The sequence below is a fragment of the Bacteroidota bacterium genome, assembly GCA_019637975.1.
Classification (GTDB): domain Bacteria; phylum Bacteroidota; class Ignavibacteria; order UBA10030; family UBA6906; genus CAADGV01.
Genome location: JAHBUR010000026.1, coordinates 1 through 54,111, shown reverse-complemented (window position 1 = coordinate 54,111; position 54,111 = coordinate 1). Strand labels below are relative to the sequence as shown.

Genomic DNA, 54,111 nt, shown 5'->3' with positions numbered 1-54,111 from the left:
AATCATGCTGACCGACCCATTGTTCGTGCCGGACATGACGCTGATGGTGGAATACACCCGCGTGAAGCCTTTCGTGTACGCTCACGATCGATCACGGGAAAACTCCTATACAAGCTTGAACTCTCTGCTCGGGCCCCGTATCGGCCCGAACGCCGACTCATGGTTCGTGCGTGCAGACTATTACCCGTTGCGGAACCTGACGCTTTCGTTGCGTGTTACATTCACACGTCGGGGGGAGAATGAGTATGACGGAAGCGGCAAGCTTGTACGCAACGTTGGCGGTGATGTGTTTCAAGGCCACCGCAACGCCGATCCGCTCGATGCATATTTCCTCGACGGCATCCTCGTAAAATCACGTACAATCGAGGTCTTTGCCACGTACGAGATTGTCAATCAAATGTGGGTTGATGGTTGGCTGCAATCAGAATCTGTTGAGAATACAGGCGCCGGGCTGGCGGAAAAGAATACGACATTCGGCGCCCGTGTTCGCCTGGAACTCTAAATATCATTCACAGTACCGGATGCACTATGCCTCTTGAAGTCGGTCAACAAGCTCCCGATTTTTCCCTCGTTGATGCCTATAGAAAACAAAGAACGTTGGGAGAATTTCTGGGCAAGAAAACCGTTCTTGTTTTCTACCCTGCAGCATTCACCGGAGTCTGCACGAAAGAAATGTGTTCGTTTCGTGATTCGCTTGCGTCGTTCAATGAGTTAGGAGCGCAAGTGATAGGCATAAGTGTCGATTCGCCGTTTGCCAACAAAGCATTCGCCGACCTGAATAAGCTCGCGTTCCCGCTTCTCAGCGATTTCACGCGCTATGTCAGCTCGCAATACACGGGGTTGATGCTGGGTTTGAGCGGCATACACGGCTATGCGACGGCAAAGCGTTCGGTATTTGTACTTGATGCCGAAGGAATTGCACGGTATGCATGGATTTCGGACAATCCCGGCATGGAGCCAAACTATGACGAAGTTCGCACTGCAATAGCATCATTCTAAAGGAGATTCGACAACAATGGCAATGTTGAAAGTTGGCATGAAAGCACCGGAGTTTTCGCTACCCGCGGGAGACGGGAAGGTGTTGTCGCTGTCAGACGTTAGGGGAAAGAAGGTTGTTCTGTTCTTCTATCCGAAAGATATGACCAGTGGCTGCACGAAAGAGGCTTGCTCGTTTCAGGAACATCTCGGTGCAGTGAAACGGAAAGGCGCTGTTATTATCGGCGTTAGTGCCGACAGCCCCTCTTCCCATGAAAAGTTCGCCGCGAAGTACAATCTGACCTTTCCGCTTGTGAGCGATGAGAAGAAGGAACTGGTGAAGAAGTACGGAGTATGGAAGGAAAAAAGTATGTACGGGAAGAAGTACATGGGAATCGAGCGAACAACATTCGTTATCGACGAGAAAGGGAGTATCTCTCATATCTTCCCGAAAGTGAAAGTGGAAGGGCACACGGAGGAAATACTGCACGCCCTTTCCGATAGATAGGGGAAATTCAAACAGAGAAAGAGACTAACGGTATGGTCTACATTACACGCAGGGAACATTTTAGTGCTTCACACCGACTGTACAACCCTGACTGGTCTGATGACAAGAACTGGGAAGTGTACGGCAAATGTAATAATCCAAACGGGCACGGGCACAACTACGAGATCGAGGTAACAGTTGCAGGGAACCCGCCACGCGAAACCGGGATGGTTATCGACCTCAAGAAACTCTCGGACATTATCAACAACGAAATCATCGATGTTGTGGATCATAAGCATCTTAACTGCGATGTTGAATTTATGAACGGGATAATTCCGACTGCGGAAAATATGGCAATTGAGTTCTGGAAGATCCTCGAAACAAAAATCACCGGGGGAAGATTGTATTCCATCACACTGTATGAGTCGCCGAACAATTTTGTGGAATACCGCGGCGAATAGAAGGAGGCCCCGTGCACAAACAATCCAATGTTGAAGAACTGGTATCGTCTCTCCTCAAGGAATTCGGTGAAGATCCGTCCCGTGAGGGTCTGCAGAAGACGCCGCATCGTGTTGCGAAGGCGTACGATTTTCTCACGAGCGGATACCGCAAGGACATTGCCGCGGTGATGAATGGCGCAATCTTCGAAGAAGAATACAGCGAGATGGTGATTGTGAAGGATATCGACTTCTTCAGCATGTGTGAACACCACATGTTGCCCTTTTTCGGCAAGGCACATGTTGCTTACATCCCTAACGGAAAAATCGTCGGGCTAAGCAAGATTCCGCGTGTCGTGGATGTGTTTGCCCGCCGGCTTCAGGTTCAGGAACGTCTCACACGGCAAATAGCCGATACGCTCTACGAATATCTCCATCCCGAAGGAGTCGGTGTTGTCATTGAAGCCCAGCACATGTGCATGATGATGCGCGGCGTCGAGAAGCAGAATTCTCTCGCGACCACGAGTGCCATGCTTGGTGTATTCCGGGACGATGTGAAGACGCGCCAGGAATTTCTTGAATTGACAAAAACCCGTCGGATATGAAGCGCCTCGACCAACACGTTGCACTTGTGACGGGGGCGAGCAAAGGAATCGGGCTGGCCATTGCTCGTTCGCTTGCAGTGGAAGGGGCTTCCGTTGTTCTCGCAGCCCGGAATGCTTCGGCTCTTGCGAGGGAAACTGAGTCACTCCACTCGCAGGGCCTTTCAGCACTCGCTGTTCCAACCGACATGACGGACGATCTTCAGGTTGGCAATCTTGTGGCGGCGACAATAAAAGAATTCGGGCGAATCGACATACTTGTCAATAATGCAGGAATGGGAGTCTTGAAACGTTTCGCCGAGCTGGATGTGAAGGATTTCGATACGATGTGGTCTTTGAACATGAGAAGCGTATTCGTCCTGACGAAGCTTGTTCTTCCGTACATGACGAAAGCGAATTCAGGTGCAATTGTCAACATCGCCTCGCTTGCAGGGAAGAATAGTTTTGTCGGCGGCACAGGATATGCGACAACCAAGTGGGCGTTGCGCGGCTGGGCGTCGTCGTTGATGCTGGAAGTTCGTGAATACAACATCCGCGTCGTGACCATTTGCCCCGGTTCTGTAGAGACAACGTTCTCGTCAACAGGGAAACGAGGCGCTCACATACCGCAGGCTGAAGACGTTGCCGATGCGGTTGTGTTTGCCGTGACTGCGCCGGCGCGAAGTATGTTCAGCGAGATTGACTTACGTCCGACAAACCCGAAGTAGAGTCCTTCAGGTACAAACAGAACGAGCGGGCTGTATCCCGCTCGTTTGAATACCTTCCTCTTATGCAAGTTCAATCGTTATCCCAATTTCCTCTCATGCGCTCGCGGAAGAAGCCGCGGGCCTGTTTCTGACCGTCCCTGCCACCCATATGCTGGCCCATGGTTGCGGCATGCCGTTTCCAGATTTTCTGCTGTTCGGCAGTCAGTATATTGTTCACGGCAAACCAATGGTCGAGCATGTTCATCTTCTGCTGGTCTTGCGCAGCGGTAATAGCTTTGATATTCTTCTCGATGGTGTTGCGGTCGACTTTGTCGGCCAGGAATGCCGACTTGATATCGAGGCGCAGCGATTGAATTTTCGAACGCAGTTCTGTTTGCTTCTTCATCATATCAATGCGAAGCTTTTCCATTTGTGTTTGCTGGGCTTCTGTCAGATCGAGTTTTGCCAGTACGGCGTCGTGCCGCTGACCGATGCCTGCACCTGCACGGGGTCCCCGGCCCGGTTGTGCAACTGTTGATGTGACTGCGAAGATGACGAGAAATGTCCCGAATAGCAGTAGTCGTTTCATTGGTGTTTCTCCTTCTGTACTGTTGTGTTGATTATTGTCCTGCGTTCTGATTCTTAGAACCACTTCACACCCGAATGGTTTAATCCTCTGTTTGACTTTCCTGCAGATAATCACTAAGTTGACTCGTGAAGTTTGTTTACGGAGCTTTTGGCGTGCAGCGTTTTTTTCTTTCCTTTCTCATCCTCACCTTCGGTTTCTTTTCCGGATGCAGTGTTGTCGATTTCATCGGCGCCTATTTCAATACGTATTACAATGCAAGCAAGTTGTTCACCGAAGCCGAAACGGAAATCCTCAAAGCTCCGGTTCGCCAGACGACGCGAACGGAGCGGCCATTCCTGGCTCCGTTTGACATCCAGCCGCAAACGAAGGCCAAATTCACGACTGTGATCGAGAAGTGCTCGAAACTGCTTCAGTATCATCCCGAATCGAAGCTTGTGGACGACGCACTCTTAATGATCGGCAAGTCGTATTACTACCAAAACGAACATCAGTCTGCCGAGCGAAAATTCAAGGAACTCCTCGAAGCATACCCCGAAAGCGACCTCGCTCTGGAAACGAGGCTGTTACTCGCGAACACATATTACCGGAGCAACGACAAGGCCGCTGCCGCGACAGTTGCCCGGGAGTTGTTCGACCATGCGCGCAGCGAGAAGGAGGAGGGGATTGCTTCCGGTGCTGCTTTGGTGCTTGCTCATATTGAAAGCGAGAACAAAAACCTTCAAACGGCGATTGCCTATTTCAAGACAGCCGGCGAATTGGCGGAAAGCGATGGTGATCAGGCCGATGCATTCCGGCGTGAGGCGGCACACCATGAGCAATTGGAACAGTATGCAGATGCAGCGGAAGCATTCCGACGGTCGGAACAGGCCAGCAACGATCACTTCAAGATTGCACAGGCACGCATCGGGCGTGCCCGGATGCTCTCCAAACTGGAGCAACACCGGCAGAGTATTGAACTGCTTGAATCCCTTATCGAGAACCAAAATTACCGCGAGATGTTCGGCGACATCGATTTGGAGATCGGCAACGTCTATCGCGACGAAAAGGACTACGCATCGGCTGAGGCACAATACCGTTATGTCGACACGGCGTACGCCCGAACCGAGGCATCGGCCAATTCATATTATCAACGTGGATTGATGTACGAGCATATCTTCTTCAATTTTGATTCAGCCCGTGCAGCATACGACAAAGGCCGGGGAGAGGTACCTCAAGCCGAGGTAACACCGTTGTTGGCAAAGCGCAGCGACTATCTGAACAGATATTTCACGCTCAAGAAAGCAATAGCCCTCAACGACAGCATCAAGCAGTTTATTCTCAATCCCGATACGACGAAATCTGATACAGTAACGATTGAGGTGACCGAACACGATACAACCGTCACGGATACAACGGTCGGCGTCGCACTTGCAAAGCCCGAGAGCGTAGCGCAAGCTGCCCCCGTTATTCCGCCTCCGCCGCTGGATACTGTGCACGCGAGACTTGCGTTCAACATTTCGGAGTTGGCAGGCGTGTTTTATACAAGCATGGAGCTTGCGGATTCTGCGAAATATTGGTATTCGCTTTTGATGCATGAGTATCCCGAAAGTCCATACATCCCGCGCGCGCTATACACTCTCGCTCAAATCGAACGTGCTGATTCAGGCTATTCGCGGTCGTATGTTGATTCCCTGCATCGGGAAATCCTCAAGCGTTTGCCCGAGTCTGAATTCGCAGCAGAGTCACGCCGCTATCTCGGCCTCCCCCCGCTGGTGAAAGCCCCCGACACGACGGAAGCAAGTTACAGGCGTGCGGAAACATTCGTTCACGACGGCGATTTTGTATCGGCTCTTTCCTCATTCGAGAGTATTGTTGCAACAGATTCTGTCTCACCCTTTGCAGCAAAAGCCCAATACACCATCGGCTGGATTTATGAGAATGTGAAGGTGAACAATGACAGTTCGGTTGCTCACTACCAGCGTCTTGTACGGAGATTTCCGAATTCAGAGTATGCTTCCGTGGTTCAGCACAAGCTTGCCGAGTATGCCATGCTTCGCCAGAGAGAACTCCAGGAGCAGAAAGCGACGAATGATTCCTTGTCGGTGGCGCCGGTGCAAGACGCGACACAGCCTCAGACACCGGACGATAATGGTCCAATGAAGAAGCTGACAGTCCCGGTGCAGCCCGACACGGTAATCGATGGCATTCGCGCCAAAAGACCGCCGCCTCCCTCAAAATCTGACGACATTCCCGAGCAGTGATGACGCAATCCTTGTGTTCCGTACACACAGTTGAACAAGTTGCCGAAAATATCTTTGTCCTTACATTTGTTTCTCCCCCTCTTGCCTCCGCAACAAAGGCCGGCCAATTCATCAACATCCGAGTAGCAGAGGGACTGGAACCTCTGTTGCGTCGTCCGTTTAGCGTGTACCGGACGCAAGGGGAATTTGTCGAGATAATTTTCAATGTTGTTGGCAAAGGCTCCTCGGTCCTCAGGAAGAAACAACGCGGAGATCTGATAGATGCATTGGGACCATTGGGAGTTCCGTTTTCACTTTCGGAAGATGACTTCGATACCGCTGTGCTTGTTGGGGGAGGACTCGGCGTTGCCCCTCTGCCGATTGCAACCGCAACCCTTGTTGCGCGGCAGAAGTCTGTTTTGACATTCATCGGTTCGCGTACGGACCGACAACTGGTGAAGAATCACCTTATCAACGTCCACGTTGCGACAGATGATGGAACAGAAGGGTTGCACGGCACGGTCGTTGATTTGCTCAAGAAGTACTCTGATAGCTATAGATCCGGTCGTCCAAAGATCTTCGCTTGCGGCCCGACCAAAATGCTTCATGCTGTTGCTGCGTTTGCGATAGAGAACACCATTCCGTGCGAAGTGTCGTTGGAAGGCCCGATGGCATGCGGTTTCGGCATCTGTCAAGGATGCCCTGTTGAACTAACCGGCACGGAGAGGAAGTATGCACTAATGTGCAAAGACGGGCCGACATTTGATGTACGGAGGATACGAATCTGACATGATCACAACATCCGTTACACTTGCGGGAGTCCGGTTCAAGAACAGAGTGTTGGTTGCTTCGGGTACGTATGGATATGGCGACGACACAATTGAATTGGTGGATGTTGCACAACTGGGAGGAATCGTAACGAAATCTCTTTCCATGAAGCCCCGTGACGGCAACCCGCCGCCGCGCATCGTGGAAACCGCAAGCGGCATGCTGAACTCCATCGGCCTGGCGAATATCGGCGTCCATAGATTTATCGCAGAGAAGCTGCCGTTTCTCAGGACGTTGGACACAGCGATTATCGCCAACATCGCGGCAAGTTCAATTGATGAATACTGCAATGTGCTTGATGCGCTGGAAGCGGAGGAGGGTATAGATGGATATGAAATCAACGTCTCATGCCCGAATGTAAAGGAAGGCGGACTGAGTTTTGGAACAAATCCGATGATGATCGAGGAGATCACCCGACGTCTCCGTTCCAGAACAAGAAAATTCCTGTCCATCAAACTTACTCCGAATGTCACGCACATTTCCGAATTTGCCCGTGCAGCAGAGTCAGCAGGGGCGGATGCACTCTCCGTTATCAATACGCTTATCGGCATGGCGGTGAACATCCATACACGGAAACCAAAGCTCTCGACCGTCACCGGCGGACTTTCGGGTCCGGCTATCAAGCCGGTTGCGCTTGCCAAGGTATATGAAGCATCGAAGGCAGTGAAGATCCCGGTGATAGGAATCGGCGGCATCATGAATGCCGATGATGCAATTGAATTCCTGATGGTGGGTGCCTCGGCAGTACAGGTGGGAACGGCCAACTATATCGATCCGGGAGCCGGGATCAAGATAGCCGAAGGCATCCGGGTATTCTGTGAATCGCACAATCTGTCCGATGTCGGCGACCTGGTCGGAAGTCTCGACGCAAAAACAGAGTTCTCCGCCATTTCGAGTTGGCTGTAGGTGAATCCCCGTTTCGTCGCATCGCGGTATCATCCCGCAATACCTCCATGAAGGCTTACAACGAAACACTCCGTTTTCTGTACGGACTTCAGAGTCGCGGTATGAAATTCGGGCTGCGCAATATCAGAGCACTGTTGAAATCCGTCGGGAATCCGGAACGAAGATTTCTGTCGATTCACATTGCGGGAACGAATGGCAAGGGCTCGACGGCGTCGCTTATTGCATCGGTGTTGATGGAATCGGGCTGCACCACCGCGCTGTACACATCTCCTCATCTTGTCAAATTCACTGAGCGCATCCGCATCAACGGAATTGAAATGCCGGAACAGCTTCTTGTTCAGTATGCAAGGAAACTGCGCCCGATGATCGAACAGTTGAACGCCACGTTTTTCGAAGCAACTACCTGCATCGCGTTCCAATATTTTGCGGATCGTCATGTTGATATAGCGGTCGTTGAAGCGGGTCTCGGAGGGCGCCTGGATTCCACCAACGTGTTACGCCCGCTGGTGAGTGTCATAACAGGCGTTTCGTTTGACCACATGGAGTATCTCGGAAATACGCTGCAAACAATAGCACGTGAAAAGGGAGGGATTATCAAGCGGCATACGCCTTGTGTTACAGGATCCACAAACCCGGAGGTATCAGCGACGCTACGACGAATCTGCGCCGGAAAAAAGTCGCCGCTCATTGTCTCACACAAAAATGTCAACGTGAAGCGACGCAAAACGGACGGACGGCATTCGACGCTTCGCTTTCAATCACGACGGTTTTCCGTTTCACATGTCCGGCTTGAACTTGCGGGGGAACATCAGATTAATAATGCAACGACTGCCTTTGCGGCAATTGATGTACTCATGCGATCCAATGTACATACGAAACTGTTCAGTGGAATTTCGGACGACACCATTCACCGGGGATTCGAGCATGTCCGGGCAAACACCGGCCTGCGAGGGCGATTCGAGAGGGTGGGAGGCCGCTTCGTTTTGGATGTTGCGCATAATGTGGAGGGGTTGAACTCGCTTGCGGAGACGATTTCTTCACACCGCTTTCGAAATTGCGTAGTCGTATTCGGGGTAATGAGAGACAAACAGTACCCGGAGATGTGCGAAGTTGTCAGCCGCATCGGCAGCCAGGTGATTGCCGTCAGTGCAAAGAACAAACGCTCTCTGAGTTCAAGAGTAATTGCCAGAGAAGTGCGAAAGACAGGTGTAACGGCGATCGATGCCGGCACTGTTCAAAAAGGTATTCTTGCCGCAAGGAAAATCTCCCGTGAGAGGACAAAAATTGTCATTACAGGGTCGCATTATGTCGTCGCCGAGGCCTTGAAATCGCTTTCAGATCAGATAACCGGATAGCGGTGGAATACCTTGGAAGCGCTTTCCGGAACATTTCTAAAAACAGCAGCATCTTACCGGAAAAAGGATCCCATCGCTTCGTTAAGCTGCTGCAACATGCTTGACAATCTAATTCAAATAGTCTATATTTTTGATGGAAAGAGGAATGTTTTTAGCGGCTCCTGCCTGCGATACGGCAGGCGTCTGAAGTACCACCTGTTCGAACTCATCAGTTATTACACATCCAACCAATTCTCTTCAACCGTTCTCCCCGAATAGACTTTCACGATCTGGCTCGAGGTCAACGTGTGAAGGGCGCATATATTTTTAGTGAAGGGATTCACGCTCCATGCCAATGGACATTGCAGAGCTCAAGTCAAAAAAGATTGCAGAGCTCAACCAAATCGCCAAAGACCTGAACATCACCGGCTACAGCGATCTGCGAAAGCAGGAACTCATTTTCAAAATCCTTGAAGCGCAAACCGAACAAGGCGGCCTCACATTCAGCAAAGGAGTGTTGGAGGTTTTGCCTGACGGCTACGGCTTTCTCCGGTCGGTGGACTACAACTACCTTCCGTCGCCCGACGACATTTACGTTTCCCCCTCCCAAATCAAAAAATTTAACCTCAGAACGGGCGATACTGTAAGCGGGCAGGTTCGACCTCCGAAGGAGGGCGAGCGCTTCTTTGCGCTGCTACGCGTCGAGGCAGTCAATGATGAAAATCCGGAATCGATCAGGGAGCGTGTGTTGTTCGACAATCTCACGCCGTTGTATCCGAATACGACAATCAAGTTGGAGACGGCACCCGGCGAGTATTCGATGCGCATTATGGATTTACTTACTCCGATAGGCAAGGGCCAACGCGGGATGATCGTCTCGCCGCCGAAGGCAGGTAAAACAATTCTTCTGCAGAAGATTGCGAACAGCATTTCCCGCAATCACCCCGAAGTGAAACTCATCGTTCTGTTGATCGACGAGCGACCCGAAGAGGTGACGGATATGGAACGTTCCGTGAATGCGGAAGTCGTCAGCTCGACGTTTGACGAACCGCCGGAGCGTCACGTACAGGTGGCGGATATGGTGTTGGAAAAAGCGAAACGCCTCGTCGAAGCAAAGCGCGACGTTGTTGTGTTGCTTGACAGCATCACGCGACTTGCCCGCGCCCACAACACGGTTGTTCCGCATTCAGGGAAAATCCTGTCGGGTGGTGTCGATGCGAATGCACTGCACAAGCCGAAGCGATTCTTCGGTGCGGCCCGTAACATCGAAGAGGGGGGGAGCCTCACGATTGTCGCGACGGCTCTGATAGAAACCGGCAGCAGGATGGACGAAGTGATCTTTGAAGAGTTCAAAGGCACGGGCAACATGGAAATCGTTCTCGACCGCAAGTTGAGCGATAAACGCATGTTCCCGGCAATGGACGTCAACCGGTCGGGCACACGCAAGGAGGAATTGCTGATGGATGCCGACGATCTGAATCGCGTCTGGGTCTTGCGCAAGTTCTTGTCCGATTTCAACACGGTCGAAGCGATGGAATTTTTGCTGGACAAGATGAGAGGGACAAAATCAAACAAAGAATTCTTGAAATCTATGAACAGCTAACATGAATACGAACGAAGTTGTCATTGTCAGCGGTTGCAGAACGCCGATAGGGAGTTTCCGTGGGGCTCTCAGTTCCGTGCCGGCCCCGAAGCTTGGAGCTCTTGTTATCAAAGAAGCGCTGAAGCGCGCGAACATTGCATCCGAGCAAGTCAATGAAGTGATCATGGGCAACGTCATTCAAGCAGGCGTCGGACAAGCACCCGCCCGCCAAGCAGCGATCTATGCGGGCTTGCCGGTCGCCGTCGAAACGATGACGGTCAACAAGGTTTGCGGTTCGGGACTGAAGGCCGTTATGCTCGGCGCTCAATCCATCATGCTCGGACACGCGGATGTTGTGGTCGCAGGCGGCATGGAGAGTATGTCCAATGCTCCGTACCTGTTGGACAAAGCCCGTGCAGGCTACCGTATGGGACATGCGCAGATTCTTGATTCAATGATGCGAGACGGACTGTTGAACGTTTATGATGACTCGCCGATGGGCAATGCGGCAGAATTGTGTGCGAGAGAATGTCATGTCCCGAGGGATAAGCAGGACGAGTTCGCCATCCTGAGTTATTCGCGGGCGCAAGAGTCACAAAAGACAGGCCGGTTTGCGAAGGAAATCGTTGGAGTTGAAGTCACTGAGGGCAAGGAAACAAAAACTGTTGTTGATGATGAAGATGTCTTCAAAACGGATTTCTCAAAGATCCCGAAATTGAAATCAGCCTTCATGAAAGACGGCAGCGTTACTGCCGCGAACTCCTCGAAAATCAATGACGGCGCTGCGGCACTCGTTCTCATGTCCGCCGAAAAGGCGAAGTCCCTCGGCGTGAAACCTCTTGCCCGCATCGTTGCGCAAGCGTCTTCGGCCAAGGAACCGCTCTGGTTCACAACGGCTCCTGCCGATGGCATCAACAACGTGTTAAGCAGGGCAGCGATGAGTTTGAATGATATCGATCTGTTCGAAATCAATGAGGCGTTTGCCGTTGTTGCCCTTGCAGTCAGCAACATTCTTGCCCTGGATGTCAACAAGCTGAACGTCAATGGCGGAGCCGTGGCTCTCGGCCATCCTATTGGCGCCAGCGGTGCGAGAATTCTGGTCACGCTGCTTCATGCTCTCGAACAACGCAATCTCAAGCGCGGACTTGCCGCAATTTGCATCGGAGGCGGAGAATCGTCCGCGCTGATTGTCGAGCGTGTCTAATCACCGTTCCACCATCAACTCCGGCCAACATACCGAAGAAATAGAAGGAAAATGCTTTGAACATCAAGAATGTAACCGTGGTAGGCGCGGGAACCATGGGCAACGGTATCGCCCACGTTTTTGCCCAGTATGGATTCACTGTAACACTGAACGATATCAAGCAAGAGTTTCTCGACAAGGGGTTGGCAACCATATCCGCCAATCTTGATCGCCAAGTGAAGAAAGGTGTCCTGACCGAGGAAACCAAGAAGACAACGCTTGGAAACATCCGGCTCTCGACGGATCTGGCATCTGCGGCATCGACGGCAGATATCGTTATCGAAGCAGCAACGGAGAATCAAAAGATCAAAAGCGACATTTTCAAGACTCTTGATTCCTCATGCAAGGCGGAGACGATTCTCGCTTCGAATACATCTTCCATCTCAATAACGGAAATTGCTGCAACCACCAAGCGCCCGGACAAAGTGATAGGGATGCACTTCATGAATCCCGTTCCCGTCATGAAGTTGATTGAAGTGATACGCGGACTCGCAACATCGAATGAAACATACGCGACGGTGAAGGCGCTCTCGGAAAAACTGGAAAAGGTACCCGTGGAGGTCAATGACTATCCGGGTTTTGTTTCAAACCGTGTACTTCTTCCGATGCTGAATGAAGCAATGTACTGTGTGATGGAGGGAGTAGCGACCCCTGAATCCATCGACACAGTGATGAAACTCGGCATGAATCATCCGATGGGTCCGCTGACCCTTGCGGACTTTATCGGGCTTGATGTGTGCCTTTCCATCATGAATGTTCTTCACGAAGGTCTCGGCGACTCAAAGTACCGTCCCTGCCCGCTACTGAAGAAAATGGTTGCCGCAGGGCACCTTGGCCGCAAGAGCGGAAAAGGCTTCTACGATTACACCAAACCACACTGAACAGGGGAACATACACCATCATGGATTTTCAATTCTCAGAGACACACGAACTTATACGCGAAACAGCGCGCCACTTTGCCGATCAGAAAATAGCGCCAGTTCCATTGGAACGGGATGAGAAGGAGATTTTTTCCCCACGATCTCGTAAAAGAAATGGGGGGAACTCGGCTTCATGGGGATGATGGTACCGGAAGAGTGGGGTGGTGCGGGCTTGGATTCGATCAGCTCGGTGCGATGGAGGAAATCTCCCGCGTTGATGCTTCCTGCGGTGTCATCATGTCTGTCAATAACTCGCTTGTCTGTTACGGAATCGACAAATACGGAACTGAAGATCAAAAGCAACGGTATTTGCGTGATCTGGCATCCGGCAAAAAGCTCGGGGCATTTGCCCTCTCCGAGCCCGAGGCAGGAAGTGATGCCTCAAACCAACGAACAGTTGCGGATCGTGATGGCGATTATTATATTCTCAACGGTACAAAGAACTGGATTACCAACGGAAGCACATGCGACCTTGTGCTCGTTATGGCCGCCACTGATAAATCAAAGGGACCCAAGGGTATCAGCACGTTCATTGTCGACAAGGGCATACCGGGGTTCTCCGTGGCAAAGAAAGAGAAGAAGTTGGGAATCCGCAGTTCCGATACCGTTTCGCTTGCATTTCAGGATGCGAGAATTCCTGTCGCCAACAGAATTGGTGAAGAGGGAGACGGTTTCAAGTTCGCCATGAAAACCCTGGAAGGCGGCCGTATCGGGATTGCCGCACAGGCGCTCGGAATAGCGCAAGCCTGTCTTGATGCATCCATCAATTACTCAAAACAACGGAAAGCGTTTGACAAGCCTATTGCAGAACTGCAGGCAATTCAATTCAAGATTGCCGAGATGGCAACTAACATCCAGGCTGCCCGCTTGTTGATTTTGAAGGCTGCGGCGCTTAAAGATGCCGGACTTCCATTCGGATCGGAAGCGGCAATGGCAAAACTCTTCGCGTCCAAAATATCCGTTCAGGCTGCACTGGAGGCGATCCAAATTCACGGAGGATACGGATACGTTCAGGAATATCTCGTCGAGAGGTACTTGCGCGATGCGAAGATCACAGAGATTTACGAAGGTACTTCAGAGATTCAGCGTGTCGTTATCTCACGCTCACTCTTGCGGTAAACAAACAAAACAACCAACAAGGAGTAAAGCATGAAAAATCGGGTTACGGCGGTTATTGCTCTTTTCGTTCTGTTTGCTGTTCTTGCCGATCCTTCCCAATCCCAAGTACGTTGGGTAGTCGGAGGGAATATGGGGCTTTCCATCTCAACGGGCGGAGGCGCCAGTTCGACGGATTTCACATTCGGGCCGATGGCGGAAGTCATGTTCGGGAAAGGGCCGGCTGTTGGCACCGAGTTCGACATCACAACGGCAACAGGGACACCCATAACGTGGGTATCATATTTCAAGTACTACTTTCAGATCCCCGGTTCGAATATCAAGCCGTATGCGCATGCAGGTTTTGCACTTGTATTTGTGACGGCTGGCCCCCATGTGTTCATCCCCTTTGGGGGAGGGGCAAGCTTCGGTGTTGCGAAGAATTTGTATGTATCGGCGGATCTGACTCTCGGGCCACAATTTGTTTCGTCGCCCTTCCCCGGATTCCCTGGTATCACGGTATTCAATATCGCCATCCGGCCCGGCATTCGGTATGAGATTCCATGAGTATTCACCAAAGAAAATAACAAATTCTCAACAAGGTCGAGGAGAAACACAATGCTCACAATTTTCCGCATTTGTCTGCTCATTCTGTTTGCCGTTACGTTGACGGTCCCATCAGTATCGCAGATCAAATTCTCTGTTGGTCCGAAAGCGGGTCTTAATGTCAGCTCGTTGTCGGTTGACCCTGACCCGTATCAGGGAAACCCCGGCATTTCAAAAAGTGGCATTCTGCGTTTGGTTGCTGCTGCACAGATTGAGCTCTTGTTCGGAGGTATGTTCGGTGTACAGATTGAACCTGGCTATAATGGGGCTTCAACGAAGTGGCAGAATCAACAAGGAGCAAGTGAAACAATTTCCATAAGCAAGATTGACATTCCGATTCTTTTCAAGATACTCTTGATGAGCGGAACTTTCCAACCCTACGGCTTCGCAGGCCCCTGCTTAGGAATCGTGGCTTCCGCCACACAGAAGGTGGATCTTCTTCAGGGAGCCCCCCAGGAAACCGACATCAAAAGCAATGTCTCCTCGCTTGATTTTGCTCTTGCGTTCGGTGGTGGGGCGAAGTTCAACCTTACAAAAAGCGTCGCACTGACCGGCGACGTTCGATATGCTCTGGGGCTGTCGAACGTTGATGCTCGCCAAGTTCAGCAGGGTGCCACGGCTCCAAGCGCGAAGTCCCGTGGCTTTATGATTCAATTTGGCGCGCTGTTCAGCTTGTAACCTGTCCATTTTTATATACGTTTTCGTGAAATACCCCAAACGGGGGATTTCCTTTAGATGCGAATTTCTTAACTTGACAGCAAGCTCCATTTTGCATATACTTAGTCGGGTTTACCGAACCTGACTTCTGACCACAATCCACCAAATAACCATAACTTATCACATTCAAAAGGGGTACCTTTATGAAAAAAACATTGCTAGTAGTTCTGGCAGTGGCGTTTGTTGTTTTTGCAGTTGACAGCACAAGTGCGCAAGGGAAGTTCCGTTTCGGTGTCGGTGCAGACGTGGCAATTCCGATGACGACCGGTTTCAGCGATGGCTGGAATCTTGGAATTGGCGGTACTGCAAAGGGATACTATCCGATTAATGATATGTTAACCCTCAACGGAACAGCAGGATACATGATCTTTTCAGGCAAAGAGCGGACAGTTGGCACGTTCACAATCAAACCGGGCAACTGGAGCATGATTCCTGTTGTTGTTGGCGGACGATACTACTTTGCACCCGCAAGCAGTCCATTCAGACTCTACGGCGGATTTGACATGGGATTGATCTTCTCCTCGTACACACAGGATACCCCTGCAATCACAGTTGGCACCATCGTCGTCGTTCCCGCACAGAGTATTTCGGTCTCCGGTAGCGATTTCACATATCAGCCGATGGTTGGTTTCGAAGCAAGCAACTTTGACGTTGCGGTACGCTATCTTGGTGTCTCAGGTGCGGCGAGCATTGCAGCCCGTATCGGGTACATCTTTAACTGAACGATTGTTCAAATCGAAATGAAAAGGGAAGCCTTTGGGCTTCCTTTTTTGTTTTATGGAGCAGCGCTCATCTTGCAAGCCTTCTTCTATTTTCATATACTTTCAGAGATAATCGGTCTTGGCTTGAAGCAGTTTCTCAGATGATGGGGGCAGAATTACAGGCGATGATGGCGGACATCAAGCAAAAGGAGGCTTACGCTTCCTTGTTTTGTTTCAACAAGTGACTGGCATTTTCTTGTGAATATTGTCCTGATGCGGGTTCGTTTTGCTTTGTGCCTGACAGTTCTTTGTGTTTCTCAGGCATATTCCCTTGAAACGGATTTGCCGTCCTCGCCAACGGACACTCTCGAAGTGATAATGCGCTTTGGCGGCGATGTTCTTCTCGCGCACCGCTATCAGGAGGCGGTGGGGGATGATATTCATCGTGCGTTCAGCGAATTTGATTTGTTCAGAACAGATCACATCAGCATGGTGAATCTTGAAGTCCCTGTAACCGTCCGGGGCAAGCGACAGGAGAAGCCATTTACATTCCGCATGAAGCCCCGGTTTCTCGACGTGATTTCGGCTGCCGGAATAGAGGTGGTAAATATCGCAAACAATCATATTCATGACTTCGGGAAGGATGGACTTTTCGATACGCTTGATTTCCTCGACTCGGCCGGAATCGGCCGTGTAGGGGCAGGAAGAACGCACGCCGAGGCTCATCAGGCGCTCATCAAGACTGTTCGGGGGCGAAGAATCGCCCTTTTGGGATACTACAATGGCGGTGAGGCTCCGGCCGCAACGGGAAAATCCTTTGGCGTTGCCGACAGGGTGCTGAAGCTCATTCAACGGGACATAAGACTTCTGAAGAAGAACAACGAAGCAGACTACATCGTAGTGAATTTTCATTGGGGGATTGAAAAAGCTCAAAAACCCGATGCCACCCAACGTGCATTCGCCCACAAGGTTATCGATGCAGGGGCCGATGCCATTATCGGCCATCATCCCCATGTATTGCAGGGGATTGAACTCTACAAGGGCAAGATCATTGCCTATTCACTCGGAAATCTCATCTTTGGCGGAAACAGCAGACACACGTATGATACTGGTCTGCTTGAAATCAGGCTACACGGCGAAGGGCCGCAATTTTCCTTCATTCCCGTTCATGTCAAGGAATGGAAAGCCGTACCGGCAACCGGCGCGGAAGCCGACAGTCTGCTCAAGGAAATGAAGCAACTATCATCTATCTTCCCTAAATCCATCTTCCATTAGTCAGGAGACTACATGAAAAAAGGTATGATTATTCTATTGGCGATTGTCGGCATCATCGTTCTGCTCGTTATGTGGGGCGTTGGAGCCTACAATTCACTTGTTACGAAAGATGTGGAAGTGTCCGGAGCGTGGACTCAAGTTGAGAATCAGTTCCAACGCCGGTTCGACCTTATCCCAAACTATGTCGAGACCGTGAAGGGATTCGCCCAACAGGAACGGGACGTATTTCTCGGCGTTACAGAGGCAAGGGCAAAAGTCGGACAGATTACCGTCACGAAAGAAGTTCTTGAAGACCCGAGAGCATTTGCCCGGTTCCAGCAGGCTCAGGATCAGTTTTCGTCTGCTATCTCGCGTCTTCTTGCAGTAGCGGAGAATTATCCGCAACTGAAATCGAACGAGAATTTCATGAAGCTTCAGGATGAGCTTGCCGGGTCGGAGAATCGCATTGCGACTGCACGCACCCGGTACAATGCAGCTGTTCAGGATTACAATGGCGCAATTCGAAGAATCCCGATGTCGTTCATAGCGGCATTCACGGGATTCCGTGAGAAAGAGTGGTTCAAAGCACGTGAAGGCGCAGATGCGCCTCCTGCGGTAAAGTTCTGATGATGAAGCCGTTCCTATACCTTGTTCTTATCGCCGCATTGTGGATGCCTTCAGGGAATTCCGGGTGGAGTCGTGCGTTCAGCCAGACGCAGGATCAACTTGCTCAGGAGGTGCCGGTCCCGAAACTAACGCGGCGGGTGACCGATTTCACGAACACACTTTCCACGGCACAAGTGAACGCCCTTGAGGCCGACGTTGCCCGATTCGAGGATTCAACGTCAACGCAACTAGTCATCGTAATACTCCCCACTATTGGAGGCGCAAGCATCGAAGAGTTCGCCCTGCGAATTGCGGAGGCAAATTTAATCGGGCAGAAGGGAACCGACAACGGCATCCTTCTGCTGATTGCAAAAGATGATCGCAAGTTGCGCATTGAAGTGGGATATGGTTTGGAGGGAGTGCTGCCGGACGGCCTTGCCGGAACAATTATTCGCCGGGAGATTACGCCACACTTTCGCGATGGCGACTACTACGCGGGTATTAAGGCAGGAGCGGAAGCAATCATACTTGCCACGCGAAATGAGCACAAAGCTGATAAGCGGAAAGACGATAACGAAGACACTGTCGGCGCTATTATCATCTTCCTGCTGTTGGCATTCATCATTCTCTCGGCACTGGCTCGAGGTAAACGTTCCCGTGGGTTGCTGGGAACCGCCGCACTCCCGATTCTTTTCGGAGGAGGACATCGGGGACGTTCCTCGGGTGGGACAGGATGGGGAGGTGGAGGCGGGGGATTCGGAGGGTTTAGCGGTGGCGGCGGATCCTTCGGCGGTGGCGGGTCGAGCGGAAGTTGGTAGACTGAGGCTCCCATGGCGGCAAAACGTTCGGTTGCGGACAATAATTCTCTCACGTCTCTTGAGCAAGAGTATCGCGATTTTATTACCGCGCTTCCCTATCCTTACGCGATCTTTGTCAACCGCAAGCTTGTCATCAAGAACGACCTGTTCACAAGGTTGTTTCCGTGGACACAGGAAAATTCACCCTCCCTCTCGGATTTCTTTGGACGAAAGAATGCGGATCTGCTAAAAGAAATTTCATCTCTTTTTGAGAGCAAAGAGACTCATGGCAGGATCAGTACCCGGGAAGTACTTCTCCCGGCCCCCGACCGCAAGACTGTTGCGGTCGAGCTTTCGGCATCGGTGGTTCAATTCCATGGGAAAGAAGCTCTCTACTGCACATTCACCGACGTAAGCGAACGACGCCGGATTCTCGACCGGGCGGGAGCTGTTGATGCAAAATTTCAAGTATTGCTGGAGGGTTCGCCACTCGCAATTTCGGTGTCGCTGGATGGGAAGTTTGTCCTGCTCAACAGCAGCTTTGCGAGAATGTTCGGATATGATTCCGTAATGGAATTGTTGGGAAAAAGCGTGACATCCGTTGTTTCCGGCAGAAACGCCCGCGCCCTGATTGCTGATCAGGAAGAAAAGCGATCCATCGGGGATGAGTCGGACTTGCTGTATGAATACACCGGTACGAAGAAAGACGGCTCGAAGATCTTCATCGAAGTCAGCGCACGGCGGATTCTCTTCAACGAACGATGGGCCGTCCTGTCGTATCATCGGGATATGACGCAGCAGCGGACCACGGAAGAACTCTTCGAGCGAAGGAGCAAGGGTCTCGAACTCCTGAATCGCATATCGGATGATATTGCCGGACTATCCACGCTCGACGATATCTACCGGAGCGGCTTGAATGCGGCGATGAGGGGAACTCAATTTGAGACAGGCGCTGTCTTGTCCGTTGACCCTGCCCATTCAGAGCTGAGAATCCATACACACAGAAACCTGGGCGGCAAAGTAGTCTCAGCTTTCACTACACAACATCTTGACGAAGGTTTAGCACGCTTCTTCGACAAGACGCATGAACCAATTGTTGCTGCTGTTTCCGAGTATCCGCCGTATCTTCCTCACAGAGGATTGTTCGAGGGAGAGAGATACACATCCGTTGCGTTCTTACCCCTAGTGGTCAGGAACAGATTGCACGGAATTCTCTTTCTCGCAACGATGCGACAAGAATCGCTGGATGCACACGATCGTGTTCTGCTTGCGTCGTTGAGCCGCCAACTCAGCACAGGAGTTGACAAAGTTCTGCTCGAAGAAACTGCCCGTGATGCAAATGAAAGGTTCGCTGCCGCAGTCAGCAATATTTCTGACGTACTGTACACCCTCCAGCCTGATGGTACGTTCGTTTATGTCAGTCCGAGCATTGCGAAGCTGTTGGGCTACATCCCTGCTGATTTCATGGCCAATGCAGGCTTATGGCGCACGCTCCTTCACCCCGACGATAGACCTGTGTTGTCCAAGCGAATCTCGAATCAAGCAACAGAGGAAGAAGAATTTCAACTCCAATATCGCATTTTCCCGAAAGGCAAGGCGACGTACATCTGGCTCGAGGATCGCGTTCGTTACAAGAAGGCTTCCGATGGAAGCATCCTTTTGATCGAGGGAATATTGCACGATATCACGGCAAGGAAACAGATTGCAAGCGAAGAAAGCGAAACTCCCGACACACGACTGACTGCCTCGCCTATAGAAGACATTCTACACGCACTGACGGACGGAATTGCCGCATTCGACAACGATCTCCTCTGTACCGAATGGAACCGGGGCCTTGAACACATAACAGGCATCTCACGCAACGATGTTGCCGGGAAGAGCCTACATGACATCCCCGTGCTGCGTGAATCCATTCTCGCAATGATGGATCGGTTATCTTCTTCAGAGAACGGGGTTACGCAGCAGGTCGATTTGTCGTCGTCGCTTCCGGATGTGCATGCTCCGTTCCATCTTCATCTGAAACCGTTGCTGGATTCGCAGAATGTGCGCACGGGCGTTCTTCTGCTCGTTACGCGGGGCGTTGATACGCATCAGCGTGAACTTGATGTCACCGAGTCTGAAGAGACATTGCGTAACGTCATTGATGCGATGGGCGACGCGTTGTTGATCTCTGATCTTGAAGGAGAGATCTGGGAGGTGAACCGCGAGTTCACACGTTTGACAGGATACGAACGGGAGGAGGTTCGATTAAAGCACTTCCCGTATCCGTGGCTGTTGGACGACGAGATGACGCGGTTTCTCCGCTGGGTGTCCGACTTGCACGTTCGAGAGCATCTCCACGACCTTGATATGACGTGGGTTCATAAGAACGGCAACCAGGTTGCCGTCAGTCTGAATACAACGCTGTTGAGGAATGTTCACGGGGAATCCATTGCGATCTTGAATATTGCCCGTGATATATCCGAACGCAGACAGCTTGTTCTGGATTTGGAGTGGAAGAACCGGCAATTCGAGTTGTTGAACAGGATTATCAGTCATGCGAATACGACGACGGACCTCGACCAGATATTCGAATCGATTGCTACAGAGGTGCATGCACTCATTCCGTTCGATGGCATGAGCATCGCCTTCCTTGATGAAACTCAGCAACTCTCGCCGTGGTATCACGCCGTTCCTACGGAATCGGGAGAGAGCCGCCGTGTTGACCGCCTTGCCCTCGATGCAACAGTTATTTACGATGCTATCCGCTCGGAAAGGCCTGTGATTGTCAGTGCCTCCGAGTCAAGGAGTAAATCACAGATTACTATTCCTCTCTTTGTCAACGAAAAAGCGCTGGGAACATTCAGTTTACTGAGTGACTTGAAGGATGCATTTTCGGAAGATGAGTTGAGCGTTCTCCAACCTCGTTGCAGTACAGGTGGGTACCATCATTCAACGTGTACGATTGTTCAGACAGGTTGAGAATGACTCCGACCTACTTTAAATGTAATCTTCAATCCTCTATTGACAATGTCGTTTACACCGTCGATCCGGGCAATACCGGATTACAGAAGTAAAACAAGGCGTGGAGCGACTTCATGATCCGGTTGGGGTTAGATGAGCTGGCAGACGAGAAACAATTGTTGGTCAATCGTTGCGCGTGATCGTTCCGGAAAACTCGAGGTGGGAACACTACAAGACGGTTATGGATGATCTGTTTGCGCGGCGAATTGAATACTACGCCCGCGATATTTCAATCCCGGGGGTAGCCCAACCTCTTGTGTACCATATGGTTGTCAACCCGATGGTGATTGGAGAGAGAGTTGTTGCGCTGGTGTTCACGCATACGGATATCAGCAACATCAACAGAACGGAAGCGGAATTGAAGCGCCTGAACAAGGAACTCGTTGCCGTCAATGCTATTACCACATCCATAAATATGTCTCTGGAAGTGGAGGCCGTTCTTCGTGTGGCGGTGGGATCAACTGAAGGAGCATTTTTGACGCACACATGGTTGCCTTCTATTTGCTGGATGAATCCAAAGGGCAGCTGGTCCTCACACAGCACTGGGGCATTCCCGATGAGTATGCGAGAGCGCTGCAAACGTTGTCGATTGACAAATCCCTTACCGGCATCGTGATCACTTCCGGAAAGCCCATCTACATCGAAGATGGACTTCATCAAGAAGACCGGCTCACTGAAGTGGGCAAACGCTTGAATGCGATACTCGGGCTCCAAAGCTCGGCGGTTATTCCATTGCAATCAAAGGAGAAGATACTTGGCGCGTTCATGATCAATTTCTCGAAAGCGCATGCCTTCAGCGAAAGCGAACAGCAGCTTCTCCTTCTGATTGGAAATCAGATCGGCGGTGCTGTCGACAATGCTCAATTGTATGAGGAGGTTCAGCAGCAGGTGAAAACCCTTACCACATTGTACGAACTCGGCAAGGGCCTGACCGGAGTTCTCGATCTGAAATCGATGATACGGGTCGTGTACAGTGAAACGCAAGAGGCGCTGCCTTCGGAACGATTCTATTACCAGGCGTATCTTCCTGACGAGAAAACGCTCTCCCTCGTGGCGCGGGTTGTGAATGGCGTGGAAGAATTTTACCCCGCAGGAATGAAGATAAGGGCATTGGCAGAATGGCCGAACACGATTTATCAAGAGGTCATTTCCGACGGGAAGGGTTTCCTCGGGAGCACCACCTCCGAGAATACTGACTCGATTCTCGCTGTTCCACTCAAGTCGGATCAGAAGGTGATTGGCATTATTTCAATCATCTCATCCGGGCGTAACTTCTATAAAACCAATCACTTGCGTCTCTTGGAAAGTATAGCTAATTTGACGGGTGTTGCAATTGGTAAGGCGTTGCTGTACGAGGATACTCTGAGGAAATCGTCTGAAATCGAGACCAGGAACAAAGAGCTGGACGATTTCACGTACGTTGTTTCGCACGATTTGAAGGAACCGCTGATCAGCATTGAGGGGTACAGCAAGATCGTCATGAAAGACTACAGGGAGAAACTTGATGCCGAAGGAAAGGAGTATCTCGGGGCGATTGTCCACTCGACATCGAGGATGAAGAATCTCATCGATGATCTCCTGACACTGTCTCGCTTGGGCCGGATGACAGATGAAATCGAGGTCGTATCCGTGCGAACGATTATTGATGAAATCCTTTACGATCTCCAGTTCTCTCTTCGTGAGAAGAATCTCACAGTTCAGGTCGCGGAGAACATGCCTGTTTGCCCGTTACAAGCGCACGCGGCTGAGCATGGTGTTCCGGGAACTGATTTCAAATGCGATGAAGTTCTGCGACAAACCTCTTCCGAAAATCGACATTAGTGTCAGCGAAACCGACGACGAGTTTGTATTCTCCGTTGCAGATAACGGCATCGGAATTGAACCCCAATATTTCGAGCGCATTTTTACAATATTCCAACGTCTGAAACGAAGCGAAGAATTCCGCGGAACGGGCGCGGGCCTCACGATAGCGAAGAGAATTGTCGAGCGTGAAGGAGGCCGCATCTGGCTTGATTCAACGCCGGGTGTTGGGTCAACGTTTTACTTCAGTGTGAAGAAACCAGCTTAAGCATCCTCTCACATGGAACAACAGACCGCCATACGCGTACTTCTGATTGAAGACAATCCTGATTTTGCCAAACTCGTTGACGTGTTTCTACGAAAACATGAGCCCGACCAGTTTCTTGTTACATGGAAGGAGAACGGCGCCAGCGCGACTGAGCTCGATGAAACCCTGCGTATCATGATTCTGATGGACTACTTCCTGCCGGGTCAGAACGGGCTTGAAATCACACGCCTGTTGCACGACAAGCAAGGTCCTCGTGACTCCAATTGTCTTTCTGACTGTGAACAAGGATTTTGACTCTTGTGGTTGAAGTTACGAAACTCGGTATCGAAGATTATCTTGTGAAAGAGGAAATCTCGACACCGGTTCTCCCCAAGACGATTCTCAACGTTATTGAGCGTCAAAAACTTCGCGAGCAGCTCACGGCTTGGAAATTTCGCAGAAGAGGCTCGAGGCTATCAGAGAACTTGTTCTGCAGATCACTGACGAACTCCGCCTGCCGCTTGACGAGATGGGTACGCTAATTACAGACCTGCACAAGAAGCACGAAGAAGATAATCTCAAAACCTATCTTACCATCATTCGCACAACCTGCAGCGTATCGAAAAGAAAATTGAAAACTGAAACATTTGAAACCGACAAGACCATTCCGTATATCAAAGATATACGGATGTTCGACTTGTCCGACGGTTGAGACGTGAATAGCCTTTATCACCCCCGGTCCCCATCATGACATTCAAGCTGGCTCTGGCTCAGATAGACCCCGTTCTCGGCGATATCAGGAAAAACGTCGAGAAACATCTGGAGTATTGTCAACGCGCGAAAGATGCCGGAGCCTCCCTTGTAGTCTTTCCCGAGTTGAGTCTTACGGGCTACACGATCAAGGACATGAATTGGGAACTGGCTATTAATCCTGCTCGTGAGACCACCGCGCTTTCTCCGTTATTGGAAATGAGTAGAACCATCTCGATCATTGCCGGGGGAGTCGAGGAGAGCAACTCGTTTGCAATCTACAATTCAGCATTCTTGTTGGAGGATGGAGCCGTCCAATCTGTCCATCGGAAAACCTATCCACCGACTTACGGGATGTTCGAGGAGATGCGCTATTTCAACCGCGGCAGATCGGTACGAGCATTCAATTCGAACAATGGACGAATCGGCGTCTTGATCTGTGAAGATCTCTGGCATCCTTCGCTGCCGTACATTCTTGCGCAGGATGGGGCAGACCTTATCATTACCCTTGTCGCAAGTCCGACGCGCCTTGGCGGAGATGCACGTGAGCTTCAAACGGCACGCGTGAATTCCGAAAACCACAAAGCATACGCACGCCTCCTCACTACCTACCTTGCCTTTTGCAACAGAACCGGGTATGAAGATGGAATCAACTTCTGGGGCGGTTCTTCGGTAGTGGGGCCGGACGGTGAAGTTGATGTGCAGGCGAAATTCTTCGATGAAGATTTGATTGTTTCCACGATTGATGGAAACGCGATTCGGCGGGCAAGACGCTTTTCCCGACATTTCCTTGATGACGAAATTGAGCTTGCCATCAGTGAACTGACGCGCATTCATTCAAAGTCCTGACACGGTTTAGAGTCGGGAATTGACAGTCTTCTTGAAACTCCGGCCGAATTTCCGTACCTTGGTATCACATTTGAATCAAACCAGGCCTTAATTGTGTTCTTAGATTCGGAGCCTCACCCTTGGAGCTGGCATGCTTCGCACCGAATATCCCTCCTCCGGAGGGCATGTTCGGGGGCGAAGAATGTGATTCTCCTTGTCCTGATTGCTGTTGTCGCGGTGTGTACTGTGCGTGCACAAGAGGGTTCAGACGAGGAAAAGCTGTTGACGAATCTTGATGTTGTAAGAAACCTGGCTGGAAACATTGCGGGACGTGTGTTGCGTGATGCCGATTTGCGGGACGTGACGGAAATAGAAATCTCAGTTCTTCCCAAGGAATCATCGTGGTATATCGAAGGAAGTATTCTTGAGAATCTCAAGAACAGCTCAATCAACCCGAGCGTGAGCGAAGCGGCACCGTTGTTATTCGAATTTGGTTTATCTGATGTGAGCGTGGAGTATTCGGGTGTACGAAGAGATTGGTTGTTCGGGGCGCGAATGGTGGACAGGACGGTCCGGCTACGTCTCGCAGCGCGAATTGTTGACCGGCGCTCGGGGTCTATCGTCCTGACGGACGAATTCGCAGACTCGAAGACGGATACAATTGGGTTGTCAGAAATTCGTTTTGTGGAGAATCCGACAATTCCTATTACTAAAGGAAAGTTGCCTCAACAGGGCTTCTTCTCAAATGTTGCAGAGCCGCTTGTAGTGATCGGATCGATTGCTGTGGCTGTGCTTTTGTTATTTAACGTACGGAGCTAGGCGCGTGAAGGAAAATTCGGGTGGACATTCTGTTGTTGGAACGATATGTGTTTTTCTTCTTTTGGCGGGCATGCTGGCCGGTTGCGGCTCGAAAGATGTGTTGCAGGATGTTTCTCCCGAGGCCAGATTCCAACATGCAAAGGCGTTGTTCGACGACGAAGATTATCTGCAAGCGATTAATGAATTCACCGTTCTGACCTTGCAACATCAGGGGAGTGCGGTTGCAGGAGATGCCCAGTACTATTTGGCAGAAAGCCGATTCAAGAGGGGAGAGTATCTTCTCGCATCGTACGAGTATCAAACCCTCCGGCGGAACATGCCGGCGAGCCCGCGGGTATCCGAAGCCCAATACAAGCTGGGACTGTGTTTTTACAATCTTTCGCCGCGATCGCGCCTTGATCAACAGTATACGAAACGGGCGATTGATGAACTCCAGGCATTCGTTGAGTATTATCCGCAAAGCGAATTTGTTCCCGACGCATCGGAGAAAATCCAGGAACTGACACTCCGCCTTGCAAAGAAGGACTTTGACGCCGCCGAGCTCTACTCGAAGATGGAGTACAACAAATCTGCATTGCTGTACTACGATATTGTCATTGAAAAATATCACGACACGGAGTACGCTCCGGTTGCATACCTGGGAAAAACCGAACTCCTTATTAAACGAAAGCGATTTCCTGAGGCGAAGGCGACTATTGCAAAGTTCCTCCAACTCTACCCCAACAGTGTGCTGCGCGGAAGGGCAGAACAGCTGAATGAACAGGTAGAGGCTGGGTTGAAAGATGTTCCGGCTGCGGGCGGAAATGAAAGTGGAACGGCTGGGGGCACGGCAGCAGGGGCAGCTCTTTTGCAAAAACGTTAATGGAAGCAAGAACGGTAAAAGATTCCCAAGTCTACATGACGGAACTTGTGTTGCCCAACGATACCAACCAGTTGGGCAATTTGTTAGGCGGACGCCTGATGCATTGGATTGACATCGCGGCGGCCATTGCGGCCGCACGACACTCCAACCGTGTCTGCGTCACCGCCTCGGTTGACGAGTTGAACTTCCACACTCCGATAAAACTCGGTGAAATCGTCGTGCTTCAAGCTTCGGTGAATTGTGCGTTCACAACCTCGATGGAAGTTGGAGTGATGGTAACAGCGCAGAATCTCCGGCAGGGAACAGTCCGGCGGGCGAACAATGCCTATCTTACTTTTGTTGCCATCGATGATACGGGCTTGCCCGTTGCGGTGCCGCCTGTTCAGGCGGAGACCCCGGACGAACGCCGCCGCTACGTTGAAGCACAGAGGCGTCGGGAAGCACGCTTGGCTCGCAGGAATGTTAGGTAACTTCTGGAATTCGCTTGTTGAACTTCTTCAAAGGAAAGGCTTCCTGCCAAGTTGCGCATTGGGCGCGACACCATTTCGCGTGGAGCTTGTTTTCCTGCCAGCTTTTGTGGACTTCATCCGGTTTCTCCCAGCGTTCCATGGCGTCTTTCGGGCCGCTGTCGGATATCAACCTCGGTTATCGTCCAGCCGCACTCGCTGTGGGCTTTCATGAATCCGGGAAATCTGAACTAGCAGTCATTGCGCCGGAACTGCATGCTGTTTATTTCTATGAGGTACATCCAACGGGGGGGATTACACACACGCAGGTTGTTCGAACACAAAGCATTCTTCGTTCTATTACCGGTTTCAGTTTCAAGGATGACAAGAGATCAGGATATGTCTCCATCTTAGAAGGGGGGAATTCCATTTCAATCATCAAAAAGGGTCCGGGTGATTCCGCAGAGGAAGTGAATATCCCCCTTTCCCACCAAGTCCAGAATTGCATCGTTGCCGATCTGAACAATGACAGGCGAAATGACATTCTGCTCTACGGAAAGACTGCCGCCGGTGTTGTTACGTTCCTTGCCCATGAGGATGGCACATACAAGGCCGGGCCCGTTCTTTTTCCCGACATCTCCATCAGCGATTTACGAGCTGCCGATATTAATGGAGACGGCATCACCGACCTGCTCGCACTTAATTGGCTGTCCAACCAGTTGACAATCTTCTACGGCATAGGGAAACTCGTGTTTACCGAGCAGGTTGCTGTTCAACTTCCCGCGGAACCGTACGAGCTAGCGGTAACACCTGTGAGCAAAGACAGGACTTTCAGCGTCGCCATTTCTTTTCAGGATGCCCAACAAATCCGCGTTTATTCCGGAAACTCTCTGGGAGATTACAGGGCAACTGCCACGCTTCCGGTCGGTGGCAGACCTGCGGGATTGGAATTCTCGTATCTAAACAATGATGAAATTCCTGACCTCGTCAGTTCGACAAGCAAAGGCATTCTCGTGTGGCTTGGAACATCTGCCACTTCGTTTTCCTCTCGTACCGTGTTCGGTGCAGGACGTTCGATAGTCAGTTGGCAATTAGCCGATGTTGACGGTGACGGCAAGGTAGATTGCGTTCTGCTTGACAAAACGACACAGCGGCTGGTTTGCATGTTGAACACGGACTATTCCGGTAGCGTAGAGGCAACAGAATATGCCGTCGGGATGTCGCCGATGGGTTTGGTTGTGGCAGATTTCAACGGAAACGACCGAGTGGATATCGCCGTAGCAAACTCACAGTCTTCGTCACTTTCATTCCTTTTCAATCGCGGCGGCGGGCGGTTTACAGGGCAGGTTGTGGTTCCAATCTCCGACAATCCGACATTTCTTCGACGCGCCTCCTCGTTAGTTGCCGGACAACATACAGTCCTTGTTTCGCATGCAAAAGACGACAAAGTGACGGTGGTTACTGTGGCCGACAATGCCCGGCAATCGAAGGCTTTTTCCGTTCCAACCGGCAACATGCCATTCGTTGTCTCTGCGAACCATGAATCCGACGAGCTGAAGTTTCTTGTACGTTCGCGTCGCGCAAATGAGAAAGCCTATTCACTCTCCTTGTTCGAGCAAATCAGCCAGCGTCAGTTTGTGGAGCGCAGCTTGCGTCCGACACTGCCGACAACCATAGCGGCAGTGAATATCACGGAGGAGCAAAAGCACGGAACGTTCCGGCTACTCTTTGCCACGAACGACCGGACAACGAAACGCACAACAGTGTGGGCGGGAACATCAGACAATTCATTTGAAGTGACAACAACGTCGCCGCTGTTTTCTTACCCGGATTCGCCGGCAACCACCCGATTTGTCGCCGGAACGCATCTGAATGGTGATTCGCTGGAGGATGTTCTGTTTGTTCTCGGCCCCCCTCGCAATGAACTTGGAGTATGGTACAGGATGCCACAATCGGTCGGGCGTGATTCGATTGAATGGATTCGAAATGTTCAGCCTGCCGGTGATGACGCCATTATTGTCCGCGATGTCAATGGCGATACTCTTACCGATCTTGTCTTTGTAGATGCATTACGGCGCGCTGTTGTTGTGTGCTACGGCACTGAAAGGCGCGGCTTCAGAGTTCCCCAAGCAATTGTTCCGGCAGACGGAGTGTACTCCATACGAGTGGCGTCATTGCGTGACCCCGGAGTATATGACTTGATTCTGTCTAATACCGAGCGGGGAACAGTTTCGATATTGTCAAATCCATTCGGTCGTAGGGGAGATTGAATGAAGTATACGCTATTGTTTTTGCTGTGTGTAAATCTCTCGACGCTTGAGATACTACATGCTCAGGGTTCTGAAGGGAAGGAAGGCGTTTCCGCCGGCTATCATGCCCTTGTTCCGAAGTGGATGTTCAACGAAACGAGTGATGTACCCAACAAATGCGGATTGCCGGTCATTGCCCATTTCCTGGAACGCAAGGATATGGACGAGCAGACTTCGGCTGCCGTGACGAACATTCTGGCGCGTCCCTCGACGCACACGAGTATTCTCGCTGGGCCGTTTCGCATTCATTTTGACACATCCGGGATTCATGAGCCTGCTATTTTGGACGGCAATTATATGAGAATTCCGGGTACAGCACGGCGGTATGCTGATTCGGTTGCAGCCATTGTTAATCACGTGCTTCGCTTCGAAACCGACTCGCTTGGGTTTCTCGCACCTCCACAAGACAACGGCGGAGGCGGCGGGCCCGAGTACGACATCTACATTCAAGCCTTGGGCGGCTCGCTGTACGGGAGCACAACTCCCGAAACTCCCATCAACAACAAGCCTGAAGGCGGAACGTTTACAACGTTCATGCTGATAGATAGTGACTTCAGATTTGTTACGCCTGACAGCATCAAAGGTCTTCCGGCGTTGCGAGTGACCCTAGCGCATGAATTGCATCATGCTATTCAAATCGGTAACTACGGTTTCTGGACAGGTGATGTGTACTTCTATGAACTGACATCTGTCTGGATGGAAGACGCTGTGTTCACTGAGGTAAATGATTACTACTCGTACCTTCGTTCTTCGCAAGGTCACTTCCGCAACCCGGGCGTGCCGTTCAATGCAAATTCATTCATCATGTACAGTCGTGGCATCTGGGGTATTTTCGTCGAGAACCGTTACGGCTCCGGCACGATGCTTCGATCATGGGAGAACATCCGGGTGTACCGTCCGTTGGAAGCAATCGATAACGCGCTTCAGTCTGCCGGTGCCGGTTTGCGACAGGCATTCGGCGAGTGGAGCGTCTGGAATTTCTTTACGGGCATGAGAAGCAATCCCGCGAGATACTATCCCGAAGGGACATTCTATCCTTTGATCCTTGAAACCGCTCTGGGCTTCTCGCAACCATCGCGATCGATCACTGACTCACTTCGGGCACTATCAACACGCTATTACGATGTTGTGGGAGGACAAACGCCGCTGAAGTTGTTTACCTCAAACATCAACATCCCGGTCGCCCTGACGGGAAGTGCGGCGATGTTCCCATATACGTATCTGCTGAATACATCAAAGGTGGACGAAAGATATGTTGCAACCGGGTCCGGGATCTATGTCAAGTTCGATGTTCCCGACGGCTTTAATTGGATCAACGTTGTTGATACATCGGGCGTTGTTGTTTCTCCCGCAGTTGCAAGGGATCTGGCATTTCCGAACCCATTTATCCCGACCGGAACAAATTCACTGAAAGTCCCTATTCGTACGTTTGGCGTAACGCAGGGAACGCTTTCAATCTTCACAACAAGCATGGATCTCGTGTATTCCGTTTCTAAATCCTCCACATACACCACAGCCCTCGGCCAACAAACATTCGAATGGAATGGCCGGACAATCACGGGCGACTTTGCCTCGTCAGGGGTTTACCTGTACATACTCACCCTGCCGCACGAAACGATTACCGGCAAGTTTGCTTTGATACGAAAATGAATACCCACCTGCGGCTTTCCGCTACAAATCTCAAGAAGGTGTTCAACCGGCGAACGATTTTCCGGAACATATCGTTTTCAGTGGGATTTGGGGAAGTTCTTCTCGTTACGGGTAAAAACGGATCGGGCAAGTCGACTCTCGTAAAGATTATCAGCGATGTGTTGGCGCCGTCGGACGGGGAGATTGAGTTTTCCGGTTCAGAAAACGCCGGGAGCACGTTTCGGGCTGATCTTATCGGACTTGTTTCCCCCTACCTTCAGATGTACGATGAATTTTCCGCGGAGGAGAATCTCCGGTATGCCCTTTCGATTCGGGGGAGAACTCCCGACACCCGGCACATCCATGAACTGCTGGGAAAGGTGTTTCTCTTTGGTCGCAAGGATGATCCCGTCCGCACATACTCGTCCGGAATGAAACAACGAATGAAATATGCGTTTGCACTTGCACACAATCCTCCTCTGCTTGTTCTTGATGAGCCAACGTCAAATCTCGACACCGATGGCATTGCCATGGTAAAACAGATCATGCAAGAACAAACACAAAAGGGGATTCTGATCGTTGCAACGAATGATCTCTCCGATGTCGACAGGTTTACTGCACAGGTGGACTTGAATGCACAAACCTGAATCCGCCTTGCAGCAATGGCTGCGCTCCTCAATCAGCATATTCCGGAAGGATTGGCATTCGGAGCTCCGAACCCGTTACGCGATCAGTGCACTCGTGATGTTCGTCGTGACGACCATTTCCATCATGGTGTTTGCGCTCGGCAGTGAAAGCGCCCCCGTTGATGTTCTTTCCGGCATGCTGTGGGTTGTGATATTCTTCGCTGCGATGTCCGGATTGTCGAGAACCTTCGTGACCGAAGAGGAGAGGGGCACAGCGATGACTCTGCAATTGCTGACATCCCCTTCGGCGATCTATTTCGGCAAACTCTTCTTCAATCTTGTGTTGATGATCGGCGTCAATACGTTTACAGTTCTGCTGTATGCGATCTTCCTTAACGGCTTCGTTGTGAAGACGTCGTCGATTTTCGTCATCACAATAGCGTTGGGAAGCATGGGTCTTGCTGCATCGTCAACCATTATCGCTGCCATCATTGCCAAAGCGAATACGAAGGGAACTTTATATCCCGTTTTGTCATTTCCCATATTGTTACCGTTGCTGCTTACATGTATCAACGCCACACGGCTCGCCACGGAAGGCGCCTTTCTCAACGAGGCAACAGGTGAATTTCAGTTCCTTGTTTCATATATTGTAGTGGTCGTAACGGCCTCGTCTGTTCTCTTCGAGTACATATGGAAAGATTGAATGAACGCGTTTAAGACAGTTCTGTTTGTGTGGATGACAGCGGTGATTGTTCTTGCCCTCGGCCTTCCGATGGTTGCACAGCCGGGTTCGTGGTATGAGTTTCCGATTATTCCGGCCCTGGAAGAGAAGGCACGGATTATGTTTTTTCACGTACCGATGGCCTGGCTTAGTGTTGTTGCCTTTGTTTCCAGCATGATTTACGGAATCAAGTATTTGCGAAAGAAGAACCTCGACGACGATGTCCGATCGGCCTCGGCTGCCGGCCTCGGCTTTCTTTTCTGCTTTCTCGCAACGGCTACAGGGGCTATCTGGGCAAAATTCAGTTGGGGAACGTATTGGAATTGGGATCCGCGACAAACATCAATCTTCGTGCTTCTGCTGATCTACGGCGCATATTTCGCCCTTCGATCGGCTATTGAAGTTGAAGAAAAACGAGCTTCTCTTGCGGCAGTGTATTCAATCATTGCAGCAGTGACGATGCCCTTCTTCATGTTCATTATGCCTCGCATTTTGGCGAGTTTACATCCTGAGCCGATTCTGAATACCGAGGGAAAAGTACACATGAACACAACAATGCTTATCGTCTTTCTCTCGTCGCTTGCCGGCTTTACAGGCCTGTATTTTTGGATGTGGAAATTGCAGGTCAAAATACAAACATCACATTTGAACCGAATAAGCTAACGGAGATCACTTGACGGAATTTCTCTCTCAGAATTCACTTTACATTGTATTAATTGTCGTGCTTGTTGTCTGGCTGGGAATTTTTGTGTACCTGAACAGGCTTGACGCCCGACTCAAGAACTTGGAATCGTCATCATCGAAATGAAAGGAGGGTTTGTGTCATGAAGCCAAAAGTCATCGTTGCATCGGTTATTATCGTAGCGTTCATTATTTTCGGCTCGTATTCGTTTCTTGAAAGCAACGTCGAATACACCGATGTTGCCGGAGCAATGAAGAGCCAGAAGAAAGTCCAGCTAAAGGGCGAGTGGCTCAAGGAAAAGGAATCAGGCTTTGATGTGAAAACGTCGACGTTTACTTTCTACCTGAAGGATGAAAGCGGACGTGAATGCAAGGTTGTCCTTGACGGAGCCGCGCCTAACAATTTCGAGCTTGCGCTCAGTGTGGTCGCGAAGGGCAGGTACATGGCTGACGAGAACTACTTCCACGCGACGGAAGTCTTGACAAAGTGCCCGTCGAAGTATGAGGCTCAGGCTGATGAGGTAAAGAAAAACGTTTAACACTTCTGTCTTCCGTTCTTTAACATAAAAGGGATTCTATGCTTGGCGGCATCTTAGTGAAGTTGGCGTTTGTGGCATGTCTTGTTTCCGTGCTTGCATTTCTTGAGAACCACAGATCGGGTAATTCCCGGGCGCTATCCTTGGCGCGGGCGGCGTTTCATGCTTCTGTTGTTACCATCCTCGTCTTCTCCGCACTTCAGTTGTATTACATTCTCACGCACCAATTCCAGTACACGTACATCTGGAGTTACAGTTCCCGTGACCTTTCCACACCCCTGCTCATTTCGACGTTTTATGCAGGGCAGGAGGGAAGTTTCATGTTGTGGACTCTGTTCACAGCCCTCATTGGCGTTTTTCTTCTTCAGGATTCATCACGCAAGGGCTATGAGCCCCAAGTGATGAGTGTGTACGGAACAATCCAGCTTGCGTTGTTATTAATGATGGTTGTCAAGGACCCGTTCGCCTATGTTTGGGAATCCTGGCCGGGACAAGTTGAAGTGGGTTTCGTACCACAAGACGGACGAGGATTGAATCCATTGCTGCAGAACTACTGGATGGTAATACACCCGCAGGTGTTATTCAGCGGGTTTTCCGCTATGGGTGTACCGTATGCGTACGCCATTGCAGCACTTATGAAGCGTGACTACACAAATTGGATTCGCCCCGCGACGCCGTGGATTGTTTATGGCGCAACCGTGTTGGGGTGCGGCATCATGATGGGCGGATTCTGGGCATACGAAACACTGGGGTGGGGAGGATATTGGGCGTGGGATCCCGTAGAGAACTCGTCACTTGTTCCGTGGCTTTTTTCAGTTGCAACGATTCATACAATCCTCTCACAGCGCAAAAGCGGCGCATTTGTCCGCACAAATATTGTCCTTGCGATTCTCTGTTTTGTCACGGTTCTGTATTCGACGTTTCTGACACGCAGCGGCGTTCTTGGCGACACATCCGTGCATTCGTTTGTCGCTCCCGGCATGTGGGTCTACTGGCTTCTTATTGCCGTCATTACGTTGTTCACGGGAATCGGAATTCTCATGCTTGTTCTGAGAAGCAAGGAAATGCCCCGGATTCCTCCGAAGCACTCTTACTTCTCCCGTGAGTTTGCGTTGTTTCTCGGCTCAGCGACGTTGGTTTCCGCGGCAGTGTTCGTGACGGTCGGAACTTCCGCACCGATCATCACCCAGATTCTGCAAGGAAAAACCACCGCAGTCGACATCTCCTACTACGTCACAACAACGCTTCCGCTCGGGATAGCTATTGGTATTCTGGCAGGCGTGGGTCAATTGCTTTGGTGGAACAGAACTGATTCCAAAGGAATGCTCAAAATTCTCTCGCCTTCTGTGGGCATTGCGGCTGTTTCCGCCCTTGGGATGATGCTCTTCTTTGACCTCAATAACTTCCAAGTCGCGCTATTTGTCTTTGGCGCTGTATTTGCGCTTATTGCCAACCTTCAGGTAGGATGGCGCATTGTGAAAGGAAATCCGAAGTATGCAGGAGGCTCGGTTGCCCATGTGGGACTTGCAGTGATGTTTCTCGGCTTCGTCGGTTCCTCCACGTACGATGAGCGCCAAACGTTATCCCTGACTGAAGGCGAGCCCGTTCAGGCTCTCGGGTACACACTCACCTATACCGGCAACAAACCGATTGACCATGAGAAGTTTGCGTTTTCTGTGGATGTTGAAAGAGACGGGAAAGCGTACACAATTGCCCCCATCATGTACTACAGCAAATTCAACGAAGGGTTGATGCGAAATCCCGACATCCTGAATCTAATAACGAAGGATTTCTATGTGGCTCCGCTCTCATTGGAACAAAGAGGGAAGGAGGATGGAACTCCAGGAAAGAGTATGAGTTTCAGAAAAGGGGAGACGAAAAGCCTTGGTGATCTTGAGGTGACGTTTGTCGGGTTTGATGTTCCGATGGCCGAAAAGGCATCAATGCTGGAGGGTGGTGGGGCAAGAATAGGGGCAACGCTTCTCATCAAAGAATACGGGAAGAAACCCGTTGAAATCGTGCCGGCGAAGCTGATCTCCGGCGATCACGTTTCAGACAGGCCCGCAGCATACGAAAGCAAGTATGAATTCCGGATTGCAAACATGAATGCCGACAGAGCAGGTTCTGATGCCCCGGCTGTCGAAATTGCGTTTGCCGATCTCTCTGCTCCCGAGGCGAAGGAGAAAGATATTCTTGTCGTTGAGGCGAGCATCAAGCCGTATATCAACCTTGTTTGGTCCGGGGTCATAATTCTCCTCGTAGGTTTTACAGTCACGATTGTGCGAAGAGCTCAGGAGGCTCGCGCTCTAACTTCTCACGCTTCGGAGCTTCTCTAAAGAATCTGAAGCAAGCTGCTCCAACGGATGTTCGGCAACGAGGGTAACCCATTGGAATTCCTACGTTTACCTATTCTGCTGCTACACAGATTAGAGCACCTAAACGGGACCCTACGGCAGGCTCACTCCCACACCGAACGTATACACGAGCTCGCCTCCGTACCACGCCGTCGTCCAGATCAGAATCACTCCAACGAATGACAGGATCAAAGAGGCCTTCCTTTTAGCGTCAGGAAGTCTTGTCCTGCTTGCTACACGCCAGAGCAAAAGGAAAGAGTAAAGTGCAGTAGCAGCAAATGCAAATTGCTGATGCAGATTGAAATGCTCCCGGGCTGCATTGCTTATCAAGGTGTTGCTTTCAGCCCAAAGGCCGGTCGCAACGGCCAACACAAGCCCGATAGTGCCTGCAAGAAGTCCCCACCATGCTGTACGTTCAAATTCCTCTTTTCTTGTCAGGAGTCCGAGAATGTCGAACAGAAAGCTGAACGTGAGAAGGGCAATCGGCAGGTGAACGATGAGGGGATGAATATTCGGCATCGGATAAATGAAGGAAGGCTACAATGTTAGGAGGAAAGGATCGTCAATGCCGATCATGTTTACCGAGAAGAAGGGCTCACCGTATTTTCGGCCAATTCTGTCTCCGTAGTACGAAAAGCGTGTGATCAAGAACTCCAGAAATTCCGGTGTGCTGAGAAACGTCTCCCGTTCATTACTTGATGGATCATAGAACTGGGACGCAAAAGCACGGGTTGCTTCCATTCTCTGTTCGAACTCGTCCGAAATATCGACAACGAAGGAGGGAGTGAACTCGTACGTTTGCATGAAGTGGTAGTAACTTCGTGGTCGATAGGGTTCCTGCCTGATGCCATCCATCGTCGTCTCAATCTTCTCAAGTCCAGCGTAGAACCACGCTTCCCGGCAAAGTGCGTGAGTATGTTCGTGGTCCGGGTGACGCTCAAGCCAATGGGGAAAGAACAGTATCTCAGGCTTGTATTTCCTAATAATTTCAATAACTTTGATCTTGTTTCCTCGATTGATTTCTATGTTCCCGTCTTGCAACTCAAGATTTTCCCGAACCTGTACCCCGAGCAAGCGGGCCGCCTCGGCTGCCTCAGCTTCCCGGATCTTGAGCGTACCCCGCGTCGATAATTCGCCTCGCGTAAGGTCTAAAAGGCCGACTTGTTTTCCACGTTTCACCAACTTCGCTATTGTACCTCCGCATGACAGTTCAACATCATCCGGGTGGGCGGCAATAGCAAGGAGATCAAGTTTCATTCGAAGGCTTCCTGTAGTTTGTTCAGCAAATATACTGATTCCCCGTTGGGAAGGCAAAGAGGGGATATTGAAAGGATTGTGAATTCTTAATTTTATCAACGCACATTTCTTCTGGAATCTCAATGGAATAATTATCATCATCTACCTGAATATAATGTCTTCGTATATCCATGTCTTACATGAGGCTCACTAACGTAAAGACGATGGCTCTCGCTGTCTGCTTGCTCTGGGGCAGTATAGCACAATCGGGCCCACCGGACGGGAATCGTGTTCATGAACTTACGGTTCATGGCCTGAACAGGCTATATGCACTTGAAATCGATGAGGCACTAAGTGCATTCGATTCTGTCAGTAAGCTTGCTCCGCGTGATCCACGGGGCCCGTTTTTTCAAAGTATGGTGTATTTCTATCTGTACGGACTTGAGAGGGACGAACATGCGCTGGACGCTTTTCTAGAAAATTCCGAAAGGGTGATTGAAATCTGTGACTACCTCTTGGATCGCGACCAAAAGGATGCCGTAACGAAATTCTACCTCGGAGGGATCTACGGGTATCGCGGCCTCGCTCACCATACTCACGGCTCCCTGTTGAAGGCCGCACGAGACGGCAGGAAAGGCTACCTGCTGCTTGAAGAAGCCGTAAGCGACAATCCTGTTCTCTACGATGCTCAAATGGGTTTCGGGTTGTTCCGTTACCTCATAGCGAAGGTACCACGTTCAATGCGTTGGATACTCTCGGTTCTCGGATTCAGCGGGGATTTGGAAGGCGGATTGAACGGGCTTAGACTTGCAGCTGAGAAGGGAACTTACACCCGCACGGAGGCGAAACTGTTTCTCGCGCAGTTCCTTTTTTCAGAGGGACGCAGGGATACAGCACTGATATATCTCAATGAACTCCGAACCGAATACCCCGAAAACACCCTGTTCATGGTTTTATACGCATTCTGGCAACATCGCCTGAACAACTATGAAGAGGCGATGGCTGCTGCAAAGTCGGCAATCAAGCTCAATAATCGCAAGAAGATTCGTTATGGCGATGAGCTTGCGTATAGTACGCTCGGGAGCATCTACTTCACGCTGAACGATTTCGCAAATTCGAGTTCGTACTACCGCCAGTACAAAGAAATGACCCACAAAGATGAACGGATTCCCAACTGGACGTATTACAGGGCAGGCCTTGCATGCGAGATTTCCGGTGACCGGGCATCCGCGCTTGAATTTTATCAGAGGATGCGTGATGTGAAAGACCGAGATCGCGTGTGGGATACGCAAATGTACCGTCGGGTGCAGCAATTGATCCAGCGTCCTATGACTGAAGCCGAGAGGCAGATCATTCAAGGCGAGAATGCGTTTGCGAGGAAGAGGTATGATGAGGCGACGCGCCTTCATCATCTCGGACTGGAGAAAGCAGCCGGCAATCCTGACCATGAAGGGCGTGCACTGTACGGTATCCTCCAATCAAGTTATGAAGAGGGCCAATTTGACAGCGCGGTAGTCATAGCAGGAAGGCTGCTTGCTCTTAATCCACCAAACGAAACCTGGGTTCTGCCTCACGGGTGGTACAAATTGGGGCAGGTCTATGTCAAGCTGCAAAACTACGGTCAGGCGCGAATGGCCTTTGAACGGGCCCTGAGATTCAAGGATTATGACTTTCAAACGAGGCTCGAATCGAATGCCAGAGAGGAACTCAAGAAACTGGATCAGGCAAGGTAGTCACCTTAATAGTTGCAGAATGAACTATCCACGTTGCCCGAGTGTTGTGTTGACGATAGCAGAATTAGAAATGAGTTCGTTGGTTCCGAGGGCGGGTTTTAGGATATTGGGGGTACAATGACCATCCAGCTCTCGCTTCTTTCAGACGATTCCAATGAGGTTGACCGCAAAGTTCTCACGGTTAGCGAACTGACTCGCCGCATCAAGCAGACTCTTGAGCGCGGATTTCCAACAGTACGCATCGAAGGAGAGATCTCCAATTTCAAGTTCCATTCATCAGGTCACATGTACTTCTCTCTGAAAGACACTGGAGCGGCGATCTCAGCGGTTGTATGGAGAAGCCGTGTTGCAGCGTTGTCATTCGTGCCAGAGGATGGAATGAAGGTCGTTGCGAGCGGCCGCATTGCTGTGTATGAAATCCGTGGCAGCTATCAGCTTGACATCACGTCCATTCGTCCGGTAGGCGAGGGAGAGTTACAGGCGGCATTCGAACGACTGAAGAAGAAACTTGCCGCCGAAGGACTATTCGATGTTGAGAATAAAAAAGCGTTGCCGGAGTATCCGGAACGTATTGGCATCGTCACTTCCGAGTCGGGAGCGGCTTTGCAGGATGTGCTGCATATTCTGAGACGGAGACATCCGGCAATAGAGGTTATTCTCCTTCCCGTCAGAGTTCAAGGCGCTGGGGCAGGTGAGGAGATTGCCGGGGCAATCGCAGATTTCAACAAATACCGGAATGTGGATGTTGTGATTCTTGCGAGGGGAGGAGGCTCGTTGGAAGACTTGTGGGCGTTCAATCAAGAAATCGTTGCGCGGGCAATCCACAAGTCCAGAATTCCCGTCGTAAGTGCTGTCGGACATGAGATTGATTACACTATCGCTGATTTTGTTGCTGATCTCCGTGCACCAACACCGTCTGCAGCAGCAGAAATCGTTGTTCGGGACCGATTGGTGCTCCTTGAAACTCTTCGAAATTATTGGTATACTATGCACGAAAGCGTTGACTATCTGGTACAGCAGCAGAAGGATCGCATCGGACATCTTCTCAAAAGCCATTCGTTCAACAAACCCCTCGACATTCTCGGGCAATACAGTCAACGGGTGGACGAACTTGAACGAAGCATCCACACTGCCATGATACACAAACTTTCGATGCACCACGCCCGTGCCGAATCCCTCCGGCAACAACTCAATGCACTGAATCCCGATATGGTCCTCCGCAGGGGGTTTGCCATTGTGCGGAAGGACGGGCGCGTAGTTGATTCTTGCAATGTGCTGAAGACAAGCGATGAAGTAGAGATGACGTTTCATGATGGATCGGTTCAATCTGAGATTCTCTAATGCCTTCATCAAAATCAAAAGCCGAAAGCAAGCAAACGTTCGAGCAGTCAGTAAAGCGACTTGAGCGTATTGTGGGCGAGTTGGAGCGCGGTGAGGTGCCGCTTGACGATGCGCTCAAGCTGTACGAAGAAGGTATCCAGCTCTCAAGAGCATGTATCGATAAACTGACTCAAGCCGAATTGCGGCTGAAGAAACTATCGAAGGATATGAAAGGCAATTTTCATCTGGTGGACGAGGATGAAGGGTCTGAACTCGAAGAATGATTGAACACGTATGCAAGAAATGAAATGACTGAACACACATATCCTATGCTTGACAGAGTTAATGTGCCGTCTGATTTTCGTATGTTTTCCGTTCCGGAGCTCAAGACGCTGGCAGACGATGTCCGCCAATTCCTGATCGACATCATCTCAACAACGGGCGGACATCTCGGTGCCGGGCTCGGGTCGGTAGAACTGACTGTAGCGTTGCATCATGTTTTCAACACACCTCATGACAAACTCGTGTGGGATGTTGGCCATCAGGCATATCCCCACAAAATTCTTACCGGTCGCAAAGACCGCCTCAATACGATACGTCAATACAAAGGACTGAGCGGCTTCCTGAAACGAACAGAAAGCGAGTATGACACGTTTGGAGCCGGACATGCAAGCACGGCAATTTCGGCAGCCCTTGGGATGGTTGCGGCACGTGACTTTAACCATGAGGACTACAAGGTTGTTGCAATAGTCGGTGACGGCTCGATGACCGGCGGAATGGTATATGAGGGGATGAATAACGCCGGCATCTTGAAGAAGAATTTGATTGTCGTTCTGAACGATAACAACATGTCGATAGCCCCGAATGTCTGGGCGTTATCGAATTACTTTACCCAATTGATTGCCAACCCTTCATATAACAGATTCAAAGCAAACATGTATGAGCTGACCGGCAAGCTCGATGCATGGGGCGACAGGTTGCGCCGGGTTGCCGCACGACTCGAAGAGGGCGTTAAGGTTGTTATAACGCCGGGAATGTTGTTCGAGGCGCTTGGCTTCCGGTATTTTGGCCCGATTAACGGCCACAACATGTCGCAACTTGTTTCCATCTTCTCGGATGTCAAACATTATCCCGGCCCAATACTTGTTCACGTCACAACACAAAAAGGTAAAGGATACAAACCCGCTGAGGCAGATGTTCAGCGCCTTCATGGCGTTACACCGTTTGACAAAGTGACCGGCATATCTCCGAAGAAAACAGAAGGCCCGCCGGCATATACAAAAGTCTTTGGAAGAGCCGTTGTTGAATTAGCGAAGCAAAACCCGCGCCTTGTCGGCATTACGGCAGCTATGCCCGACGGAACGGGACTTGATCAACTCCAAAAAGAGTTGCCCGATCGGTTCTACGATGTCGGCATTGCAGAGCAACACGGGATTACTTTTGCAGCAGGACTGGCGACGCAGGGTTGTGTTCCGGTGGCTGCCATCTACTCAACATTCCTTCAGCGGGCGTTTGACCAGATTATCCACGACGTCGCATTACAGCATCTGCATGTCGTGTTCGCGCTTGACAGGGGCGGACTTGTCGGGGCCGACGGACCTACACACCACGGCGTATTCGACCTTTCGTACCTCCGCCTGATTCCCGAAATGGTGATCATGGCTCCCAAAGACGAAAGCGAATTGCGAGACATGTTGTTTACCGCTGTTGAATATAAGCAGGGCCCGATAGCGCTTCGCTATCCTCGCGGCAACGGGGTCGGAGTGCCTCTGAAACAAGGTTTCAATCTCATTCCTATCGGAAAAGGGGAGATGCTGCGCCCGGGTAAGAATGTGGCAATCCTCTGTATTGGAGCCGTAGTTCAGAATGCCTTGAAAGCAGCGGCGCTACTGGAAAAATCGGGAATCGATGCCGAAGTAATAAATATGCGCTTTGTCAAACCTATCGATGTTGAGTTGCTCAAGGAGATCGCAGGCCGGTTCGATCACGTCGTGACTGTTGAGGACAATTCGGTTGTTGGTGGATTCGGGAGCGCTGTAGCAGAATGTTACGCACAGCTTGGAATTCTGAATGTCAAGATGAAAATGCACGGCATTCCCGATCATTTCATCGATCACGGAACGCCCGATGAATTGCATCGTGACGTGAAGCTTGACGCTCAGGGCATTGCTGCTGTTGTAGGTGAATTCCTTCAAGCCCACGCAACGGTTGTACGGCAACCACTCAGAGCAAGTGTCAATTAGTTCGCGTCAGAAGTTTTCAACGGGCATCAGCGGCGCAGTAGCGTGCAGCAGTTGCCCGTTTTCTCTTTGCACAACCCCGGGCTCAATTTCTGACACCGCGTGAATATCCCGATGGCAAAGCATGAACAATTCATGCGCGAATGTTTTCGACTTGCGGAAAAAGGGAAGGGGCACGTAAGCCCGAATCCTCTTGTCGGGGCGGTTCTGGTCGAACAAGGAAGATCCGTTGCGTTTGGCTTTCACGAGCGTTTCGGAGGATCACACGCTGAAGTCAATTGCTTGCGAAACCACAACGGCAATCTGTCGAATGCTGTTTTATATGTAAATCTCGAGCCGTGCTCACACTTCGGGAAAACGCCGCCATGCACTGATTTGCTCGTCCAACGGGGAATTCGCAATGTTGTGGTTGCGATGAAAGATCCCAACCCGTTCGTGTCCGGAAAGGGGATTGCACAGCTTCGGCGCGCGGGCGTGCACGTCACAGTTGGCGTTCTGGAAAAGGAAGCCGGACATCTGAACCGGTTCTTCGTTAAGCATATTGTCAGTTCCTTGCCGTACGTGCATCTCAAGATCGCCGAAACAGCCGACGGTTTTATCGGGCGAGGGAATGGATCGCTGGAGTATATCACTTCTCTCGAATCACGAAGGCTCGTACACCTCTGGAGGGGAGAATATGATGCGATTGTAGTCGGTGCAGGAACAATCCAAACCGATAATCCGGAATTGAATGTTCGCCTTTCGGCAGGAAGAGATCCCGCTGTTGTTATTCTCGATGGAAACCTTCGTCTGACCGGACAGGAAAGGGTGTTCGCCTCAGCCCGCAAGAGAAGGGTGTTTCTGTGCGTCAGCCAACAGGCGATTGACGCCCGGCGAACAACAGTGAGAAACCTCGAATCTAACGGTGTCACTCTTCTCGCATTTGCCGCAGGGAAAGGTGATCTGAACCTGAAGACTATCTTGCGCGAGTTGTATGCAAGGCAAATCGGCTCCATCCTCGTCGAGGGTGGGAGTAATGTTTTCAGCAGGTTCATCAAGTATGGATTTGTCGACGAACTGAGTGTGTTCTGTTCTCCGGCGGTTTTCGGCAAGGGCATTCCGAGATTCCCGGACGCTAAGCGCTCCAACGGAATGCTAAGGGAGATGTTACTCTCCACTGGTTGTTTTGCCCGGAAATCAGGAACAGATACTCTCTTCACAGGAATAATTGCATAGGCAACAGCGATGTTTACCGGTATCATTCAGGAAGTCGGCCGCGTCGAGAACATTCAACCTCATGGTGGCGGGATCCGTCTCTCCGTTATCGGCCCGAAATCAGCTTCCGAGCTCTCAATTGATGACAGCGTTTCGATCAATGGTGTTTGCCAGACTGTGATTGGCAGGAAAGGCGACGCATTTACCGTTGAAGCTGTAGAGGAGACTCTTCTCAAAACGACTCTCGGCCATCTCTCGTTGAATTCACTGGTGAATCTTGAATTGGCGATGAAACTAGACGATAGACTTGGCGGCCATCTTGTGCTTGGTCACGTTGACGGTGTCGGAACAGTAACATCTGTGGAGAAGAAGGAAACGAGTTCGCTCTTTACCGTTGAGATCCCTGCCCAGTTTCTACGATACGTCATTCCGTCCGGTTCAATAGCTGTTGACGGCGTAAGCCTGACGATTGCGCGACTCAGCGGAAATCTTGTAACGGTTTCCATTATTCCGCACACGTTCGACAATACAACGTTTAGAGCCCTGACTTCGGGTATGTCAGTCAACCTTGAGTTTGATCTTATAGGTAAGTACATCGAGCGTTTCATGGTTGTCAGAAAGCAAGTCGATGTCGGTTCTGACCCGATTACACCATCAAACCTGCGCGAATGGGGCTATTCGACGTAGTCAGAAGGCGGTATTAGTTCTTGATTCCTGAGGTTCAAATCCTTATTTTATTCAATGATTATTCCATAATTTCTTGCAGGTGATTGAATGTTTGCGTTTCTCATCGGAGTTGAGGTAGTTATCAGCATATTGCTGATTATTGCTGTTTTGATGCAGGCGAGCAAAGGTGGAGGTTTGGCCGGTACTTTCGGAGGAGGAAATGTCGGAATGATGTTTGGTGTCCGACGAACGTCGGATTTCCTCATGAGGGCAACGCAAGGGCTGGCACTCGCGTTCGGTATTCTTGCGCTTCTTATTAACATGGTTTTTTTACCGCGTGAAAGTGCGGAGAATATTGAGAGCATCCTCCAGCGTAGCGCGCAAACGCAACAGCAGACGGCGCCGGCGCCATCGTTGCCGCAACTGCCGCCGCCTTCCCAGCCGGAAAACACGCCTCCGCAAGGACAATAGGTCTCTTGCAGGACATTATCGCACCCATGGCTCAATTGGTAGAGCAACTGACTCTTAATCAGTGGGTTCCAGGTTCGAGTCCTGGTGGGTGCACGATACAGTAATGCCAAGGAAATTCACTTCCTTGGCATTCGCATTCTTTCTGAAGGGCAGATTATATCGTGCAGACCACGCTCCTTGAGATACACAGGAACACAAGTTGTGACATCGGCGAATACCGCGGCTATCCCGTTCCATTATCCTACGGGAGCATTGAGGCGGAATACGACGCGGCAGTGAACGATATCGCAATGATCGACAGGTCATGGGTCGGCAGGATCGAGGTTACCGGTGCCGACCGACTCGATCTTCTGCATCGACTATCCACGAATGATTTGCTCAAGGCCAAGGCAGGGCAGGTCGTTGGAACTGTGTTCACGACTGACAAAGGCAGAATTATCGACTTCGTTCATATTCTAATCCGCGATTCTTCCCTTCTTCTCCTTATTTCCCCCGGTAATGAAGAAACGTTTTCAGCTTGGATCGACAAGTTTACAATCTTGGAAGATCTGCAATTGAAAACAGTCACACATTCTACTGCGATGTTCAGCCTGATAGGTCCCAAGGCAACAGCCTTTGCCTCATCCCTTGAGGAACAACCCCTTCAACATAATACGCTTATAGAGAACAGCTCTCTGCCGTTTCCCGCTACTATTCTGTTCCGCACGGAATTCAAAACGGATATCATAGATATCATTCTTGCTTCATCAGATGCCGCCCGTGCATGGGGGTATCTGCTTACAGTTGGCACTGTATCAACGCCGAAGCCGATTGGCATTCGAGCATATCAGGTGTTTCGTATATCCAGAGGAATCCCTGAACTGGGAGCCGAGTTGTCCGATCAATTCAACCCGTATGAAGCGGGTCTGTCTCATGCCATCAGCTTCACAAAAGGCTGTTATATCGGTCAGGAAGTTATTGCCCGTCTTGATACATACAAGAAGGTTCAAAAGGGGTTATGGGGAATAATCTCTTCGGGGGATGACGCGATGCAACCCGGGGCGGAAATCCTAGAGAACGGCGATGTAATCGGGAAAATAACCAGTTCAACCCCTGATTCGATAAGAGGCAAACGGATCGGTCTCGCAATAGTGAAGAAAAGCAGCCTGCAAGCCGATGACCATGTTAGTATATCGTATAACGGAACCACCTCAGCGGGTTCACTTTCGGCCTTTCCGGTTGCGGTTTGAATTGTCATGTACTTTGGCATTTATTTGCAGAGGTTGTATAGATGAAGTTGGCGTACTCATTGGAAGATATCGAACGATGGCGAGAGAAGACGTATCGCCGGGCTCCGAAATCCCAGATTATGAATCAACGGCAGGCATTGGCGTTCATCAAGCGTGTCGGCTTCTGTCTCGCTACGAAGACTGAGGGACTCGAGTTACCCAATCTTTGGGACGCAATCACGGACACACCAGAGCTCCGGCATAACGGCAGGAATAGTCATTCAAAGCGGAACTACTACCTCTCATATGCATGGGAAATCCAGAGCATTCTGCCAAACCACAACAGCATTTTCTATGGGAAGATATTCAAACGGCGGCCGAGTATGGTTTCGCGGCAGTACCTACCGTATTTCTATGCTTTATCCGGGCGTTCCGGAGAGCGCGACGAATACAAGACAGAGCATGCATCCGGCAAACTCTCGATCCTTGCTAAGAGAATCATGGACATTCTCATGAAGAAGAAGTCTCCATTGACCTCAAAAGAGCTTCGCGTTATGCTGACGGGAATGAGGGGAACCTCCGCAGAAGGACTTGATAGGGCTCTCGACGAACTTCAAAGGAAGATGTTCATTAGCAGGATCGTCGGCAATAGCAGCCAGTTCGGTGCTGAATGGTCTCCAATTGTCAAGAGCTTTCCAGCGGAAGTACGCAAATCGCGAAGAATATCTGCAGAAGAAGCGCGGTCAGTGCTTGTGGAGAAGTACTTCCAAAACCAGCTCATCAGTTCTGTTGAAGCAATTCACGCTGTATTTGGTTGGCCCCGACAGTTGATTTATCATGCCATCGGGCAACTTGTTCACAAAGGCATGATAACACCGGTTCATTCATTTGATGGAAAGAAAGGTAAATTCTATTGCTTCGTCCCCTAAGAAGAATGATGCAAATACCAAAGACATGCAAATGAACAAGAAGCAAGCAAAACCGGAAAAAGCATACAAGAATTCAAGATTCCTGCACAGTTCCGATGCGCGGATTATCCGCATTATGTCGGAATTTGTCGAGCCATTGGCGCGATTTCGCCGGGAGAATATCAGGGACACCATTGTGTTTTTCGGGTCAGCACGAATCAAGGATAGAAAAGCTGCCCGCGCAGAGTTGCTGGAAGTTGAGAAACTGATAGCGAAGACGAAGCGCCCCACGAAACAATTATTACTGAACTACCGCTCCGCACAAACAGCAGTGGATATGTCGGCATATTACGAGGATTGTGTTGAGCTATCGCGCCTACTGACACAATGGTCAAAAAAGCTGAATCACTCCAATCGGTTCGTCGTCTGCTCCGGCGGCGGGCCGGGCATTATGGAAGCGGCGAACAGAGGAGCAGCCCTTGCAAAGGGCAAGTCCATCGGACTCAATATCAGCCTTCCGTTTGAACAATTCTCGAACGGCTACATTAGCAAGGGTCTGAATTTCGAGTTTCATTACTTCTTCATGAGGAAATTCTGGTTTGCGTATCTGGCAAAGGCGCTCGTTGTTTTCCCGGGCGGCTTTGGAACGCTTGATGAACTCCTTGAATTGCTCACCTTGTTGCAAACCGACAAAATCAGAAAAAAGATGACTGTTGTCGTATACGGTTCGGAGTATTGGAAAAGAATCATCAATTTCGAGGAAATTGTTAGGATGGGAATGGCATCACCCGAGGATCTTTCCTTATTCAAATACTGTGATGATCCGAAGGAGGCGTTTGAGTACCTGAAAGATTCCCTGCTTCATAACTACCCGACTGACTGACCCGGTTTGCCTTTGCATCATGAAACATGTACCTTTATACAGCGGGGATGACTTGGTTTCGACGGTGAGTGAGATGGTCAGGAACGCATACCGTGCTCTCCGAGTTGCACGATAATAAAACGGAAAACTATAAGTGCTAACTACGATTACGCACTCGCTGCTTAACTAAACCTTAGGTAGCGCGTCTCGCAAAGTCTCTTCTGCCGGGCTTTGTTGAGGCGACGACTCAGGCAGAATAGCGTCACTCGTTCCTCAAGCGGAGGGCGCGAAGTCCGCCGCAAGCGGGCCTACTTGAGGTTGCTTCATCAACGTCCTGTTTGCCGGATGTGATGCGGCGAGGTGTGAAAGACAAACTAAGTATGTAGTGGTCCTGATGGTCTTCTCTTCGGACGCGGGTTCGACTCCCGCCATCTCCACTTGTAACGCTCTCAGCCGGGTTGGTGAGAGCGTTTTTTGCTTCTTTCAACTCTCGACATGAAAATCACTATTCATTTTACGAAAATGTCCGGGGCCGGTAATGATTTTGTCGTTATCGACAATATGTCCCGCCAATTGAATACAGACTACACCCGCCTCGCACAAGCTGTGTGCTCCCGACATTTCGGCATAGGCGCAGATGGGTTGCTTGTTTTGGAACCCAGCCGGGATACCGACTTCCTTATGCGATACTACAACGCCGACGGAAGCTATGGCGGCATGTGCGGAAACGGAGGGAGGTGTATTGCCCGGTATGCAGTTCTTACAGGAAAATCCGGGAGAAAATTGCGTTTTTCTGCGCTTGATCATGAGTATTCGGCAGAGGTGCTTGAGAGATCGGTTAAACTTTGGATGAAAGCACCTAAAATATTGAACAACAATATGTTAAAGGATACACTCTCTGGGATCTTCCTTGATACTGGATCGCCACATTTTGTATGTGAAGTTGCAGACTTAAATGCAGTAGATGTTATATCAGTTGGTCGAGCCATTCGTTTCCATGGGGATTTTGCCCCCGATGGATGCAATGTGAACTTCGTCGAACGAACGGGAGAGAATGAGTTATCTCTCAGAACGTATGAGCGCGGTGTGGAGGGCGAAACATTGGCTTGCGGTACCGGCTCCGTCGCTTCTGCAATTTTTGCCGCTCTTTTTCGCCAAATGCAATCACCTGTAGACATCAAGGTCCGGAGCGGTGAGATTGTTCGAGTTTTCTTCGCCCGTAAGGAGGACGAATTTTTTGACGTCATCCTTGAGGGGAGCGCGCATGTTCTGTTCAGCGGTGAGTTCGAATACGAAACTGAACGCAACATGATTGTTGATTCGGACTCTTTCTTGAGGAGCATGAGGCTGTGAATAAGCGGAAAGAGATGCTTGTCATCATAAACCCTCATGCAGGAAAGAGAAAGGGAAGGGGGCTTCTTGATCGAATTCAGACAACTATTGAGCGCTACGGGCTCGACGCTGAAGTTTCAGTTACGAAGTACCCCGGTCATGCGACGTTGTTAGCCCGGGAAACAACATCTCAGGTGGTTATTGCTGCTGGAGGAGACGGGACAGTGAATGAAGTTATTAATGGGATAGTTGGAACAAGCAAGACTCTTGGTGTGCTCCCTATAGGCTCAGGTAATGATCTTATAAAGTCAATTGGCCTATCCCGCGATATCGACGCCGCCTTTAGAACGATTTCAGGGGGTAAAAGTATTCGCATTGACTGTGGGACGGTAACGTGTGGCCAGTCCAACAGATATTTTGTCAACGGCGTCGGGATTGGTTTTGACGCCGCAGTTGCCGCGAGGACACAGGAGATAAGATTCCTGCGCGGAACTGCTGTGTACGTTATGGCAGTGTTTCAGACTCTCGGAAAGTATGCTGCCCCCGAATTTCGCATCGCCATCGATTCATATTCAAGAATATCACGTAACCTTCTGATTGCAATAGGAAATGGACGTTGTGCCGGCGGTGGTTTCTATCTAACGCCCGAAGCAAATGTAGACGACGGACTATTAGACATCTGTATGATAACAGATTTGCCGATATGGAAAATTCTGTCAATTATGCCCAAGGTCATGAAAGGCAGGCACACGGATTCATCCGCTGTAACCATGAAGCAAGGACGAACGATTTCAGTAAAGTCAGAAACACCGTTCTTCGTTCATGCCGATGGCGAGATTGTTGGTAGGAATGTTACAAGTGTAGAGGTTGGGGTCGTGGATAAGGCGATTGCTGTGCTGGTATAAGCTGATGAAACGGCTCAGAAAGAATATACAAATAATATATATTATGTCAAGCTATGCTATCATCGTATGACTAATCGAATCGTATGCGGTTGCAACGGAATCGATCGTAACTTCAAGAAGCCCCCCTATTCGTAACCTCTGGCCACCGACTTTGCCGATGACTGTCGCCTTGATGCTATTCGACTTAGCAATAGCCATCAACCTATCAATATCCTCTGGAGCGATTGTCACAATCAACCTTGACTGATCCTCCCCAAACAACAGGAAATCAGGACGCATGCCTGAAAATTGAGTTGCGTGCAGATCAAGAGTCGCTCCTATGGGCTTGTCTTTGTTTGCAATGCAACTTTCCGCTATCGAGACCGCAAGGCCGCCCTCAGAGCAATCGTGTGCCGACTTAACTATGCCAGCCCTAATGGCCCCTAGGCATACATCGTGAAGGCTCTTTTCTTTAATCAGGCTTATTCCTGGCGCATCGCCTGCAACTAACCCGTGGCAAACCGAGAGATATTCGCTTCCGCCAACATGACCCTGAGTCTCACCGAGGAGAATGACAATATCTCCATCATCCTTGAATGCTGAGGAAGTAATATTTCCCAGGTCATCGATGAGACCCAGCATCCCTATGACCGGGGTTGGATAAACGGCCGCAGTCGGACTTTCGTTATAAAAGCTAACATTACCGCCCGTAACTGGAGTGTTGAACGCCCGACACGCTTCACCAATACCAGCTACCGCCTCTTTGAACTGCCAAAATACTTCAGGTTTGTATGGATTGCCAAAATTTAGACAATTCGTTATTGCCACCGGCGTAGCGCCGGAGCAAACCACATTTCGTGCCGACTCTGCAACTGCTATCGTTCCGCCGCGACGAGGGTTCAGGTAGACATATCTACTGTTGCAGTCAGTCTTAACGGCAAGTGCCCTAAGTGATTCTTTTATAAGAACTACAGCTGCATCTGATGAGTCTAAAAGTACGTTATTTGTCCGCACCATTGAATCGTACTGATCGTATGCCCAACATTTACTGGCAATGTTCGGGCTTGCAAGAAGCTGCAAAAGTACTTCGTTGTAATTGTCAGGCTCACGAAGTTCATGCGGATTAAATAAACGGACTTCCCTCAAATATTCAGGCTCCTTGGCTTCACGAATATAGACGGGAGCACCGCCTCCAAGAACAAGCGAATCAGCCGGCACGTCGGCTACAATCTTTCCTCGGTGAGAAATCACGAGTCTATCCTCGTCGATGACTTCGCCAATGATCTCTGCATGCAAGTCCCACTTTGAGAATATCTTCTTGACATCCTCTTCATGCCCCTTTTTCACCACGACGAGCATACGTTCCTGAGACTCCGACAACATAAGCTCGTACGCCGTCATGTGTTCCTCACGAGCTGGCACTTTGTCCAGATTGACCTTCATGCCTGATTTCCCTTTTGCGCTCATTTCCGAAGTCGAGCACGTGATGCCTGCCGCACCCATGTCCTGAATACCGACAAGAAATCCGGATCTAATAGCTTCAAGAGAGGCTTCGAGCAGAAGTTTTTCCGTAAAGGGATCACCAACCTGCACGGACGGTCGTTTTGATTCGGATGCTTCAGAAATCTCTTCAGAGGCAAACGTTGCACCATGAATTCCATCCCTGCCTGTTGCCGAACCGACAATCATGACTGGGTTTCCAGCCCCTATTGCGACCGCGCTTGCCCACTCGTTGTGTTTAACCACGCCCACTGCCATCGCATTGACGAGGGGATTCTCCTGATAGCACGCGTCAAAGTAAATCTCGCCCGCAACCGTGGGAACGCCGAAACTGTTTCCGTAATCGCCGATCCCCTTCACAACACCTTTGAAGAGGTACTTTGTTCGCTCATTATCTAGCGGTCCGAACCGTAATGAGTTCAGTGCAGCAATAGGTCGGGCGCCCATAGTGAAGATATCACGCATGATACCTCCGACCCCCGTTGCAGCACCCTGATACGGCTCTACCGCCGAAGGATGATTGTGGCTTTCAATTTTGAATGCAACAGCAAGGCCATCTCCAATATCCACAAGTCCCGCGTTTTCCTCGCCGGCTCCAACCAGAAGCCGGCCGCCACTTCTTGGCAACGTCTTCAAGACGGCGATTGAGTTTTTGTAGCTGCAGTGTTCACTCCACATTACACTGTAAATCCCCAACTCGGTGTATGTGGGAATACGTCCCAGGATCTTCAGAATTCTCTCATATTCCTCTTCTGTCAAGCCATGTTGGAGCGCGCGGTTAACGTCAACCTTCGGTTCGTTTCGCGCGTGTGAGTCCTTTTTCACAGTCATTCAAGAACCATCAGAAGTTCACCTTTTTCAACGGCCTTTCCCTTCGTAATACGGATTTCACTTACTTTGCCGGGTCGATGGGCTTTGATTTCATTCTCCATTTTCATTGCCTCCAGAACCACAAGTCCCTGACCCTGCGACACGTCATCTCCGACGTTCACTTCAACTTTGACAACCAATGCGGGCATCGGAGCGTGAATAGTCGTGCGACTATGCTCTGATGCAGATGTGGATGCAAACTTCTTCAGCAAGCGCATTCTGTCAGACTCGACGTGGACCTCTATATGCTTTCCCGACAAGAGCATGTGGTATATGGATTCGTCCTTTTCTACCACTACTCTGGATGAGATTCCGTTGCTTAGAACCGAGAACGTTCTTTCATCAACTTCCTGAGCAGAAATCGGAATCGCATTCCCGTCCATGAGAATTGACCCATCCGTTCTGAGCTCGACTGTGTGCTCGTTGCTGCCGATCGTAACATAGAAGAGACTCAATCTTCACCTCCAGTGTTCAAATCGGGAACTTCTCCACTTGCTTGCAGATGCTGCATGATCCGCTCCGGCCGCCGGTACTGTTTTCTCAAGGAGACGCTGTTCGAGAAGTGCGGCAAGTACTGAAGCGACGGTCTCTTCCGGGGGATTAGGCCCATCAAGGAACTCCGGCCGATAATACGTATTAACAAAATGAGTATCGAAATCCCCCTCAACAAATTTTGGATGATTCAGAACAAACAGATTGAAGGGAATATTCACACGCACGCCCATGATCTCATATTCACTCAATGCACGCTTCATTTTTGCGATTGCCTTGTCACGGGTTTCACCGTGAGCGACAAGTTTTGAGATGATTGGATCGTAGTACACAGAGATTGCACCGCCCTCTTCTACACCCCTGTCTTCACGAATTCCGAATCCCTGGGGCGGCTTCAAATGCGTGATCGTTCCTGTTGAAGGGAGAAAGTTGTTCGCTGGGTCTTCAGCATAGATGCGACACTCGATTGCATGTCCTCTGTAGGTCACTTCTTCCTGAGTGAATGAAAGTTTCTCGCCCATCGCAATTCGAATTTGTTCATGAACGATGTCTCTTCCGGTACGCATCTCGGTGATCGGATGTTCCACTTGAAGACGGGTGTTCATTTCCAGAAAGTAGTAGTTTCTGTCCTTATCCACGAGGCACTCGATTGTTCCGGCATTCTCGTAGTCGCAGGCACGGGCAGCAGCAACAGCCATCTCCCCCATTTGTCGTCTCATTGCATCATCAACGATCACTGACGGTGTTTCTTCGATCACTTTCTGGTGCCGGCGTTGAACGGAGCATTCCCGCTCACCGAGATGAACTATGTTGCCATGTTTATCGGCAAGAATCTGGAACTCGATGTGGCGCGGATTGTCGAGGTACTTCTCAACATATACTCTTCCATCACCGAATGCAGAACGTGCTTCGGACTGTGCTGCGGAAAAGGAAGACGAGAGTTCATCGGAAGAACGCACGATCCGCATTCCTTTTCCGCCTCCGCCTGCAGCAGCTTTGA

General features: G+C 50.4%; 54 protein-coding genes, 1 tRNA gene, 1 other RNA gene and 1 pseudogene. 51 read left to right on the top strand and 6 right to left on the bottom strand.

Translation table 11 applies throughout. The features are described 5' to 3' along the window. From KF749_13885 to KF749_13860, 6 genes are all read left to right on the top strand, one after another. The coding region (locus KF749_13885; protein ID MBX2992239.1) for a hypothetical protein at positions 1–502 on the top strand (502 nt) is incomplete at its 5' end. Between the two features lie 26 nt (positions 503–528). Further along, on the top strand, positions 529–999 hold the full coding sequence (locus KF749_13880) for a peroxiredoxin (protein ID MBX2992238.1): 471 nt from the start codon (positions 529–531) through the stop codon (positions 997–999). 22 nt (positions 1,000–1,021) lie between these two features. Beyond that, entirely contained in the window at positions 1,022–1,483 is a 462-nt protein-coding gene (gene bcp, locus KF749_13875; protein MBX2992237.1) for a thioredoxin-dependent thiol peroxidase, read from the top strand. Positions 1,484–1,515: 32 nt separating this feature from the next. After that, positions 1,516–1,923, top strand: coding sequence for a 6-carboxytetrahydropterin synthase (locus KF749_13870; GenBank protein ID MBX2992236.1), 408 nt, complete (start codon positions 1,516–1,518; stop codon positions 1,921–1,923). Then, entirely contained in the window at positions 1,908–2,504 is a 597-nt protein-coding gene (gene folE / locus KF749_13865; protein MBX2992235.1) for a GTP cyclohydrolase I FolE, read from the top strand. The genes KF749_13870 and folE overlap by 16 nt, the downstream gene beginning before the upstream one ends. Then, positions 2,501–3,208 (top strand): SDR family NAD(P)-dependent oxidoreductase, encoded by a 708-nt coding sequence (locus KF749_13860; protein ID MBX2992234.1) that lies wholly within the window; start codon positions 2,501–2,503, stop codon positions 3,206–3,208. Before folE ends, KF749_13860 begins: the two co-directional genes overlap by 4 nt. A gap of 70 nt (positions 3,209–3,278) precedes the next feature. Here the strand turns inward: KF749_13860 and KF749_13855 are convergent, their stop codons facing one another. After that, the gene (locus KF749_13855; protein ID MBX2992233.1) at positions 3,279–3,776 is read right to left on the bottom strand and encodes a periplasmic heavy metal sensor; all 498 of its coding nucleotides are present in this window, start codon (positions 3,774–3,776) and stop codon (positions 3,279–3,281) included. Positions 3,777–3,928: 152 nt separating this feature from the next. Here KF749_13855 and KF749_13850 point away from each other — a divergent pair, with 152 nt between their 5' ends. From KF749_13850 to ccsA (KF749_13700), 31 genes and pseudogenes are all read left to right on the top strand, one after another. Continuing rightward, positions 3,929–6,016, top strand: a complete 2,088-nt coding sequence (locus tag KF749_13850; protein ID MBX2992232.1) for a tetratricopeptide repeat protein — start codon at positions 3,929–3,931, stop codon at positions 6,014–6,016. Positions 6,017–6,162: 146 nt separating this feature from the next. Then, positions 6,163–6,783, top strand: coding sequence for a dihydroorotate dehydrogenase electron transfer subunit (locus tag KF749_13845; GenBank protein ID MBX2992231.1), 621 nt, complete (start codon positions 6,163–6,165; stop codon positions 6,781–6,783). A 1-nt stretch (position 6,784) separates the two neighbouring features. Continuing rightward, positions 6,785–7,729, top strand: a complete 945-nt coding sequence (locus KF749_13840) for a dihydroorotate dehydrogenase (protein MBX2992230.1) — start codon at positions 6,785–6,787, stop codon at positions 7,727–7,729. Positions 7,730–7,776: 47 nt separating this feature from the next. Then, entirely contained in the window at positions 7,777–9,084 is a 1,308-nt protein-coding gene (locus KF749_13835; GenBank protein MBX2992229.1) for a bifunctional folylpolyglutamate synthase/dihydrofolate synthase, read from the top strand. Between the two features lie 334 nt (positions 9,085–9,418). Further along, complete coding sequence (gene rho, locus KF749_13830; GenBank protein ID MBX2992228.1) at positions 9,419–10,666, top strand: transcription termination factor Rho; 1,248 nt, start codon at positions 9,419–9,421, stop codon at positions 10,664–10,666. A gap of 1 nt (position 10,667) precedes the next feature. Next, positions 10,668–11,849, top strand: coding sequence for a thiolase family protein (locus KF749_13825; GenBank protein MBX2992227.1), 1,182 nt, complete (start codon positions 10,668–10,670; stop codon positions 11,847–11,849). A gap of 56 nt (positions 11,850–11,905) precedes the next feature. After that, the gene (locus KF749_13820) at positions 11,906–12,769 is read left to right on the top strand and encodes a 3-hydroxybutyryl-CoA dehydrogenase (GenBank protein MBX2992226.1); all 864 of its coding nucleotides are present in this window, start codon (positions 11,906–11,908) and stop codon (positions 12,767–12,769) included. Positions 12,770–12,789: 20 nt separating this feature from the next. Then, positions 12,790–13,927 (top strand): annotated as a pseudogene (locus KF749_13815) (acyl-CoA dehydrogenase). A gap of 30 nt (positions 13,928–13,957) precedes the next feature. After that, positions 13,958–14,470 (top strand): hypothetical protein, encoded by a 513-nt coding sequence (locus KF749_13810; protein ID MBX2992225.1) that lies wholly within the window; start codon positions 13,958–13,960, stop codon positions 14,468–14,470. 51 nt (positions 14,471–14,521) lie between these two features. Further along, positions 14,522–15,187 (top strand): PorT family protein, encoded by a 666-nt coding sequence (locus tag KF749_13805; GenBank protein ID MBX2992224.1) that lies wholly within the window; start codon positions 14,522–14,524, stop codon positions 15,185–15,187. A gap of 182 nt (positions 15,188–15,369) precedes the next feature. Continuing rightward, positions 15,370–15,948 (top strand): outer membrane beta-barrel protein, encoded by a 579-nt coding sequence (locus KF749_13800; protein ID MBX2992223.1) that lies wholly within the window; start codon positions 15,370–15,372, stop codon positions 15,946–15,948. A 321-nt stretch (positions 15,949–16,269) separates the two neighbouring features. Continuing rightward, positions 16,270–17,202, top strand: coding sequence for a CapA family protein (locus KF749_13795; protein MBX2992222.1), 933 nt, complete (start codon positions 16,270–16,272; stop codon positions 17,200–17,202). Between the two features lie 12 nt (positions 17,203–17,214). After that, complete coding sequence (locus tag KF749_13790; protein MBX2992221.1) at positions 17,215–17,808, top strand: LemA family protein; 594 nt, start codon at positions 17,215–17,217, stop codon at positions 17,806–17,808. 44 nt (positions 17,809–17,852) lie between these two features. After that, positions 17,853–18,605, top strand: a complete 753-nt coding sequence (locus tag KF749_13785) for a TPM domain-containing protein (GenBank protein MBX2992220.1) — start codon at positions 17,853–17,855, stop codon at positions 18,603–18,605. 12 nt (positions 18,606–18,617) lie between these two features. Further along, positions 18,618–21,545: a PAS domain S-box protein gene (locus KF749_13780; protein ID MBX2992219.1), complete on the top strand. Its 2,928-nt coding sequence runs from the start codon at positions 18,618–18,620 to the stop codon at positions 21,543–21,545. 528 nt (positions 21,546–22,073) lie between these two features. Next, entirely contained in the window at positions 22,074–23,408 is a 1,335-nt protein-coding gene (locus KF749_13775; protein ID MBX2992218.1) for a GAF domain-containing protein, read from the top strand. Further along, complete coding sequence (locus KF749_13770) at positions 23,338–23,655, top strand: hypothetical protein (GenBank protein MBX2992217.1); 318 nt, start codon at positions 23,338–23,340, stop codon at positions 23,653–23,655. The genes KF749_13775 and KF749_13770 overlap by 71 nt, the downstream gene beginning before the upstream one ends. A gap of 12 nt (positions 23,656–23,667) precedes the next feature. Next, on the top strand, positions 23,668–23,949 hold the full coding sequence (locus KF749_13765) for a hypothetical protein (protein ID MBX2992216.1): 282 nt from the start codon (positions 23,668–23,670) through the stop codon (positions 23,947–23,949). A 130-nt stretch (positions 23,950–24,079) separates the two neighbouring features. Next, the gene (locus KF749_13760; GenBank protein ID MBX2992215.1) at positions 24,080–24,346 is read left to right on the top strand and encodes a hypothetical protein; all 267 of its coding nucleotides are present in this window, start codon (positions 24,080–24,082) and stop codon (positions 24,344–24,346) included. Positions 24,347–24,381: 35 nt separating this feature from the next. After that, positions 24,382–25,233 (top strand): acyltransferase, encoded by an 852-nt coding sequence (locus KF749_13755; GenBank protein ID MBX2992214.1) that lies wholly within the window; start codon positions 24,382–24,384, stop codon positions 25,231–25,233. Between the two features lie 183 nt (positions 25,234–25,416). After that, positions 25,417–26,031, top strand: a complete 615-nt coding sequence (locus tag KF749_13750; protein ID MBX2992213.1) for a hypothetical protein — start codon at positions 25,417–25,419, stop codon at positions 26,029–26,031. A 4-nt stretch (positions 26,032–26,035) separates the two neighbouring features. Then, the gene (gene bamD / locus KF749_13745; protein ID MBX2992212.1) at positions 26,036–26,893 is read left to right on the top strand and encodes an outer membrane protein assembly factor BamD; all 858 of its coding nucleotides are present in this window, start codon (positions 26,036–26,038) and stop codon (positions 26,891–26,893) included. Then, entirely contained in the window at positions 26,893–27,363 is a 471-nt protein-coding gene (locus KF749_13740; protein MBX2992211.1) for an acyl-CoA thioesterase, read from the top strand. The genes bamD and KF749_13740 overlap by 1 nt, the downstream gene beginning before the upstream one ends. A gap of 137 nt (positions 27,364–27,500) precedes the next feature. After that, on the top strand, positions 27,501–29,609 hold the full coding sequence (locus KF749_13735; GenBank protein ID MBX2992210.1) for a VCBS repeat-containing protein: 2,109 nt from the start codon (positions 27,501–27,503) through the stop codon (positions 29,607–29,609). Then, positions 29,610–31,298: a hypothetical protein gene (locus tag KF749_13730; protein ID MBX2992209.1), complete on the top strand. Its 1,689-nt coding sequence runs from the start codon at positions 29,610–29,612 to the stop codon at positions 31,296–31,298. Continuing rightward, positions 31,295–31,924 (top strand): ABC transporter ATP-binding protein, encoded by a 630-nt coding sequence (locus tag KF749_13725; protein ID MBX2992208.1) that lies wholly within the window; start codon positions 31,295–31,297, stop codon positions 31,922–31,924. The genes KF749_13730 and KF749_13725 overlap by 4 nt, the downstream gene beginning before the upstream one ends. Beyond that, positions 31,911–32,606 carry a heme exporter protein CcmB gene (locus tag KF749_13720; protein MBX2992207.1) on the top strand — a complete coding sequence of 232 codons (696 nt, stop codon included), beginning with the start codon at positions 31,911–31,913 and terminating at the stop codon, positions 32,604–32,606. The genes KF749_13725 and KF749_13720 overlap by 14 nt, the downstream gene beginning before the upstream one ends. Next, the gene (gene ccsA, locus KF749_13715) at positions 32,607–33,287 is read left to right on the top strand and encodes a cytochrome c biogenesis protein CcsA (GenBank protein ID MBX2992206.1); all 681 of its coding nucleotides are present in this window, start codon (positions 32,607–32,609) and stop codon (positions 33,285–33,287) included. Positions 33,288–33,297: 10 nt separating this feature from the next. Beyond that, positions 33,298–33,432: a CcmD family protein gene (locus KF749_13710; GenBank protein MBX2992205.1), complete on the top strand. Its 135-nt coding sequence runs from the start codon at positions 33,298–33,300 to the stop codon at positions 33,430–33,432. 16 nt (positions 33,433–33,448) lie between these two features. Beyond that, positions 33,449–33,844 carry a cytochrome c maturation protein CcmE gene (locus KF749_13705; GenBank protein ID MBX2992204.1) on the top strand — a complete coding sequence of 132 codons (396 nt, stop codon included), beginning with the start codon at positions 33,449–33,451 and terminating at the stop codon, positions 33,842–33,844. A 38-nt stretch (positions 33,845–33,882) separates the two neighbouring features. Beyond that, positions 33,883–36,177 carry a cytochrome c biogenesis protein CcsA gene (gene ccsA / locus KF749_13700; protein ID MBX2992203.1) on the top strand — a complete coding sequence of 765 codons (2,295 nt, stop codon included), beginning with the start codon at positions 33,883–33,885 and terminating at the stop codon, positions 36,175–36,177. A gap of 111 nt (positions 36,178–36,288) precedes the next feature. On the opposite strand, the gene KF749_13695 is transcribed toward ccsA (KF749_13700), so the two are convergent. Both KF749_13695 and bshB1 read right to left on the bottom strand, forming a co-directional pair. Continuing rightward, a complete protein-coding gene (locus KF749_13695) occupies positions 36,289–36,714 on the bottom strand; it encodes a DUF2231 domain-containing protein (protein ID MBX2992202.1) in 426 nt (141 codons plus the stop codon). 18 nt (positions 36,715–36,732) lie between these two features. Further along, positions 36,733–37,452, bottom strand: coding sequence for a bacillithiol biosynthesis deacetylase BshB1 (gene bshB1, locus KF749_13690; protein MBX2992201.1), 720 nt, complete (start codon positions 37,450–37,452; stop codon positions 36,733–36,735). A gap of 179 nt (positions 37,453–37,631) precedes the next feature. On the opposite strand from bshB1, the gene KF749_13685 reads away from it, so the two are divergent. The 14 genes from KF749_13685 to KF749_13620 all read left to right on the top strand — a co-directional run bounded on the left by KF749_13685 (position 37,632) and on the right by KF749_13620 (position 50,270). Beyond that, positions 37,632–39,164: a DUF3808 domain-containing protein gene (locus KF749_13685; GenBank protein ID MBX2992200.1), complete on the top strand. Its 1,533-nt coding sequence runs from the start codon at positions 37,632–37,634 to the stop codon at positions 39,162–39,164. 117 nt (positions 39,165–39,281) lie between these two features. Beyond that, positions 39,282–40,505, top strand: a complete 1,224-nt coding sequence (locus KF749_13680) for an exodeoxyribonuclease VII large subunit (GenBank protein ID MBX2992199.1) — start codon at positions 39,282–39,284, stop codon at positions 40,503–40,505. Next, positions 40,505–40,768, top strand: coding sequence for an exodeoxyribonuclease VII small subunit (locus tag KF749_13675; GenBank protein ID MBX2992198.1), 264 nt, complete (start codon positions 40,505–40,507; stop codon positions 40,766–40,768). The genes KF749_13680 and KF749_13675 overlap by 1 nt, the downstream gene beginning before the upstream one ends. 24 nt (positions 40,769–40,792) lie before the next feature. Continuing rightward, on the top strand, positions 40,793–42,727 hold the full coding sequence (gene dxs / locus KF749_13670; GenBank protein ID MBX2992197.1) for a 1-deoxy-D-xylulose-5-phosphate synthase: 1,935 nt from the start codon (positions 40,793–40,795) through the stop codon (positions 42,725–42,727). 111 nt (positions 42,728–42,838) lie between these two features. Beyond that, the gene (ribD, locus tag KF749_13665; protein MBX2992196.1) at positions 42,839–43,939 is read left to right on the top strand and encodes a bifunctional diaminohydroxyphosphoribosylaminopyrimidine deaminase/5-amino-6-(5-phosphoribosylamino)uracil reductase RibD; all 1,101 of its coding nucleotides are present in this window, start codon (positions 42,839–42,841) and stop codon (positions 43,937–43,939) included. 9 nt (positions 43,940–43,948) lie between these two features. Next, positions 43,949–44,605 (top strand): riboflavin synthase, encoded by a 657-nt coding sequence (locus KF749_13660; GenBank protein ID MBX2992195.1) that lies wholly within the window; start codon positions 43,949–43,951, stop codon positions 44,603–44,605. Between the two features lie 87 nt (positions 44,606–44,692). Then, positions 44,693–45,055 (top strand): preprotein translocase subunit SecG, encoded by a 363-nt coding sequence (gene secG / locus KF749_13655; protein ID MBX2992194.1) that lies wholly within the window; start codon positions 44,693–44,695, stop codon positions 45,053–45,055. A 20-nt stretch (positions 45,056–45,075) separates the two neighbouring features. After that, positions 45,076–45,148, top strand: a tRNA-Lys gene (locus KF749_13650). A gap of 68 nt (positions 45,149–45,216) precedes the next feature. Beyond that, positions 45,217–46,284: an aminomethyltransferase family protein gene (locus KF749_13645; GenBank protein MBX2992193.1), complete on the top strand. Its 1,068-nt coding sequence runs from the start codon at positions 45,217–45,219 to the stop codon at positions 46,282–46,284. A gap of 41 nt (positions 46,285–46,325) precedes the next feature. Then, a complete protein-coding gene (locus tag KF749_13640) occupies positions 46,326–47,192 on the top strand; it encodes a hypothetical protein (protein ID MBX2992192.1) in 867 nt (288 codons plus the stop codon). A gap of 25 nt (positions 47,193–47,217) precedes the next feature. After that, positions 47,218–48,054: an LOG family protein gene (locus KF749_13635; protein MBX2992191.1), complete on the top strand. Its 837-nt coding sequence runs from the start codon at positions 47,218–47,220 to the stop codon at positions 48,052–48,054. A 43-nt stretch (positions 48,055–48,097) separates the two neighbouring features. After that, positions 48,098–48,473, top strand: a transfer-messenger RNA (tmRNA) gene (gene ssrA, locus KF749_13630). Between the two features lie 55 nt (positions 48,474–48,528). Continuing rightward, positions 48,529–49,386, top strand: coding sequence for a diaminopimelate epimerase (locus KF749_13625; GenBank protein ID MBX2992190.1), 858 nt, complete (start codon positions 48,529–48,531; stop codon positions 49,384–49,386). Further along, complete coding sequence (locus tag KF749_13620; protein MBX2992189.1) at positions 49,383–50,270, top strand: diacylglycerol kinase family lipid kinase; 888 nt, start codon at positions 49,383–49,385, stop codon at positions 50,268–50,270. Before KF749_13625 ends, KF749_13620 begins: the two co-directional genes overlap by 4 nt. A gap of 51 nt (positions 50,271–50,321) precedes the next feature. Here KF749_13620 and purL read toward each other — a convergent pair whose 3' ends face one another. The 3 genes from purL to KF749_13605 all read right to left on the bottom strand — a co-directional run. After that, on the bottom strand, positions 50,322–52,580 hold the full coding sequence (gene purL, locus KF749_13615; GenBank protein ID MBX2992188.1) for a phosphoribosylformylglycinamidine synthase subunit PurL: 2,259 nt from the start codon (positions 52,578–52,580) through the stop codon (positions 50,322–50,324). Beyond that, positions 52,577–53,002: a biotin/lipoyl-binding protein gene (locus KF749_13610; GenBank protein ID MBX2992187.1), complete on the bottom strand. Its 426-nt coding sequence runs from the start codon at positions 53,000–53,002 to the stop codon at positions 52,577–52,579. Before KF749_13610 ends, purL begins: the two co-directional genes overlap by 4 nt. A 75-nt stretch (positions 53,003–53,077) precedes the next feature. Continuing rightward, positions 53,078–54,111, bottom strand: a 1,034-nt coding sequence (locus KF749_13605) for a biotin carboxylase (GenBank protein MBX2992186.1), incomplete at its 5' end; no start/stop codon positions are given.

Excerpts from the sequence above, each read along its gene's own strand:
- KF749_13880 (MBX2992238.1), top strand. The coding sequence starts at position 529 with ATGCCTCTTGAAGTCGGTCAACAAGCTCCCGATTTTTCCCTCGTTGAT.
- bcp (MBX2992237.1), top strand. The coding sequence starts at position 1,022 with ATGTTGAAAGTTGGCATGAAAGCACCGGAGTTTTCGCTACCCGCGGGA.
- KF749_13870 (MBX2992236.1), top strand. The coding sequence starts at position 1,516 with ATGGTCTACATTACACGCAGGGAACATTTTAGTGCTTCACACCGACTG.
- KF749_13860 (MBX2992234.1), top strand. The coding sequence starts at position 2,501 with ATGAAGCGCCTCGACCAACACGTTGCACTTGTGACGGGGGCGAGCAAA.
- KF749_13855 (MBX2992233.1), bottom strand. The coding sequence starts at position 3,776 with ATGAAACGACTACTGCTATTCGGGACATTTCTCGTCATCTTCGCAGTC.
- KF749_13840 (MBX2992230.1), top strand. The coding sequence starts at position 6,785 with ATGATCACAACATCCGTTACACTTGCGGGAGTCCGGTTCAAGAACAGA.
- KF749_13835 (MBX2992229.1), top strand. The coding sequence starts at position 7,777 with ATGAAGGCTTACAACGAAACACTCCGTTTTCTGTACGGACTTCAGAGT.
- rho (MBX2992228.1), top strand. The coding sequence starts at position 9,419 with ATGGACATTGCAGAGCTCAAGTCAAAAAAGATTGCAGAGCTCAACCAA.
- KF749_13825 (MBX2992227.1), top strand. The coding sequence starts at position 10,668 with ATGAATACGAACGAAGTTGTCATTGTCAGCGGTTGCAGAACGCCGATA.
- KF749_13810 (MBX2992225.1), top strand. The coding sequence starts at position 13,958 with ATGAAAAATCGGGTTACGGCGGTTATTGCTCTTTTCGTTCTGTTTGCT.
- KF749_13805 (MBX2992224.1), top strand. The coding sequence starts at position 14,522 with ATGCTCACAATTTTCCGCATTTGTCTGCTCATTCTGTTTGCCGTTACG.
- KF749_13800 (MBX2992223.1), top strand. The coding sequence starts at position 15,370 with ATGAAAAAAACATTGCTAGTAGTTCTGGCAGTGGCGTTTGTTGTTTTT.
- KF749_13790 (MBX2992221.1), top strand. The coding sequence starts at position 17,215 with ATGAAAAAAGGTATGATTATTCTATTGGCGATTGTCGGCATCATCGTT.
- KF749_13785 (MBX2992220.1), top strand. The coding sequence starts at position 17,853 with ATGCCTTCAGGGAATTCCGGGTGGAGTCGTGCGTTCAGCCAGACGCAG.
- KF749_13780 (MBX2992219.1), top strand. The coding sequence starts at position 18,618 with ATGGCGGCAAAACGTTCGGTTGCGGACAATAATTCTCTCACGTCTCTT.
- KF749_13775 (MBX2992218.1), top strand. The coding sequence starts at position 22,074 with ATGGTTGCCTTCTATTTGCTGGATGAATCCAAAGGGCAGCTGGTCCTC.
- KF749_13770 (MBX2992217.1), top strand. The coding sequence starts at position 23,338 with ATGGTGTTCCGGGAACTGATTTCAAATGCGATGAAGTTCTGCGACAAA.
- KF749_13765 (MBX2992216.1), top strand. The coding sequence starts at position 23,668 with ATGGAACAACAGACCGCCATACGCGTACTTCTGATTGAAGACAATCCT.
- KF749_13755 (MBX2992214.1), top strand. The coding sequence starts at position 24,382 with ATGACATTCAAGCTGGCTCTGGCTCAGATAGACCCCGTTCTCGGCGAT.
- KF749_13740 (MBX2992211.1), top strand. The coding sequence starts at position 26,893 with ATGGAAGCAAGAACGGTAAAAGATTCCCAAGTCTACATGACGGAACTT.
- KF749_13735 (MBX2992210.1), top strand. The coding sequence starts at position 27,501 with ATGGCGTCTTTCGGGCCGCTGTCGGATATCAACCTCGGTTATCGTCCA.
- KF749_13730 (MBX2992209.1), top strand. The coding sequence starts at position 29,610 with ATGAAGTATACGCTATTGTTTTTGCTGTGTGTAAATCTCTCGACGCTT.
- KF749_13725 (MBX2992208.1), top strand. The coding sequence starts at position 31,295 with ATGAATACCCACCTGCGGCTTTCCGCTACAAATCTCAAGAAGGTGTTC.
- KF749_13720 (MBX2992207.1), top strand. The coding sequence starts at position 31,911 with ATGCACAAACCTGAATCCGCCTTGCAGCAATGGCTGCGCTCCTCAATC.
- ccsA (MBX2992206.1), top strand. The coding sequence starts at position 32,607 with ATGAACGCGTTTAAGACAGTTCTGTTTGTGTGGATGACAGCGGTGATT.
- KF749_13705 (MBX2992204.1), top strand. The coding sequence starts at position 33,449 with ATGAAGCCAAAAGTCATCGTTGCATCGGTTATTATCGTAGCGTTCATT.
- ccsA (MBX2992203.1), top strand. The coding sequence starts at position 33,883 with ATGCTTGGCGGCATCTTAGTGAAGTTGGCGTTTGTGGCATGTCTTGTT.
- KF749_13695 (MBX2992202.1), bottom strand. The coding sequence starts at position 36,714 with ATGCCGAATATTCATCCCCTCATCGTTCACCTGCCGATTGCCCTTCTC.
- bshB1 (MBX2992201.1), bottom strand. The coding sequence starts at position 37,452 with ATGAAACTTGATCTCCTTGCTATTGCCGCCCACCCGGATGATGTTGAA.
- KF749_13685 (MBX2992200.1), top strand. The coding sequence starts at position 37,632 with ATGAGGCTCACTAACGTAAAGACGATGGCTCTCGCTGTCTGCTTGCTC.
- KF749_13680 (MBX2992199.1), top strand. The coding sequence starts at position 39,282 with ATGACCATCCAGCTCTCGCTTCTTTCAGACGATTCCAATGAGGTTGAC.
- KF749_13675 (MBX2992198.1), top strand. The coding sequence starts at position 40,505 with ATGCCTTCATCAAAATCAAAAGCCGAAAGCAAGCAAACGTTCGAGCAG.
- dxs (MBX2992197.1), top strand. The coding sequence starts at position 40,793 with ATGACTGAACACACATATCCTATGCTTGACAGAGTTAATGTGCCGTCT.
- ribD (MBX2992196.1), top strand. The coding sequence starts at position 42,839 with ATGGCAAAGCATGAACAATTCATGCGCGAATGTTTTCGACTTGCGGAA.
- KF749_13660 (MBX2992195.1), top strand. The coding sequence starts at position 43,949 with ATGTTTACCGGTATCATTCAGGAAGTCGGCCGCGTCGAGAACATTCAA.
- secG (MBX2992194.1), top strand. The coding sequence starts at position 44,693 with ATGTTTGCGTTTCTCATCGGAGTTGAGGTAGTTATCAGCATATTGCTG.
- KF749_13640 (MBX2992192.1), top strand. The coding sequence starts at position 46,326 with ATGAAGTTGGCGTACTCATTGGAAGATATCGAACGATGGCGAGAGAAG.
- KF749_13635 (MBX2992191.1), top strand. The coding sequence starts at position 47,218 with ATGCAAATGAACAAGAAGCAAGCAAAACCGGAAAAAGCATACAAGAAT.
- KF749_13625 (MBX2992190.1), top strand. The coding sequence starts at position 48,529 with ATGAAAATCACTATTCATTTTACGAAAATGTCCGGGGCCGGTAATGAT.
- purL (MBX2992188.1), bottom strand. The coding sequence starts at position 52,580 with ATGACTGTGAAAAAGGACTCACACGCGCGAAACGAACCGAAGGTTGAC.
- KF749_13610 (MBX2992187.1), bottom strand. The coding sequence starts at position 53,002 with ATGGACGGGAATGCGATTCCGATTTCTGCTCAGGAAGTTGATGAAAGA.